This is a genomic window from Embleya sp. NPDC005575 (assembly GCF_040605455.1).
Lineage (GTDB): Bacteria > Actinomycetota > Actinomycetes > Streptomycetales > Streptomycetaceae > Embleya.
In genome coordinates this window covers 1-57671 of the sequence record NZ_JBEXCV010000041.1, presented here as the reverse complement: position 1 = coordinate 57671, position 57671 = coordinate 1, and the positions used below count along the sequence as shown (strand labels likewise).

General features: G+C 71.1%; 51 protein-coding genes and 1 pseudogene (1 of these 52 running past the window's edge). 26 read left to right on the top strand and 26 right to left on the bottom strand.

Annotation, left to right across the window (positions count from 1 at the left end; all coding sequences use genetic code 11):
• Positions 1-685, bottom strand: partial view of a hypothetical protein gene (locus tag ABZS54_RS16590; protein WP_355535551.1) — the 5' portion only. The gene continues 1079 nt to the left of window position 1, outside the view; only the first 685 of its 1764 coding nucleotides appear in the window; the start codon lies at positions 683-685; its stop codon lies beyond the left edge, outside the window.
• Positions 686-803: 118 nt separating this feature from the next.
• Positions 804-1042 (bottom strand): annotated as a pseudogene (locus ABZS54_RS16585) (acetamidase/formamidase family protein); the annotation flags it as partial.
• A 213-nt stretch (positions 1043-1255) separates the two neighbouring features.
• On the opposite strand from ABZS54_RS16585, the gene ABZS54_RS16580 reads away from it, so the two are divergent.
• On the top strand, positions 1256-1990 hold the full coding sequence (locus ABZS54_RS16580; protein WP_355535548.1) for an SDR family oxidoreductase: 735 nt from the start codon (positions 1256-1258) through the stop codon (positions 1988-1990).
• Entirely contained in the window at positions 1987-2742 is a 756-nt protein-coding gene (locus ABZS54_RS16575; protein WP_355535545.1) for an SDR family oxidoreductase, read from the top strand. The genes ABZS54_RS16580 and ABZS54_RS16575 overlap by 4 nt, the downstream gene beginning before the upstream one ends.
• Before the next feature lie 88 nt (positions 2743-2830).
• Here ABZS54_RS16575 and ABZS54_RS16570 read toward each other — a convergent pair whose 3' ends face one another.
• From ABZS54_RS16570 to ABZS54_RS16545, 6 genes are all read right to left on the bottom strand, one after another.
• The gene (locus ABZS54_RS16570) at positions 2831-4093 is read right to left on the bottom strand and encodes an ABC transporter substrate-binding protein (protein ID WP_355535542.1); all 1263 of its coding nucleotides are present in this window, start codon (positions 4091-4093) and stop codon (positions 2831-2833) included.
• Between the two features lie 4 nt (positions 4094-4097).
• Complete coding sequence (locus ABZS54_RS16565; RefSeq protein WP_355535560.1) at positions 4098-5249, bottom strand: branched-chain amino acid ABC transporter permease; 1152 nt, start codon at positions 5247-5249, stop codon at positions 4098-4100.
• Positions 5250-5313: 64 nt separating this feature from the next.
• A complete protein-coding gene (locus ABZS54_RS16560) occupies positions 5314-6204 on the bottom strand; it encodes a branched-chain amino acid ABC transporter permease (protein ID WP_355535539.1) in 891 nt (296 codons plus the stop codon).
• Positions 6201-7136, bottom strand: a complete 936-nt coding sequence (locus ABZS54_RS16555) for an ABC transporter ATP-binding protein (protein ID WP_355535536.1) — start codon at positions 7134-7136, stop codon at positions 6201-6203. The genes ABZS54_RS16560 and ABZS54_RS16555 overlap by 4 nt, the downstream gene beginning before the upstream one ends.
• Positions 7133-7966 carry an ABC transporter ATP-binding protein gene (locus ABZS54_RS16550; protein WP_355535533.1) on the bottom strand — a complete coding sequence of 278 codons (834 nt, stop codon included), beginning with the start codon at positions 7964-7966 and terminating at the stop codon, positions 7133-7135. Before ABZS54_RS16550 ends, ABZS54_RS16555 begins: the two co-directional genes overlap by 4 nt.
• Before the next feature lie 410 nt (positions 7967-8376).
• On the bottom strand, positions 8377-9474 hold the full coding sequence (locus ABZS54_RS16545; protein WP_355535530.1) for a helix-turn-helix domain-containing protein: 1098 nt from the start codon (positions 9472-9474) through the stop codon (positions 8377-8379).
• Between the two features lie 343 nt (positions 9475-9817).
• On the opposite strand from ABZS54_RS16545, the gene ABZS54_RS16540 reads away from it, so the two are divergent.
• From ABZS54_RS16540 to ABZS54_RS16525, 4 genes are all read left to right on the top strand, one after another.
• Positions 9818-10435 carry a hypothetical protein gene (locus tag ABZS54_RS16540; protein ID WP_355535527.1) on the top strand — a complete coding sequence of 206 codons (618 nt, stop codon included), beginning with the start codon at positions 9818-9820 and terminating at the stop codon, positions 10433-10435.
• A 485-nt stretch (positions 10436-10920) separates the two neighbouring features.
• Positions 10921-11379, top strand: a complete 459-nt coding sequence (locus tag ABZS54_RS16535; RefSeq protein WP_355535524.1) for a MarR family transcriptional regulator — start codon at positions 10921-10923, stop codon at positions 11377-11379.
• Between the two features lie 110 nt (positions 11380-11489).
• A complete protein-coding gene (locus ABZS54_RS16530; protein WP_355535521.1) occupies positions 11490-12782 on the top strand; it encodes an acyl-CoA dehydrogenase family protein in 1293 nt (430 codons plus the stop codon).
• Positions 12779-13834, top strand: a complete 1056-nt coding sequence (locus ABZS54_RS16525) for a phosphotransferase family protein (protein WP_355535518.1) — start codon at positions 12779-12781, stop codon at positions 13832-13834. Before ABZS54_RS16530 ends, ABZS54_RS16525 begins: the two co-directional genes overlap by 4 nt.
• Positions 13835-14162: 328 nt before the next feature.
• Here ABZS54_RS16525 and ABZS54_RS16520 read toward each other — a convergent pair whose 3' ends face one another.
• The 5 genes from ABZS54_RS16520 to ABZS54_RS16500 form a co-directional block, all read right to left on the bottom strand.
• A complete protein-coding gene (locus ABZS54_RS16520; RefSeq protein WP_355535515.1) occupies positions 14163-15422 on the bottom strand; it encodes an ABC transporter substrate-binding protein in 1260 nt (419 codons plus the stop codon).
• Positions 15419-16744, bottom strand: coding sequence for a hypothetical protein (locus tag ABZS54_RS16515; protein WP_355535512.1), 1326 nt, complete (start codon positions 16742-16744; stop codon positions 15419-15421). The genes ABZS54_RS16520 and ABZS54_RS16515 overlap by 4 nt, the downstream gene beginning before the upstream one ends.
• 434 nt (positions 16745-17178) lie before the next feature.
• The gene (locus ABZS54_RS16510; protein WP_355535509.1) at positions 17179-17979 is read right to left on the bottom strand and encodes an enoyl-CoA hydratase/isomerase family protein; all 801 of its coding nucleotides are present in this window, start codon (positions 17977-17979) and stop codon (positions 17179-17181) included.
• A gap of 190 nt (positions 17980-18169) precedes the next feature.
• Entirely contained in the window at positions 18170-19678 is a 1509-nt protein-coding gene (locus ABZS54_RS16505) for an MFS transporter (RefSeq protein ID WP_355535506.1), read from the bottom strand.
• A gap of 144 nt (positions 19679-19822) precedes the next feature.
• A complete protein-coding gene (locus tag ABZS54_RS16500) occupies positions 19823-20731 on the bottom strand; it encodes a phosphatase PAP2 family protein (RefSeq protein WP_355535503.1) in 909 nt (302 codons plus the stop codon).
• Between the two features lie 316 nt (positions 20732-21047).
• On the opposite strand from ABZS54_RS16500, the gene ABZS54_RS16495 reads away from it, so the two are divergent.
• The 4 genes from ABZS54_RS16495 (at position 21048) to ABZS54_RS16480 (ending at position 27177) form a co-directional block, all read left to right on the top strand.
• Entirely contained in the window at positions 21048-21758 is a 711-nt protein-coding gene (locus ABZS54_RS16495) for a response regulator transcription factor (protein WP_355535500.1), read from the top strand.
• Positions 21707-22816 (top strand): ATP-binding protein, encoded by a 1110-nt coding sequence (locus ABZS54_RS16490; RefSeq protein WP_355535497.1) that lies wholly within the window; start codon positions 21707-21709, stop codon positions 22814-22816. Before ABZS54_RS16495 ends, ABZS54_RS16490 begins: the two co-directional genes overlap by 52 nt.
• A gap of 239 nt (positions 22817-23055) precedes the next feature.
• Positions 23056-26886 carry a multifunctional oxoglutarate decarboxylase/oxoglutarate dehydrogenase thiamine pyrophosphate-binding subunit/dihydrolipoyllysine-residue succinyltransferase subunit gene (locus ABZS54_RS16485; protein WP_355535494.1) on the top strand — a complete coding sequence of 1277 codons (3831 nt, stop codon included), beginning with the start codon at positions 23056-23058 and terminating at the stop codon, positions 26884-26886.
• Between the two features lie 108 nt (positions 26887-26994).
• Complete coding sequence (locus tag ABZS54_RS16480) at positions 26995-27177, top strand: DUF6104 family protein (protein WP_020557400.1); 183 nt, start codon at positions 26995-26997, stop codon at positions 27175-27177.
• A gap of 73 nt (positions 27178-27250) precedes the next feature.
• Here ABZS54_RS16480 and ABZS54_RS16475 read toward each other — a convergent pair whose 3' ends face one another.
• Positions 27251-28135, bottom strand: a complete 885-nt coding sequence (locus tag ABZS54_RS16475) for a DUF4184 family protein (RefSeq protein WP_355535491.1) — start codon at positions 28133-28135, stop codon at positions 27251-27253.
• A gap of 215 nt (positions 28136-28350) precedes the next feature.
• On the opposite strand from ABZS54_RS16475, the gene ABZS54_RS16470 reads away from it, so the two are divergent.
• Positions 28351-29217 carry a DUF4097 family beta strand repeat-containing protein gene (locus ABZS54_RS16470; protein WP_355535488.1) on the top strand — a complete coding sequence of 289 codons (867 nt, stop codon included), beginning with the start codon at positions 28351-28353 and terminating at the stop codon, positions 29215-29217.
• Positions 29214-30041 (top strand): helix-turn-helix transcriptional regulator, encoded by an 828-nt coding sequence (locus ABZS54_RS16465; RefSeq protein ID WP_355535485.1) that lies wholly within the window; start codon positions 29214-29216, stop codon positions 30039-30041. Before ABZS54_RS16470 ends, ABZS54_RS16465 begins: the two co-directional genes overlap by 4 nt.
• Positions 30042-30313: 272 nt before the next feature.
• Here the strand turns inward: ABZS54_RS16465 and ABZS54_RS16460 are convergent, their stop codons facing one another.
• From ABZS54_RS16460 to ABZS54_RS16450, 3 genes are all read right to left on the bottom strand, one after another.
• Positions 30314-31909: an ABC transporter substrate-binding protein gene (locus ABZS54_RS16460; RefSeq protein ID WP_355535482.1), complete on the bottom strand. Its 1596-nt coding sequence runs from the start codon at positions 31907-31909 to the stop codon at positions 30314-30316.
• Between the two features lie 51 nt (positions 31910-31960).
• Positions 31961-32923 (bottom strand): zinc-binding dehydrogenase, encoded by a 963-nt coding sequence (locus tag ABZS54_RS16455; protein ID WP_355535479.1) that lies wholly within the window; start codon positions 32921-32923, stop codon positions 31961-31963.
• 137 nt (positions 32924-33060) lie between these two features.
• Positions 33061-34254, bottom strand: a complete 1194-nt coding sequence (locus tag ABZS54_RS16450; RefSeq protein ID WP_355535476.1) for an NADP-dependent malic enzyme — start codon at positions 34252-34254, stop codon at positions 33061-33063.
• Between the two features lie 375 nt (positions 34255-34629).
• On the opposite strand from ABZS54_RS16450, the gene ABZS54_RS16445 reads away from it, so the two are divergent.
• The 3 genes from ABZS54_RS16445 to ABZS54_RS16435 all read left to right on the top strand — a co-directional run bounded on the left by ABZS54_RS16445 (position 34630) and on the right by ABZS54_RS16435 (position 36903).
• Positions 34630-35196, top strand: coding sequence for a CGNR zinc finger domain-containing protein (locus ABZS54_RS16445; protein WP_355535473.1), 567 nt, complete (start codon positions 34630-34632; stop codon positions 35194-35196).
• Between the two features lie 289 nt (positions 35197-35485).
• On the top strand, positions 35486-35917 hold the full coding sequence (locus tag ABZS54_RS16440; protein ID WP_020557392.1) for a hypothetical protein: 432 nt from the start codon (positions 35486-35488) through the stop codon (positions 35915-35917).
• 92 nt (positions 35918-36009) lie between these two features.
• Positions 36010-36903: an RNA polymerase sigma factor SigF gene (locus ABZS54_RS16435; protein WP_355535557.1), complete on the top strand. Its 894-nt coding sequence runs from the start codon at positions 36010-36012 to the stop codon at positions 36901-36903.
• 96 nt (positions 36904-36999) lie between these two features.
• Here the strand turns inward: ABZS54_RS16435 and ABZS54_RS16430 are convergent, their stop codons facing one another.
• Complete coding sequence (locus ABZS54_RS16430; protein WP_355535470.1) at positions 37000-37434, bottom strand: hypothetical protein; 435 nt, start codon at positions 37432-37434, stop codon at positions 37000-37002.
• A 74-nt stretch (positions 37435-37508) separates the two neighbouring features.
• On the opposite strand from ABZS54_RS16430, the gene ABZS54_RS16425 reads away from it, so the two are divergent.
• Together ABZS54_RS16425 and ABZS54_RS16420 are read left to right on the top strand one after the other, a co-directional pair.
• Entirely contained in the window at positions 37509-38438 is a 930-nt protein-coding gene (locus tag ABZS54_RS16425) for a diacylglycerol kinase family protein (protein ID WP_355535467.1), read from the top strand.
• Positions 38439-38752: 314 nt separating this feature from the next.
• Positions 38753-39007: a WhiB family transcriptional regulator gene (locus ABZS54_RS16420; RefSeq protein WP_020557388.1), complete on the top strand. Its 255-nt coding sequence runs from the start codon at positions 38753-38755 to the stop codon at positions 39005-39007.
• 185 nt (positions 39008-39192) lie between these two features.
• Here the strand turns inward: ABZS54_RS16420 and ABZS54_RS16415 are convergent, their stop codons facing one another.
• Complete coding sequence (locus ABZS54_RS16415; protein ID WP_355535463.1) at positions 39193-40662, bottom strand: histidine kinase N-terminal domain-containing protein; 1470 nt, start codon at positions 40660-40662, stop codon at positions 39193-39195.
• Between the two features lie 78 nt (positions 40663-40740).
• Between ABZS54_RS16415 and ABZS54_RS16410 the strand changes: the two genes are divergently transcribed.
• The 3 genes from ABZS54_RS16410 to ABZS54_RS16400 all read left to right on the top strand — a co-directional run bounded on the left by ABZS54_RS16410 (position 40741) and on the right by ABZS54_RS16400 (position 43732).
• Positions 40741-41919, top strand: coding sequence for an 8-amino-7-oxononanoate synthase (locus ABZS54_RS16410; RefSeq protein WP_355535460.1), 1179 nt, complete (start codon positions 40741-40743; stop codon positions 41917-41919).
• Positions 41920-42232: 313 nt separating this feature from the next.
• On the top strand, positions 42233-43387 hold the full coding sequence (nagA, locus tag ABZS54_RS16405; protein WP_355535457.1) for an N-acetylglucosamine-6-phosphate deacetylase: 1155 nt from the start codon (positions 42233-42235) through the stop codon (positions 43385-43387).
• A gap of 69 nt (positions 43388-43456) precedes the next feature.
• Entirely contained in the window at positions 43457-43732 is a 276-nt protein-coding gene (locus ABZS54_RS16400; RefSeq protein WP_355535454.1) for a DUF4235 domain-containing protein, read from the top strand.
• A gap of 539 nt (positions 43733-44271) precedes the next feature.
• Here ABZS54_RS16400 and ABZS54_RS16395 read toward each other — a convergent pair.
• The 5 genes from ABZS54_RS16395 to ABZS54_RS16375 all read right to left on the bottom strand — a co-directional run bounded on the left by ABZS54_RS16395 (position 44272) and on the right by ABZS54_RS16375 (position 50431).
• Positions 44272-45345 carry an SIS domain-containing protein gene (locus tag ABZS54_RS16395; protein ID WP_355535451.1) on the bottom strand — a complete coding sequence of 358 codons (1074 nt, stop codon included), beginning with the start codon at positions 45343-45345 and terminating at the stop codon, positions 44272-44274.
• 265 nt (positions 45346-45610) lie between these two features.
• Positions 45611-47077 (bottom strand): glycoside hydrolase family 3 protein, encoded by a 1467-nt coding sequence (locus ABZS54_RS16390; RefSeq protein WP_355535448.1) that lies wholly within the window; start codon positions 47075-47077, stop codon positions 45611-45613.
• Positions 47078-47083: 6 nt separating this feature from the next.
• On the bottom strand, positions 47084-47917 hold the full coding sequence (locus ABZS54_RS16385) for a carbohydrate ABC transporter permease (RefSeq protein WP_355535445.1): 834 nt from the start codon (positions 47915-47917) through the stop codon (positions 47084-47086).
• Entirely contained in the window at positions 47914-48894 is a 981-nt protein-coding gene (locus tag ABZS54_RS16380) for a sugar ABC transporter permease (protein WP_355535442.1), read from the bottom strand. The genes ABZS54_RS16385 and ABZS54_RS16380 overlap by 4 nt, the downstream gene beginning before the upstream one ends.
• A 244-nt stretch (positions 48895-49138) precedes the next feature.
• Positions 49139-50431 carry an extracellular solute-binding protein gene (locus tag ABZS54_RS16375; protein WP_355535439.1) on the bottom strand — a complete coding sequence of 431 codons (1293 nt, stop codon included), beginning with the start codon at positions 50429-50431 and terminating at the stop codon, positions 49139-49141.
• A gap of 341 nt (positions 50432-50772) precedes the next feature.
• Between ABZS54_RS16375 and ABZS54_RS16370 the strand changes: the two genes are divergently transcribed.
• From ABZS54_RS16370 to ABZS54_RS16345, 6 genes are all read left to right on the top strand, one after another.
• Complete coding sequence (locus ABZS54_RS16370; RefSeq protein WP_355535554.1) at positions 50773-51540, top strand: GntR family transcriptional regulator; 768 nt, start codon at positions 50773-50775, stop codon at positions 51538-51540.
• 244 nt (positions 51541-51784) lie between these two features.
• Positions 51785-52510: a dethiobiotin synthase gene (bioD, locus tag ABZS54_RS16365; protein WP_355535436.1), complete on the top strand. Its 726-nt coding sequence runs from the start codon at positions 51785-51787 to the stop codon at positions 52508-52510.
• Between the two features lie 5 nt (positions 52511-52515).
• Positions 52516-53550, top strand: a complete 1035-nt coding sequence (bioB, locus tag ABZS54_RS16360) for a biotin synthase BioB (protein WP_020557287.1) — start codon at positions 52516-52518, stop codon at positions 53548-53550.
• A 132-nt stretch (positions 53551-53682) separates the two neighbouring features.
• A complete protein-coding gene (locus ABZS54_RS16355; protein WP_355535433.1) occupies positions 53683-55374 on the top strand; it encodes an acetolactate synthase in 1692 nt (563 codons plus the stop codon).
• A 23-nt stretch (positions 55375-55397) separates the two neighbouring features.
• The gene (locus ABZS54_RS16350) at positions 55398-55961 is read left to right on the top strand and encodes a GNAT family N-acetyltransferase (protein WP_355535430.1); all 564 of its coding nucleotides are present in this window, start codon (positions 55398-55400) and stop codon (positions 55959-55961) included.
• Between the two features lie 80 nt (positions 55962-56041).
• Positions 56042-56236: a hypothetical protein gene (locus tag ABZS54_RS16345; RefSeq protein ID WP_020557291.1), complete on the top strand. Its 195-nt coding sequence runs from the start codon at positions 56042-56044 to the stop codon at positions 56234-56236.
• A 52-nt stretch (positions 56237-56288) separates the two neighbouring features.
• Here ABZS54_RS16345 and ABZS54_RS16340 read toward each other — a convergent pair whose 3' ends face one another.
• Together ABZS54_RS16340 and ABZS54_RS16335 are read right to left on the bottom strand one after the other, a co-directional pair.
• Positions 56289-56504, bottom strand: a complete 216-nt coding sequence (locus tag ABZS54_RS16340; protein WP_355535427.1) for a biotin/lipoyl-binding carrier protein — start codon at positions 56502-56504, stop codon at positions 56289-56291.
• Between the two features lie 172 nt (positions 56505-56676).
• The coding region (locus tag ABZS54_RS16335) for an HD domain-containing phosphohydrolase (protein ID WP_355535424.1) at positions 56677-57671 on the bottom strand (995 nt) is incomplete at its 5' end.

The following is a 57671-nucleotide window of genomic DNA, read 5'->3' as shown; positions in this document are numbered from 1 at the left end:
CCACCTCGGGCAGTGCCCGCCTGGCCCGGGCCAGCGAGCGGCGCTGCGCGGGGGTCGCCCCGGCGATCATGTCGGCGAGCACGGCGCCCGGCACCTCGGCGCCGAAGCGGACCAGGTCGCGCACGATGTGCGGGCGCAGCGCGGGCCACAACCGCGCCACCGACTCCGGCGGCGCGAGCAGCAACAACTGGCGGAACTCCATCCGCAGTTCGCCGGGCACCGACAGGTTCGAGCCCTCATCGACCGTGCCCGAGTCCTCATCGCCCGTACCCGCGGCCTCGATCGCCGCATGCAGCGAACCTTCGTAGGTCGGCAACAGCGCGAGCAGCCGGCCCCAGGCCGCGGCCGAACCACCGAGGTGACGATCCATCAACTCGCCGATGCCACGTGTTGCTTCGGTATACGCGCGTGGGTTCTTGGGGCCGAGTGCGCGCAGTGCGCGCAATGCCGCGAGTGCGGGGCCGGTGTACAGCTCCGCGATCGCGCCGCGCGGCAGCCTCAGGTTGCCCGCGATCGCGAACAGCGCCTTGGCATCGGCCGAACGCAGCGCGGTGCGCACCACGGCGGGCGGCAGCACCTCGGTGTCGCGAAGTGCCGCCGGCATCTCGTCCCGGATCCGTGCGAAGATCGTTCCGTCGGCATCGTTCATTTCGGCCAGCAGCGCGATGATGGCGGTCTTCGACACTTGTGCACCCTCCGTGGCGTCCTCACCAGGAAGCTACGGGGTCCGGCCGACAACCACTCGGCCGAGGTGCACCCACGCGCCTCGCACGCGGGTACGCCTTTCGACCGACTCGGCCCCTCGTCGTCGCGCACTGCCCGCGATCGGCGAAGGCCGGTCCCGAGGCCGACGGCGGATCTCGAAGCCGAAGATCTTGGTCGGCACGTGCGACGTCGCGCACGCGTTGGGGATGTCCACCCCGCCGGAGAACCGGCCCTCGATCGGCGCCGCCCCCAGGATCTGGTAGGCCTGCTCGGGTGTGTAGCCGAATTTGGTCGGATACGTGATTGCGTTCAGGCACACCCGCCGATAGGCCGGGGTGAGTCCGGGTGGCGCTGTTCGCGCGTGCCGGGGGTCGCCCGACCCGCGACCACCCGGTCGGGACGGCGGCCCGAGGTCACGGCGGCGGCGCCGAGCGCTCCCCGGCCGTGGCCTGCGCATGCCGACGCCGCCACGCGGGTTGTACCTGACGCATGGTCAATTCACGAGCTCCGTGGTTCCATCGCGCTGTCGATCACCACTTTCGGAGGTCTCGTGAGCAAACGTGTCGCCCTCGTCGTGGGTGTCGCCGACCTCGGCGAGGCGGTCGCGCACCGGCTCGTCCGGGACGGTTGCGAGCTGATCCTGTGTGATCCGCAGGACCCCGGTCCGGCCACTGCCCGGATCGCCGAGGCCGGTGCACGTGTGGTGCCCCTGTGTGCTCCACTCGAAGACCCGGACGACTTCCGCACCGCCCTGGGCACGGCGCTGCGCGACGCCGGTCACGACGCGGTGGATGTGCTCGTGTACACCCTGGTGTCCGCCGAGGCCTTCGTGCCGCGCCCGCTGGCCGCGCTGAGCGGATCGGAGTGGCAGCGGCTCACGGAGGACCCGATCCGGCACGGCCTGACGGTGCTTCAGGTCGCCCATGAGGTGCTGGCCCCGCGCCGGGGCCGGTTCGTACTGGTCGTGCCCGCCGTCGCCCTCGAAGGCGCGGCCGAGTTGGTCCCGCTGGCCACCGCCGCCGAGACGCTGCGTGCGCTGGCCAAGTCGGCGGCCCGGCGCTGGGCGGCCGACGGGATCACCGTCAACATCGTCACGCCGGACGTATTCACCTACGGCGCCGAACACCTGCGCGGCACCGACGTGGACCGCGGCGAGGCGGTGCTGCCCGGGGCCGGCACCGTGACGGACGTCGCGGACGCGATATCGCTGCTGCTCGCTCCGGCGGCGGCGCGGCTGACCGGGACCACCCTGATCGTCGACGGAGGAGCGCTGATGACGCCGTGACCGAACACGTGGCGCTGGTGACGGGGGCGGCGGCCGGCCTCGGCAAGGGCATCGCCCTGGCCCTGGCGGCGGCCGGTTCCACCGTCGTGGTGACCGCCCGCCGGCTCGCGGCCGGCGCCGAGGTGGTCGAGGAGATCACCGCGCGCGGCGGTACCGGATGGGCAACCGAGTGCGATGTCACCTCGGCGGAGTCGGTACGCACCGCGATCGAGGCGACCGTGGCCCGGTTCGGCCGGTTGCACGCGGTGGTGCACAACGCGACCTCGCGCCGCTCCAGCGAACCGGTGGACTTCGAGCGGGCCCGCCCACAGCTGTGGCGCGAGCACGCGGACGTCTCGCTCACCGGCTCGTTCACCGTCGCACACGCGGCCTACCCGCACCTGCGCGAGACCCAGGGGGCGTTGCTGCTGCTGACCTCGCCCGCAGGCATGCGCGGCAGCGCCAACCTGTCCTTCTACGCGGGCGTCAAGGGCGCGCAACGCGGCTTCGTCAAAGCACTGGCCCGCGAGTGGGGCCCGAGCGGCGTACGGGTCAACGGACTCGCACCGCTGGCCGTAACCCCCGCACTGGCAGCCGCGTTCGAGGCGGACCCGACCATGGAGTCCCGAATCGCCGACAAGGTGCCGATGCGCCGAGTCGGCGACCCGGAAACCGACATCGGCGCCCCCGCGGTATTCCTGTGCGGCACCGGCTCCCGCTACGTCACCGGCCAAACCCTGATCGTAAACGGCGGCCGCGACACGTTCTTGTAAACCGAACGCCTACACACCCACCCACCCCAACGCCCCCGCCCCACACCCCGACACGTCAACACCCCGACCCGCCCCCACCCCAAAGCAGCTACCCCGCCACAGGCAGCTTGTACTCGTGCACCGTCGGCACCTCGAAGGCATCCTTGGCCACCACCAGGTTGCCCGGCACGGCCTTGCTCGGCTTGAGGATGTACGACTTGTAGGAAGCCGGCTTGGTCGGGTCGGAGAAGTCCTGCGGTGTGCCCAGCCCGGTGTCCATCTGCTTCTGCTTGCGGTGCGCGGCGATGATCCCGGCGTGCGACAGATCCTTGTCGGCGCACGCCGCCTTGAGGTCCTCACCGAAGATCTTCATCGCGTTGTACCCGGAGATCACCCCCTGATCGAGCGTCCCGTCCGGGTACTTGGCCTTGTAGTCCGCGGCCAGCTTCTTCACCGCCGGCATGTCCGCCCCGATCGCGGGCGCCGCGCTGACCACGTAAAGGAGTTGTTCCAGTGCACCCGCCGCGGTGCTGGCCATCACCTGGGGGTGGAAGCCCGGCGCGCTGGTGAGCACCGGCACCCGAAGGCCCGCCACCGCGCCGAAACCGACCAGGGTCGCGGTCTGGGTCGGCCCGGCGCTGATCAGGATCGCCTTGACGCCGGCGCCGCGCATCGCGGCGATCTGTGCGGTCAGGTCGGTGTCGGTCGCCTTGATCTTCTGCTCGACGATCTGCACACCGAGCTTCCCGGCCGCGAACTTCGCGCCCGCCAGGGCGTTCTCGCCGTACTCGCCCTCGAAGTAGACGTGCCCCACCTTGTCCCCGGACTTGAGCTGGGCGGCCTGGCCCAGGAAGTCCATCGCGTTGATCATGTCGATGTCGTACGTGGTCCCGATGATCTGGATCTCGCGCCGATTGAGCAGCGTCGCGGCCCACGCCTGCGGGAAGGTCAGGATCTGATCCTGTTTCAGGCTGTCCTGCAACGCGGTGACCACAGCCGAGCCGATCACCTGTGGGAAGCCCGCGACGCCGCCCTTGATCTCGGTGTAGGCGGCCACCGCCTTCTGTACGTCGTAGCCGTGGTCGCGGACCGTGATGGCGAGCTTGCGCCCGCAGATCCCGCCCTGCGCGTTGATCTCGTCCACGTACAACTGCTGCGCGTTGACGATGCTCTTGCCCAGCGGCGCGTACGGACCCGACAGGTCGGTCAGCGCACCGAGGGTGATGGTGGTGTCGGTGATCCCGGGCCCGGTCTTGACCCCACCGGACTGCTTGTCCTTCTTGTCGTCGTCGCCCTTGGTGCTGCACGCCGTCGCGGCCAGCACGAGCGCCGCGAGCGCCGCCCCCACACGCACGCCATTCCGGAGCCTCACTGTGTTACCCCTTCGAGCCGGTACGGATGGAGCCCTTGGTGGAGCCCTTGGTACGTCCGAGTCGTACGGTGCGGCGGCCGGTGGGACCGCCGCTGGGCCGACCGCGCAGCAGGCCCACCAGCCCACCGGGCGCGAACAGCAGGACGAGCACGATCGCCGCGCCGTACAGGTAGCGCGCGGCCTCGCCGGGTCCCACCCCGGAATCCGGGCTGCCCGGCGCCACCACCAGCGGCAGGCTGTCCGCGTACTTGCTCAACACCTGCGGCAGCATCGTCACGAACACAGCGCCCACCACGGCGCCGGTGACCGAGCCGAGACCGCCGATCACGATCATCGCGAGGTAGTCGATGGACAGCGCGAGCCCGAAGTAGTCCGGCACCACACGGTTGAAGATCATCGCGATCAGCGCACCCGCGAGACCCGCGTACATCGACGACACCACGAACGCCGCCGAGCGGTAGCGGGCCACCGGAACCCCCATGACGGAGGCGGCGATCTCGCTGTCGCGCACCGCGCCGAGCGCCCGGCCGGGTCGTCCGCGCAGCAGGTTGCGCGCGGTCAGCGCGGCGACCAGGACCAGCACCAGGGCGAAGTACCACAGCCGTTCCAGCTGACCGAACGGGATGCCGAGCACTTCGAGGCCGTCCGGGTCGCCGTCGGTGAGCGTGAAGCCGCCGAACTCCATCGGGGTGACCGAGCGTCCGTTGAAGCCGCCGGTCACCGACTTCGCGTTGAGCATGACGTGGTGCCCGATGAACACCAGGGCCAGCGTGGCCACGCCGAGGTACATCCCGCGCAGCCGGCCGGAGATCGGGCTGAACAGACCGCCCACGATGCCGGTCAGCAGCACCGCGAGCACCAGCGCGAGCAGCGGCGGCAGGCCCGGCCCGCTCAGTTGTTGCACGCCGACCCTGCCCGAGTCGCCCGCGAACCACACGTAGCCGTAGGCGCCGCACGCGAGGAAGAACGCGTGTCCGAGCGAGAGTTGGCCGGTGGTGCCGGACAGCAGGTTCAGCCCGATCGCGCCGATCGCGGCGGACATCGCGAACAGGCCGGTCTGCAACCAGAACGCGGTCACGTAGAACGGCAGCACCAGCAGTACCAGCACCACCGCCGTCACCGCGGCGGGCCCGGCCCACCTGCGCAGCCCCGGCAGGGCGGGCGAGGCGTGCCGCGCGGGCAGCGTTTCCGCGGGCCTGGGCACCGTCGAGGACACGCGGTCAGACACGGGCACGCTCCTTCGAGCCGAGCAGGCCGGTCGGCCGCCAGATCAGCACGAGCAACATCACGACGTAGGGGGCGACATCGCCGAGATTGGCGCCGAGCCAGGTCATGTCGCTCTGGTAGCCCGCCATCAGCGCCGCGGTCAGCCCCACCACGAGGCTGCCGACCAGCGCGCCGGCGGCCGAGTCCATCCCGCCCAGGATCGCGGCCGGGAACGCGGCCAGCGCGATCTGGCCGGTGGACCGATCCAGGCCGGCGGACGGGAACGCGGCCAGGAACACCGCAGCGACGGCGGCCAGGGCGCCCGCGACGCACCACGCGGTGAACTGGATCCGGCCCAGCCGGATGCCCATCAGCGCGGCGGCCTCCCGGTCCTCGGCGGCGGCGCGCATCGACAGGCCCCACGCGGTGAAGCGGAACGCCGCGAAGAACGCGCCGATCAGCAACACCGCCACCACGACGCACCCGATCCGCGCGTCGGCGATGTGCACGCCGCCCCAGTCCCGCACGCCGGCCTTCCACGGGTCGCCCAGGCTCAGTACGTCGGAGCCGATCCGGCGGGTGAGTTCGGTGGTGAGCAGGATGTCCACGCCGATGGTGAGGATGGTCAGGGTGTGTACCTCGGTGCGACCCAGGCCGCGGATGAACAGCAGCTCGACCAGGCCCGCCACGGCGGCGGTCACCAGCACCGCGGCCGATAGCGCGAGCGCGAAGCCGAGGTCGTCGTGCAGTTTGGCGACGGTGAACCCGCCGAGCAGCAGCAAGGACGCGTGCGCGAAGTTGATCACCCCGGACGCCTTGAAGATGACCACGAAACCCAGCGCGATCAGGGCGTAGACGGACCCGAGGGCAATGCCGTTGAGAATGATCTCGGCGAGCTTGGTCATGTCGGGACCTCCCGGTCGGTGGCCGCCGGATCGGGGTGGTGGGTGGGGGTGTCGTTGGCAGCCGCCGAGGTCGGGTCGGGCCGGCGGGAGGGGCCGTGCGGGTCCTCGTCGGACCGGTCGTCGGACTCCTCGCCGGTCCCTAGGTAGGCGCGGATCACCGCCGGGTCGCGCTGGATGTCGGCCGGGACGCCGCTTGCGATCCGGCGGCCGAAGTCCAGCACCGTCACCTCGTCCGCGATCCGCATCACCAGGCCCATATCGTGCTCGACCAGCACGATCGAGATGCCCAGCGAATCGCGGATCGAGGCGATCGCATCCGAGGTCTCGGCCCGTTCCTCGGCGTTCATCCCGGCGACCGGTTCGTCCAGGAGCAGCACCTTGGGCTCCATGCACAGCGCGCGGGCCATCTCGACCCGCTTGCGCATGCCGTACGGCAACAGCCCCACAGGAGCGTCGAAGGCATCGCCCAGGCGCATGAACTCGGCGATTTCCCGGGCCCGTTCACGATGTCGCCGCTGCTCGCGGACCACCCGGGGCAGGTGCAGCGCGGTGGCCGCGAACCCGGAGGTGGTCAGCACGTGCCGACCCAGCAGCAGATTGTCCGCGACGGTGCCCCGGGTGAGCACGATGTTCTGGAAGGTACGGGCCAGGCCGAGCGCGGCGATGCGATGCGGTGGCAGCCGGGTCAGTTCGTGGCCGCCCAGGTGTACCGTGCCGCGATCGGCCCGGTACACGCCGGAAAGCACGTTGAAACAGGTCGACTTGCCCGCGCCGTTCGGACCGATCACCGCGTGGATCGAGCCCGGCGCGACGGTGAAGCCGACCGCGTCCAGCGCCACCAGGCCGGCGAAGCGCACGGTGACCGCGCGTACGGTCAGTTCGGGCACGTCGAACTCTCGCGCCTCGGCGGTCCGGGTCGAGCCGACGGTCATTCCACCCACCTCCGGAGCGGCTTGCGCGGGGCGGGCGGGGCCGGCACGGCGGTGGCGTCCGCCCCGGCCGCCTCCTCCTCGCCGAGGTACAACCGGCGCACCTCGTCGGTGCGCGCGAGGTCGGCCGAGGCGCCGGCGAGTCGGACCTCGCCGACGTCGAGCACATAGGCCTTGTCGGCGAGGTCGAGCGCGACCGTCACGTTCTGCTCGACGAGCAGCACCGCCACGCCCTGTGCGGCGATCTCCCGTATCACGCCCGCGATCCGGCCCACCATGATCGGGGCCAGACCCAACGACGGCTCGTCGAGCAGCAACAGGCGTGGTTCGGCCATCAACGCCCGCGCGATCGCCAGCATTTGCTGCTCGCCGCCGGACAACAGGCCGGATCGCTGGGTACGGCGTTCGGCCAATACCGGAAACAGCTCGAAGACCCGGTCGCGGTTGACCCGGGCCTTCGCCGCGGCGCGCTTGCCCTGTCCGAGCCCACGCGTGCCCAGTGCGCCGGCCTGGAGGTTCTCGTCCACCGAGAGATTGGCGAACACCCGCCGGCCCTCCGGCACTTGGACCACGCCGTCCCGGACGATCAGGGCCGGGTCGCGACCCGCCAGTCGTGCGCCGCCGTAGTGGATCGTGCCGGCGGTGACCGCGCCCCGATGCAGGGACAGCGTGCCCGACACGGCCCGAAGCAACGTGCTCTTGCCGGCTCCGTTCGCCCCGAGCACGGCCACCACGCCGTTCGCCGGCACATCGAGCGAAACACCGCGCAGGGCCCGAACCGACCGCCCGTAGACGACCTCCAGCCCCGCTACGAGGAGCGCTCCCGATTCCACCGCACCCCTCCCCGCTGTTGGAGTGACCGCGATCACAACACGGGGTGCGACCGGAGTCCAGATCCCCGGACCACATCGGGGCATCCGACCAACGCGGTGCGGGAGCCCTTGTGCAGCGGCACAGGAGGGGGCGGGGTGAGCCCTTCTGTGGAGCGGCACGGAACGGGTCGGGGTTGGCAGGGGCAAGGCACGGGGGCGGGTCGGGCGGAGGGGTGGGGCCGAGGACCGGGTGGGGGCTGCGTCGGGGTCGGGGAGGTGAGGGTGAGGTCGAGGGCCGGGCGCGATCGAGTCGATGGCGGGCCGACGGTCAGGGGCTGCGGGAGGGCGCGATGGGTCGGTACGGCGTTTCGGTTTTTCCGAGTGCGTGGGCAGCCGCTGCGGAGGCGGGCCTCCGGTGTGTGGGACGAGCGTCAGGTGCGTAGGCGGTGTGCGTCCAGGGCCAGGGCGAGTTCGACGAGGTCGCGGGGGAGGCCGAGTTCGCGGCTGGTCAGCTGTTCCAGTCGGCGCAACCGGTTGAGCACGGTGTTGCGGTGACAGAACAGCCGACGGCCCGCGCGCACCGCCGAGCCGCCGGAGTCGAGCCACGCACCGAGCGTGCCGAGCAGCAGATCGCGGTCCACCGGGTCGAGCGCCAGGATCGGCCCCAGCACGCGCGCCGCGAGATCGTGCGCCAGATCGGGCTGCGAGGCGACCAGCGCGGCGGGCAACCGCTCGTCCAGCCGGGCACATTCACCGTCGGCGGTACATGTACGCAACGCGATCTCGGCAAGCCGCCGAGCCCGGCCGAGCGCGGCGAGCCCATCGACGATCGCACTGATGCCGGCCCGGGACCCGGCCGCCGGGCCGAACGTTTCGGCAACCTCGTCCAACCCGGCCGTACCGAGCAGTACGACCGCGAACTCCCCCTCCATCCGGGCCCGCCACACCACCCGCACGCCGTCCGGCGCGGCCCGCCGAGGCGTGTCGTGCACCCCGATGCCGGGCAGCGGATGGCGCAACGCGACCACGGCGTACCGGCCCCGCTCGGGCAGATCCAGCACGGCGGCCGCGGCGGCGAGGTCGGCCGCCGGAGCCCGGCCGTCCAAAAGCGTGTCCAACAGGGCGTGCACCCGCTCGTCGTGACGATTCGTCAGTTCGGCCTCGACCCGCCGGTACGCATCGGCGATCGCCCCGGCATGCCCGTCGACGAAGTTCCACACGTCCGTGGCCACGTGCACCAACAGCCGTACCTCGTCCGGCTCCTGCTCCGCGGCGACCTCGACCAGGGTCTGCCACAACAACACTCCGCCGAGCCGATAGGCGTGCAACAGCGCCTCCAGCGGCACCCCTTGCTCGGCCCGCCGACGCGCCAGCCGCCCGGAGGCCCACCGACTGCCCTCCAACTCGCGAGGCCACACCGCGAGCGCCCCCACCCCGACCCGCAACGCCTCGTGCGCACTCTGCCAGAGCTCGTCCGGCGGCACCCCGCCGTCCAGATAGGCGGGTTCCAGCGCCTGCAGCTCCGCCACGAGCCGATCCGTCAACTCCGGCAACCGCGCCGGCAACACCCGAGCCGCCCGCCGCAACAACGCGGTATGAGCCGACCCACCGGACAACCCCGCTTCGACCATCGTTCCCCCACCCCCGCAAGGCCAAGGACGCCGTCCGGGGCAACACTGACAGATCCGAACCCCCGGCAAACAGCAGACGACGGAGCCGCGACCTAGATGTGACGTGTTGCTTGTGGGGGGGGTGGGGGTGGAGGTGGGCGGAGTTGCCGGGCCGTGGGCGCTGACGCGCCGGCGACACGTTCCAGCCAATAGGCGCCGTACCCCTGTCCGGGCCGGCCCTTCGTCCCCAACACTGATCTTCGTGCATGCCGAGCTGGTCGTCGTCGACCCACGAAACGATTCCGGTGAGCGCGCGTTCGCGCTCACCACCCCCGAGGCCGCCGTGGTGGTGGCCGCCGCGTCGACCGCGCCGGTGGGCGGGTGTGGGCACGGCATGGACTGGTTCCTGCGCCGGCTGGGCGTGCATCTGCTGGCCCGGCTGACCGACCGCCCGGACCGGGGCATCACCGAGTGCCTGGCCGACACCATCGCCGAGACCGCCGCACTGCACGGCGCTCGCTGCGACCTCGCGCACGACGCCACCCCGGCCGCGTCGGTGGTCGCGTGCCGGGTGCTGATGCACGACCTGCAATACCTGGTGCTGGGCCCGGGCGTGGTGCACCTACACCATGCCGGGGGCCCGACCAGCCGGATGACCGGCCCCGACGGCCCGCCGGCGGCGGCCCGGGCCCGCCCGAGCATCGCCGCATACGCCGGCACCGGCACCGCGCGCCTGCACACCCTCACCGGCGCCTCACTGGCGACCGACGCCACCGCCCGCCCCGGCGCCGGGGTCACCCTGACCTTCCGCCCGGACGCGAGGCCGCCCGGCCCGATCCTCGACCACCGACTCGGCCGCGGCAGCCACGCCACGCCCTGAGTCCCGGCTGCCCCCGGACCCGGGCACCCTGAGTCCCGGCCCACCCCGACTCGCCACTCCCGGGTGCGTCAGCGCCCCCGGGCCAGACGCAGGCCCCGGGTGCGGTTCCCCGCTGCGTTCGGCGCGGAGCTCGGGGCCTCAGGGGCGTCAGGGTGGCCTGCTCCGACCTGCGCCCCCCAGCGCGGCGGCCCGTCAGTGGGTGGATCGGCTGCGATGAGCGACCGGCCTTCCCCTGGATCCCCGAGTTCGCCCACCCCCGGCGCGTCAGCGCCCCCGACCCCGGCCGCCCCAAGTGATCGACGCGCGAAGCGCGGAGAGCGGCGGAGCCGCAATCGTTGACTTCGTGGCCCGGAGCGAAGCGGAGGGACACGAAGTCACGAGCGAGGGGCCGCTTTTTCTTGGAGGAGCGAAGCGGGGGAAAGAAAAAGTGGTGCCTCGCGAGCCGGCGACGAAGTCGCCAAACAGGCAGCCGTACGCTGACGCCCATGACCGACGTGGAGAGCCGACGCAGGATCAACGAGGCGATCAGCTCGATCCGCAGACTGATGAGCAGCCGCCGACTGGACGCCCTGCACATGGAGCGCTCCGGCGTGCCGCTCAGCCTGGTCGCGATCGGCGTGCTGCATCGCATCATCGACTTCGGCCCGATCCGGCCGACCGAGTTGGCCGAGCGCGCCGACATCCAACCGGCCGCGCTGAGTCGACAGATCCGCATCCTGGAGGAGGGCGGCTATACGGTCCGGGTCACCGCTCCCGACGACGGCCGGGTGGCGCTGCTGGAGGCCACCGAGCACGGGCGCGAGGCGTACCGGCTGTTCGTGGCGGCCAACGACGCGATGCTGGCCCGGCAGTTGGCCGGCTGGACGGCCGCCGAACTCACCGACCTGGCCGACCGGATGCAGCGGTTGGTCACGGACCTGCGCGGGCCGCTCGACGCGGAGTGACGCCGGGTCGGCCCCACGAAGCGGCGGCCTCGGTCGGCTCTGCGGGCCACGCGTGGCGTCCGACCGACCATATGATTGACCCTGTTAATTAACCGGGTTAACGTCCGTTCATGGCATGGGACTTCAGCACCGAACCGGACGTCGCGGCCGAACTCGACTGGATCCGCCGGCTCGTGGTGGACGAGATCGAACCGCTCGACCTGGTCCGAACCCGGATGAGCGCGGACAACTGGCGGGCCGTCACCAAACCGCTCAAGCAGGCGGTCAAGGATCGCGGCCTGTGGGCCGCGCACCTGGATCCGGCGCTGGGCGGCGGCGGCTTCGGCCAGGTCCGGCTGGCTCTGATGCACGAGATCCTCGGCCGGAGCCCCTCCGCACCGGCGATCTTCGGCAACCAGGCGCCGGACTCGGGCAACAGCGAACTGCTCGCGGTGGGCGCGACCGACACCCAGAAGGAGCGCTGGTTGTGGCCGCTCCTGGCGGGTCGGCTGACCAGTTCGTTCTCGCTCACCGAGCCGCATACGGCCGGCTCCGACCCGACCGGCATCCGGACCCGGGCGGTGCGGGACGGCGACGAGTGGGTGCTCGACGGGCACAAGTGGTTCGCCTCCAACGCGCGTCGCGCGGACTTCGTACTGGTCTTCGCGGTCACCGATCCCGATGCCGAACCACACCGCCGGGCCTCGATGTTCGTGGTCGAACAGGACACCCCGGGGATGCGGATCGTGCGCGACGTGCACACCATGCACCACCCTTACGACGGTGCCGCGACCGCAAACCTGGGCGGCCACGCGGAGATCCGGTTCGAGGGTTGCCGAGTGCCGCACACGCACCTGATCGGCGCTCCCGGTGATGCGTTCACGCTCGCTCAGAAGCGGCTCAACGGCGGCCGGATCCACCACACGATGCGCTGGATCGGCCAGTGCCGCCGGGCCTTCGACATGCTCTGCGAACGGGCCCTGTCCCGGCGCTCGCACGGCCGGTTGCTGGGCGAGCACCAACTCGTGCAGCAGATGGTGACGAAGTCCACGATCGAGATCGAGGCGCTGCGGCTGATGACCCTCAAGGCCGCGTGGACCTGGGACCACGAGGGCCCGAAGGCGGCCCGGCAGGCGGTCTCCGAGGTCAAGTACTGGGGGGCGCAGGTGCTGCACGACGTGGTGGACCGGGCGATCCAGGTGCACGGTGCGCTGGGCTACTCGACCGATTTGCCGTTGGAGGAGATGTACCGCCTCGCGCGCAACTTCCGGTTGTCCGACGGAGCGGACGAGGTGCACGTCGCGCAGGTCGCCAAGCTCGCGCTGCGCGGCCACAGCGCGGTCGAGGGGTGGCCGAGCGAGCACGTCCCGACCCGGCGCGCGGTCGCCGAGCAGCGCTACGCGACCTGGCTGGACCTGCCGTGACGACAGCGCCGACGGCACTGGGAGCGGCGGAACTGCGCGCGCTCACCGCGTGGTCGGTGGCACGCGGCGTGCTGGCGCCCGGTGTCGAGCCGCGGGTCGAACCGCTGACCGGCGGCTCGTCCAATCCCACGTATCGGGTCCGGGGCGGCGGCGCCGACCTGGTGCTGCGTACGTCACCCGCACGCGGCGCACTGCCCACCGCGCACGACATGGACCGCGAATACCGGTTCCAGGCCGCGTTGGCGGGCAGCACGGTGCCGGTGGCGCCGATGGTCGCGCTGTGTTCGGACCCGGCGGTGATCGGTACGCCGTTCTATCTGATGGAGCGGCTGGACGGGGTCGTGCATGCCCGGGTCGAGGCAGTGCGGGAGTTGCCCGCGCCCACCGCCGCGGCGGCCGGTTGTGCGCTGGCCCGGACCCTGGCCGTGCTGCATGCGGTGGACCCGGTCGCGGTGGGCCTGGCCGGGTACGCACGGCCGGAGCCGTACCCGGTGCGCCAGTTGCGCCGCTGGACGCGGCAATGGGCGGCGTCCGGCGCGGATCCGGTGCCGGCGGTCGACGAGGTGCTGGCCGCGTTGTCCGCCCGGACGCCGGCCGCGAGTCCGGAGCGGATCGTGCACGGCGACTACAACCTGGCGAACGTGATGTACGAACGGGCCCGCCCCGATCGGGTGCTGGCGGTGCTCGACTGGGAGATGGCCACGCTCGGCCCGCCCGAGGCGGACCTGGGCCAGTTGCTCGCGTACTGGGGACCGGCGGGCCGGCTGCTGTTCGCCGAGCGCGGTGGGCATCTGCCGGACGCCAATCCGGGGTTGCCCACCGCACGCGAGCTGGTCGCCGAGTACCGCACCGCGACCGCCGAGCAGACCTCTGCCACCGAGCTGAACATCCGTCATATCCCGTTCTGGGAAGCGTTCGCGGTGATCAAGCTGGCGATCGTCTGCGCGGGTGCGCTGCGTCGCGGGGCGAACGCGTCGGGTGCGCGGCGAACGCGGATCGCGTCCTTGGTAACCGGTTTGGCAGACATTGCCCGGGACACGCTGGAGGAGTGAGGTTCCGCCTGGAACGAACCCCGAATATCGGGGCAAATACCTCGATGGTTGTGCCGAGAAAAGTAAAATTCTCAAGAACTTCACTCCGGATACGCATGAGTAGCCGGTTGAGGGGCCAAGATTGCAGGTGTTCGCCAGGGAGCGTGGCGAACACTTCGAGACGAGGCGGGCCCGGCCGGGGCGGGCCCGCGTCGTCCCTTCCCGGGCCGCCGGGGCGTGTGTCCCCCGCCCTCGGCCGATCGGCCCGACGACACCCGATCACCGCACCTCGACCGCCGGCCGACTCGCGCCGGACGACGGCCGATTCCGCCGGGGAACCCCAATCCCGTCAGTACGCGGTGGCCCGCACCCGATCCAGGTCGTCCAGGATGCGATCCAGGTCTGCGGGAGCGGCCACGTAGGCCGACACCGCCCGTTGGAACGCGCTGCGCATCGCGGTCGGCATCAGGTCGGACGCATCGAAGCGGATTGCGGGCGCGCCCGCCAACGCGGTGCCCAGGGACTCGGTCACCTCGTCCCGGTAGGCGTCCGCCGACACGTTGCGGTCTGGGGACAGTGCGTTGCCCGACCGGACCCAGAGCTTCTGCGCCCGCGTGCCGACGAGGTAGTCGAGGAGTTGCCGGGCGGCGTCGGTCGCGTGGAACATCGCCGCGACGTCGCCCGCCACCTCGCGCGGCGTGGGGGTGCCGAAGCCGGGAAAGGCGAACGCGTCGTAGCCGCGCCGGGCCCCGGGCGGGGTACGGGCCGCGTAGTTGCCGGACACGAACGAGCCCTGGTGGTCGAACACACAACCACCACGCGGGTCCAGCAGCTCGGCCGACTTGTCGAACCCGGTCAGCAGGGTGCCGATCGACCCGCCCGGGACGGTGTCCGGCGTATTCGGCAACTCGCCCCACGCCTGCCACGCGGCCCGGATCTCCGGTGCCCGCCAAGACAGTTGACCACTCGCCCAGGCGTCGTAGATGTCCGGGCCCGAACGGGCCAACACGAGATCCTCGATCCAGTCGGTGCCCGGCCAACCCGACGTGGTGCTGGAGGCCAGCCCCATGCACCACGGGGTGATCCCGGCGGCCCGCAACTTGGCCGTGGTGGCCTGGAGTTGCGCCCACGTGGTCGGCACCGGGTCGCCCACCCGGGCAAGTTTGGCCGGGTTGAACCAGATCGTGCTCTTGAGCGCGGCCTTGAGCACCACCGCCAACTGCCGCCCGTTCACCCGGCCCGGCGCCAACCACTCCGGCGCGTATCCCGGGCGGACCCAGTCCAGCGACGCGAGCTTGTTCGTCTTGGCGTAGTGCAACAGGTCGCCGGGAGAGCTGAGTACCGCGATTTCCGGCGGATCACCCTCCTCCACCCGGCCCGCCAACACCGCCGCGACATCGCGGGTGCCCTCGAAGCGCACTTCGATCCCGGTGTCCTTCTCGAACGGCGCCACCACGGCCTCGAACACGTCTCGTTCGGTGCCCTCCCAGGTGCCCAGTACATGCACCACCCGGGCCGGCTCGCCGGTCGAGCACGCCACCGGGGCACATCCCGCGCCGACCAGGAGCAGGGCGCCGAACGCGGACCTCAACCTGCCGGTTCCGATCACCGGAGCCTCCCGTATTCGAAGCGTCGGATCAGCAGGCCCACGAGGGTCGACACGAGCACGACCATGCACGTCAGCGGGCCGCCGAGGGTGAGCCCCCCGTCGTCGGCGGCCTCCGCCAGCGCCGCGTCGGCCGCCCCGCGGCCCACGATCAGCGCGTCGGTCAACGCCGTCTGTGCGTCGTCGGCCGCGCCGGACATCCGGTCCGGAGCCCGACCGGTCAGCAGCGCGGTCCCCGGGCCGCCGTCCCGGGTGCCCCCCGGCGGCGCCTGGGCCTTGGCCCGCTCCGCAGCGGTGCGCAGCGCGGTCAGCGCGGTCAGCGCCCGAGCACCCGCGTCGCGCAGCGCCTGCGAGCGATCCTCGGCCAGGGCGGTGGCGATCAGGCCGCCGAACCTGGGGTCGGCTCCGGCGCGCACGGCATCGATCTCGGCGGCCGACGGAATCGGATCGACCAGGTCCCGAAGGGTGAGGCCGGCTTTGACATCGGTCGCGCGCGGAACGCCGCCGGAGGCGAGGTCCAAGGCCGCGGTGCCGACCACCTCGTGCACGGCGGTCCGGGCCTGCCACAACGCGGACTGCTCGGCGACCCGCCGCCCGGCGCCCTCGGCGAGCCGGTCGTGCGTACTCTGCGCGTGCAGCACCGTCCAGACGATCAGCGCGGCCAGCGCGGCGGCGCCGAGCAGCAGCAGCGGGCTGGTTCGACGGCGGAAGCGGCGACGCAGGTAGGCGTGCGCGACCAGCACGAGCAGCAGCGCCATGAACGCGGTCACGCCGAACGGGACCGCCACGTACGCGCCCACCCACCACGTCGAGCGGGCCGCGCGGATGTCCGCCAGGTCCGCCCGGCGCTGCTCGTACAGGCTGGTCACTATCGAGCGCCGCAGGTCGGAGGCATAGAAGACGTTGGCCAGGGACAACGGACCGTCGCCGCCGGTCTGAGCCAGACCGACCATGATCGTGTACTCGACCATGAGGGCGTTGACCCCGGTGAGCCGGGCCCGGGCGTTGGGATTGCCCCGGTGCAGGTCGGCGGCCAGGGTGAGGAACTGGTTCGCCCGCTTGACCGCGTCCTGATAGTCCTGCCCCGGCCCGGTCAACGAGAACGCGCCCGACACCAGGCTCGTGGCGGCCGCCCGATCGGCCTCGGTCAGCGCGGCCGCGGCCTGGTCCAGGGCCAGCGCGCCCGGGATCCGTCGGTCCTTCAGCTCGGCCGCGGTCGCCGCGGAGCGGTTGGCGATCAACACCGACAGGGTGAACACCGGGACCAGGGTGAGAGCCACCAGCAGCGCCAGCGCCACCAGCCGACCCGGCGTGGACGAGGGCAACCGCGGCCGGGCCCTCGCGGAAGGACGTGCGATCGCTGTGGCGGCGGAGCCGGCCGACGATGCGATGGTCCCAGCTGATGGTGCTGTGCTTCCGGACGTCGGTGCTGTGGTGCGTGACATGGAACGGGCGCCCCCTCGTTCCGCTCGGCAACCCGGTCAGGCTAGACGCGTGATCGGCCGGTTACCACACGGTGTTCTCCCTTGTGAGAATGGAAGCGGGCATGCTACGTACGGCACGATTCGCCCGAGTCGCGCAGCACGCCGGAGGCCGCAGGGCCGAAGCAGACCCCCTCGACGCCTGTGAAACCCCAACCTCCTGACCAAACTCAACGGATGGAGCGGGTGGGTACACGAACCCGAGCCACGCACCTCGCAACCACGGCTACCGAGCCCAAGTCACCCGCACCCATCAGGGCCGTGTGGCCGAGAGCATCTCAACCGCGCCAGGCGAAGCGGGGGACGCGGCGTTCCGTGAAGGCGGCCAGGCCCTCCCGGACGTCGGCCGAACCGCGGGACTCGGTTTCCCACCGGGCACGCCACGCCGCGAGACGCGCGGGCTCGGAGGCCGCCGAAGTGTCCGCGGCCAGCAGGTCCTTGGCCGCCCGGATCGTCAACTGCGAGCGGGACGCGATCGTGTCGGCGAAGGCGTAGACCCGCTCGTCGGCCTCGGCCGGCTCGAACACGTCGTCCACCAGGCCCACCCGCAACGCATGTGCCGCGTCGATCAGTTCGGCCGAGAACAGCAGATACTTGGCCGTCGACACGCCCACCAGTCGGGCCAGCCGCGCGGTGGATCCCGCGTCGTAGACGATCCCGAGTTTGGCCGGCGTCACCCCGAACCGCGCCGTGGTGTCCGCGAAGCGCAGGTCGCACGCCGCCGCCAACTGACACCCACCGCCCACGCACGGACCCTGCACGTACGCGATCGTCGGCTTGCCGAACGCCGCCAACGCCTGCTCCGCGGCCGAGTTCAGCGCGTGATAGGCATCCGCCGCCTCGGCCGTCGCATAGTGCCCCTGCAACTCGCGGATGTCGGCCCCCGCCGAGAACACCCCACCGCTGCCGGTCAGCACCAACACGCGCACATCGCGAGCGGCCGCCAGCGCCGCCAGAATCCCCGGCAGCGCCCCCCACATCGCGGCGGTCAGCGCCCCACGAGCCCGCGGCCGATCGATGCGCAGCGTCGCGACCCCACCCTCGATCTTCACCACAAGCCCGTCGACCCCGGTATCCATCCCGCCGCCCTCTCCCTCACCGACCCACATCCCGGCCACGCTACGGGTCACCGGCCCCCGACCCGCACCCGCCCGCCCGGCCACCCGAACGAGCCCACCCACCGTCGACGACACACCCCGGCCGCCCACCACCTCACCGCGCCGGCCCCCCACAAGTCGGCCCGCCTCCGCGACGGAAGCCCCGGTGGCCCTACCGCCCCGCCCCCACTTCCTCGTGCCCCGGATCCAGCGGCGGCCCCGCCATGTCGCAGCCGATCCGTACACACGGCTTGGCGCTCTCGATCCCGGTCTCGGTCGGCGCGAGGGCCTTCGCCGAAATGGTGAACCAGGCCACCGCGGAGCCCGCAGCCAGCAGCCCCGCGCAGATCCACAGCGCGCGGTCGAAACCCGTGTCCACCACACCCGGGTCCCGGTATCCGTCGCCCGACAGCCCGACCAGAGCCGGGAGCCCGGCGACGGTGAGCAGGCCCGCCGCCCGCGCCGCCGCGTTGTTGACGCCGCTGGCGATGCCCGCCCGGCTGACGTCCACCGAGGCCAGCACGGTCGCCGTCAGCGGCGCGACCAGGACCGCCAGGCCCAGCCCGAAGATCAGTACGCCGGGCAGCACGTCGGTCGCATAGGGCGCGTCGGAGCCGATCCGCAGCAGCGTCAGGAGCCCGCCGGCGCACACCAGGGGGCCCACGGTCAGTTGCAGGCGCGGGCCGATCCGTCGGGCCAGGTCACCCGATCGGGCCGAAAGCAGCAGCATCACCGCGGTGATCGGGAGCAGCGCCAGCCCGGCCTGTTGCGCCGAGTAGCCCGCCACCGTCTGGAGTTCGAGGACCAGCAGCAGCAAGAACGCGCCCAGCGCGCCGTAGACGAACAGCGTCACGATGTTGACCGAGGTGAACAGCCGGACCTGGAAGATGTCCAGCGGCAACATCGGTTCGCGCGAGCGTTTCTCCACGAATACGAACGCCACCCCCGCCGCCACCCCGGCCGCGCCCACGATCACGGCCGGCACGGGGCTGGTCTGCGCCTCCACCAGGGCCCAGGTCACGCCCGCGAGCGCCAGCGCGGCCAACGCCGCGCCGCTCACGTCGAAGCGGCCCCGGGGCTGCGGGTCGAAGGTCTCCGGAACGGTGCGCAGCGCGACCACGATGGTCACCGCCGCGAGCGGCAGGTTGATCAGGAAGACCCAGCGCCAGCTGACCGCGTCCACGAGCCAGCCGCCCAAAAAGGGGCCGATCGCGCTCGCCACGCCGCCCAGACCGGACCACGTGCCCACCGCGCGAGCGCGATCGTCGGCGTGGAACGTGGCCTGGATGATCGCCAGCGAGCCGGGGGTGAGCAGCGCTCCGCCGATGCCCTGGAGCGCGCGGGCGGCGATCAGCATCTCCACGTTGGGGGCGATCCCGCACAGCAGCGAGGCCACCGCGAACCAGGCCACGCCGATCACGAACACCCGGCGCCGCCCGTAGCGGTCACCGAGCGCGCCACCGAGCAGGATCAGTCCGGCCAGCGTGAGGGTGTACGCGTTGACGGTCCACTGCAGCGCCGCGAGCGAGGCGTCGAAGGAGCGTCCGATGCTGGGCAGCGCGACGTTGACGACGGTCGAGTCGAGCATGGCCATGCCGGAGCCGAGCACGGTGGCCAGCAGCACCCACCGGCCGGCCGGGGTCTTGGCGCGAATGCCCCCGGAGGGGAAAGAGACGGGCATCCGTGCATCATGCCCGGCCCGAGCGCCCTGAATTCGGTTCTGGTCATGTGGACGCACGAAGAGGATCGATCGCCCGCACGAGACGGACCGGCCTCGGCCCGACACCCTCGCGCCGACGACCCCCCGGGCCCGGGACGGCAGGTCCTAGCGAGCTATCCGCGGCGCCGGAATCGGCCGGATCAACCCGCGCTGGAGATCCCGATCGGGGCCGGGCAGCACCGCCAGCGCGAAGATCATCAGCAGCACCGCCACCACGGCGTCCATCCAGTAGTGGTTCGCGGTCACCACGACCACCATCAGGGTGATCACCGGATGCAGCCACATCGCCCAGCTCGCCACCCGCCGGCCGGTGCCGGCCGCGTGCCACACCGAGGCGACCCCGAGCGCGACCACCACCGCCCAGCCCACATGCAACGACGGCATCGCGGCGAACTGGTTCGCGATCTTGGCACCCGCGCCGGAGTACGGCGAGTCGCCCGCGTCCATGCCCGTGTCGGTGAAGCCCGGCATCTTCCGCGGCGGCGCCAGCGGAACCAGGATGTGGATGATCAACGCGGCGCCGGTCATCATCGCCAGGATGTTGCGGACCCACTTGTAGTGCTCGCGGTGGCGGATCCACAACCACAGCAAAAACCCGACGGTGGCCGGGAAATGCACGTAGGCGTAGTACTTGTTGCAGAACGTCACGGCCGCATGCGACTGCATGAACCAGTCCTGGATGGCCGCCTCGTCCGGCAGCCGCAGGTCCTTCTGCATGGTCAGCAGTTGCTTGGCGTTGGAGAACGCGGTGGAGGTCTCGCCCGAGGCCAGACCGCGTCCGAGCTTGTATACCCCGAACAGCAGCGCGACCAGGAACAGCTCGCGTGCCGCCTCCTTGAAGGTGCGCATACGGCGGGCCTTGGCCGCTGCCGCCGCCGCGGCCGGATCCGGCTCGGCGACCGGCCGCCCGGTCGACGTGCCGGCCTCCGTCACCGAAGCCGCCTGCGTGGTGGGCAACGCCTGCTCGCGCCGATCGAGCTCGTGGGAGGGATCCTCCGTGACGTTGCGCCGCACCGCGCCCCCATGCTGTCGGTTGTATCGGTCGTGCCGTCGGTCGGCCGATCGCGATCGGATCGGTCGCCACCCGGGTCATGGACCACTCCCCGATCGCGCTCCCCGGGTCAGGGGTGCGGTGGACGGCGGCAACGCTTCGGCCAGGGTAGACGGATCAGGTTAAACCGATCCTCCCCCTGAAGTACCATTCGGGGCCGGCTCGCACGGGGTACCGAAGTCCCATGTCTCCCCTACGGACGTCGTACGCGCCTCCCCGGTTCGGGGGAGCCTCACCAAGTCGCGCACACGGCCCGCCGACGATACGTAGGCTGCGGGTATGACCGACCCGACGGGGGAAAAGCGGCTCGTACTCGTGGTCGAGGACGAGCCCATGATCGCCGACGCGGTGGCCGTCCGGCTGCGGGCGGAGGGCTTCGGCGCGATCATCGCGCCCGACGGTCCGGCGGCACTGACCACGGCCGCGACCACCCGACCCGACCTGGTCGTGCTCGACGTGATGCTGCCCGGCCTGGACGGCCTGGAGGTGTGCCGGCGGCTCCAGGCACTGCACCCGGGCCTGCCGGTGATCATGCTGACCGCGCGCGACGACGAGACCGATCTGCTGGTCGGCTTGGCCGTGGGCGCCGACGACTACATGACCAAGCCGTTCTCGATGCGCGAGTTGGTCGCCCGCGTGCACGTGCTGCTGCGCCGGATGGAGCGCGCCGAGGCGTCCGCCCGCGCCGTCTCCCCCGAAGCCGCGCTGCACCTGGGCCGGTTGCGGATCGACCGCAGCCAGCGCCGGGTCCGGCTCGGTGTGGACGAGGTGCACCTGACCCCGACCGAGTTCGACCTGCTGGTGTGCCTCGCGTCGCGCCCGCGCGCCGTACTCTCGCGCGAGCAGTTGCTCGCCGAGGTGTGGGACTGGGTCGACGCCTCCGGCACCCGCACCGTGGACAGCCACGTCAAGGCGCTGCGGCGCAAGCTCGGCGCCGAGTGGATCCGGACCGTGCACGGCGTGGGCTACGCGTTGGAGGCACCGTCCTGAACCTCGCCGACCCCCGCCCCGCGCGGCTGCGGCGCCTGCGGCTGCGCCGCGGCAACCTGCGGCCGCTCGATCGGCTGCGCTCGATCAAGGCCAAGCTCGGCGTGCTCGTGATCGCGTCCGTGTTCGTCTCGACGCTGTTGATCATCCTGGGGCTGCGGGCCGAGGTCCGGTTCCGGTACATGCTCGTGTTCAGCTCGCTGGCGTGCCTGGCGGTCACCCTGGTGCTCGCGCACGGGATGACCTCGCCGCTGCGCGAGATGACCGCCGCCGCGCAGGCGATGGCCCGCGGCGACTACTCGCGCCGGGTGCGCGCCACCTCGCGCGACGAAGTGGGTCGCCTCGCCGGCGCGTTCAACCACATGGCCGCCGACCTGGAGGCGGTGGACCGCCATCGCCGCGAACTGGTCGCCAACGTCTCGCACGAACTGCGCACACCCATCTCCGCACTGCATGCGGTGCTGGAGAATCTCGTCGACGGCGTACAAAAACCCGACCCCGTCACGCTGGGGCTGGCGCTCAATCAGACCGCGCGACTGGGTCGACTCGTGTCACAACTTCTCGACCTTTCCCGGTTGGATTCGGGGGCCGTACCGCTCCAGGCACGCGAGTTCGCGGTACGCCCGTTCCTGACCGCGCTCACCGCCGAGACCGGGGCCCTGAGCAGCGATGTCAGGTTCCGGGTGGACGTGCAGCCGGCCGATCTCACCGCGCTGGCCGATCCCGAGCGGCTGCATCAGGTTGTTACCAATTTGGTGGCGAATGCCTGCCGGCACAGCCCCTTCGGTGGCACCGTGAGTCTGCACGCACGACGCGACGAGGCCCCGGGCAGTCTGCGCCTGGAAGTCCAGGACGAGGGGCTCGGCATCCCGTACGGCGAGCGCGGCCGGGTCTTCGAGCGATTCACCCGCGGCGGCGGGAGTTCGTCCACCGACGGGGGGACCGGACTGGGCCTCGCGATCGCCCGCTGGGCCGTGGATCTGCATGGGGGTGATATTTCCGTAGCCGAATCGAGCCATGGGTGCCGTATCCGAGTACTCCTGCCCGGTGACCCGGCGTAATCGGGTGATCGGTCACTTACTGCACGGGACGATCCCGACATGACGTTCCGTGACCACCAATACGGCGGGAAGCAACAAACGCGACTAAACGGTCAACCGTTTGTGATCTACGCGACGCGGAGGCCGAGGGGCCTGCGCGACACTGGTCAAAGGGCGTAGCCTTGTTTCCCGCTGTCCACCACCCCAGGAAGCGGAAGAGGGCGGTTGCCGCCGTGTCGTCACAGTCCCCTAGCAACCCGATGGCCAGCTTCGGCCCCAACGAGTGGCTCGTCGACGAGATTTACCAGCAATATTTGCAAGATCCCAACTCGGTGGATCGTGCTTGGTGGGACTTCTTCGCCGATTACAAGCCCAGCGAGGCGTCGACTCCGTCGACGTCCGCCGGTCAAGCCACCGTGGCAAGCCCGAGCGGCCCCACACCAGTGAGCAGTACCACGAACAACTCTGGAAGCATCCCCGCGCCGATCCCGACGCAACCCCCCGTGACGGCGGCAGTGTCGTCGACCGCGACGGGGACGACGACTCCGGCCCCGGCTCCGAGCCACCCGATAATGACGACCGGTGTACAGGACGCGGCGCCTTCGCCCACTCCGGTCCCGGCCGGCACTCCGGCTCCGGCCCAGGCCGCGCCCGCCAAGGTCGCCGCACCTACGCCCGCGCAGGCACCCGCCCCCAAGGCGGCCTCCGCGCCCGCGAAGAAGCAGCCCGCCGCATCCCCCGAGGCCGTCCAGCTCAAGGGCCCGGCGGCACGTGTCGCGATCAACATGGACTCGTCGCTCACCATCCCCACCGCGACCAGCGTGCGGGCCGTGCCGGCCAAGCTGCTGATCGACAACCGGATCGTGATCAACAACCACCTCAAGCGCGCTCGCGGTGGCAAGGTCTCGTTCACCCACCTCATCGGCTACGCGCTCGTCCAGGCGGCCAAGTCGATGCCGTCGATGAACCACGCCTACGAGGAGCGCGAGGGCAAGCCGTTCCTGGTCAAGCCGGCGAACGTGAACCTCGGCCTGGCGATCGACCTGACGAAGGCCAACGGTGATCGCCAGCTCGTGGTGGCGGCCATCAAGAAGGCCGACGAGATGGACTTCTTCGCCTTCTGGCAGGCCTACGAGGACATCGTCCGACGAGCCCGCTCGAACAAGCTCACGGTGGACGACTTCGCCGGAGTGACGATCTCGCTGACCAACCCGGGCGGCATCGGCACCGTGCACTCGGTGCCGCGTCTGATGCCCGGTCAGGGCACGATCGTCGGCGTGGGCGCGATGGAATACCCGGCGGAGTTCGCGGGGGCGTCCGCGGACACCCTGTCCCGCCTCGCGGTCAGCAAGACACTCACGCTGACCAGCACGTATGACCACCGCATCATCCAAGGCGCCCAGTCGGGCGAGTTCCTGCGCCGGATGAACCAGCTGCTGCTCGGCGAAGACTGCTTCTTCGAGGAGATCTTCCGTTCGCTGCGCATCCCGTACGAGCCCGTGCGCTGGGTGCAGGACATCTCCGCGACACACGAGGACGACGTCAACAAGACGGCACGTGTGCAGGAGCTCATCCACTCCTACCGGGTCCGCGGTCACCTGATGGCCGACACCGACCCGCTGGAGTACAAGCAGCGCCGGCACCCGGACCTCGACGTGGTCGAGCACGGGCTGACGCTGTGGGACCTCGAGCGCGAGTTCGCCGTCGGCGGCTTCGCCGGCCAGGCGCTGATGACCCTGCGCGACGTGCTCGGCGTGCTGCGGGACACCTACTGCCGCACCGTCGGCATCGAGTACATGCACATCCAGGACCCGGACCAGCGCCGCTGGATCCAGGAGCGGGTGGAGGTGCCGCACGCCAAGCCGGACCGCGAGGACCAGCTGCGCATCCTGCGCCGGCTGAACGCGGCCGAGGCGTTCGAGACCTTCCTGGCCACCAAGTACGTCGGCCAGAAGCGCTTCTCGCTGGAAGGCGGCGAGACCACCATCCCGCTGCTCGACGCGATCATCTCGGCCGCCGCCGAGGACGGTCTCGACGAGGTCGCGATCGGCATGGCGCACCGCGGCCGGCTGAACGTGCTGACCAATATCGTCGGCAAGTCCTACGCGCAGGTCTTCCGCGAGTTCGAGGGCAACATCGACCCCAAGTCGATGCACGGCTCGGGCGACGTGAAGTACCACCTCGGCGCCGAGGGCACGTTCTCCTCCGAGGACGGCGCGCAGGTCAAGGTCTCCCTGGTGGCGAACCCCTCGCACCTGGAGGCGGTCGACCCGGTCCTGGAAGGCGTCGTGCGCGCCAAGCAGGACATCATCGACATGGAGGGCGCCGACTTCCCGGTGCTGCCTCTCCTGCTGCACGGTGACGCCGCGTTCGCGGGCCAGGGCGTGGTCGCCGAGACGCTCAACATGTCGCAGCTGCGCGGCTACCGCACCGGCGGCACGATCCATGTGGTGATCAACAACCAGGTGGGCTTCACCGCCTCCCCGGCCGCGTCCCGCTCGTCCATCTACGCGACCGACGTCGCGCGGATGATCGAGGCGCCGATCTTCCACGTCAACGGCGACGACCCCGAGCAGTGCGTGCGCATCGCGCAGCTCGCGTTCGAATACCGGCAGACGTTCCACAAGGACGTGGTGATCGACCTCATCTGCTACCGGCGCCGGGGTCACAACGAGGCCGACAACCCGTCCTTCACGCAGCCGCTGATGTACGACCTGATCGACAAGAAGCGCTCGGTGCGCAAGCTCTACACCGAGGCCCTGATCGGTCGTGGCGACATCACCGTCGAAGAGGCCGAGCAGGCGCTCAAGGACTACCAGGACCAGTTGGAGAAGGTCTTCTCCGAGGTCCGGCAGGCCACCGCCCCGCAGGCTCCGCAGGCGGCCCCGGCCGCACCCGCGGCGGACGTCGCGTTCCCGCGGATCGACCCGACCGGCATCGCGCACGAGACGGTGAAGCGGATCGTCGAGTCGCAGGTCTCGCTGCCCGAGGACTTCGCCGTGCACCCGCGCCTGCAGCCGCAGTTGCAGCGCCGTGCGGCGATGGTCGAGGACGGCACGATCGACTGGGCGATGGGCGAGACGCTCGCGTTCGGTTCGCTCCTGATGGAGGGCCGCCCGGTGCGGCTCGCCGGTCAGGACAGCCGGCGTGGCACCTTCGGCCAGCGGCACTCGGTCCTGGTGGACCGCAACTCCGGCGCCGAGTACACCCCGCTCGCGAACCTGTCCGACGACCAGGCCAAGTTCACCGTGTACGACTCGCTGCTCAGCGAGTTCGCCGCGATGGGCTTCGAGTACGGCTACTCGCTGGCCCGGCCGCAGTCGTTGGTTTTGTGGGAGGCGCAGTTCGGCGACTTCGCCAACGGCGCGCAGTCGATCATGGACGAGTTCATCTCCTCCGCCGAGCAGAAGTGGCACCAGCACTCCGGTGTGGTGCTGCTGCTTCCGCACGGCTACGAGGGCCAGGGCCCGGACCACTCGTCCGCACGCATCGAGCGCTACCTGCAGATGTGCGCGCAGAACAACATGACGGTGGCCGCGCCGACCCTGCCGAGCAACTACTTCCACCTGTTGCGCTGGCAGGCGCTGAACCCGCACCACAAGCCGCTGGTGGTGTTCACCCCGAAGTCGATGCTGCGTCTGAAGGCCGCCGCGTCGAAGATCGAGGAGTTCACCAGCGGGCAGTTCCGGCCGGTGATCGGGGACACCACGGTGGACCCGAGCAAGGTCAAGCGGGTGGTCATGTCCTCCGGCAAGTTCCACTACGACCTGGCCGCCGGACGGGCCAAGTCGGGCCGCGACGACGTCGCCCTGGTGCGCGTGGAGCGGCTCTACCCGCTGCCCGTGGCCGAGCTCAAGGCCGAGCTGGAGCGGTACGGTCTGGACCGCTACGGCAAGGACCTGGAGCTGGTCTGGGCCCAGGAGGAGCCGACCAACCAGGGTGCGTGGCCGTTCATCGCGCTCAACCTGGTCGAGTACGGCCTGCCCGCGCCGCGCCGGATCGCGCGTCCGTCGTCCTCGTCGCCCGCGGTCGGTTCGGCCAAGCGGCACGAGGCCGAGCAGCAGGGCCTGGTCGAGGAAGCGATGAGCTGATCCGCTTTCGCTGATGCACCGACTCCGCCCCGGCCCGCGTACGATGCGCGCCGGGGCGGAGTCGCGTGTCCAGGTGCCGCGCACCCCACACAGACCGGAGTCGAGAGCATGTATTTCACGGACCGTGGCATCGAGGAGCTGGAGAAGCGACGCGGCGAGGAGGAGGTGTCCCTGGCCTGGCTCGCCGAGCAGCTGCGCACGTTCGTGGACCTGAACCCCGAGTTCGAGACCCCCGTCGAACGACTCGCGACCTGGCTCGCGCGACTGGACGACGACGAGGACGACGAGTAGCCGACGCCGAGTGCGGGCCGGCTCCCGGCCCGCGCGACCCGTCCGGGGCCCGTCCGGCGGATCCCGGCGGGGTTCAGGCGTCGGTGGTGCGTCGAAGCGTGCGGGTGTGCCACAGGGCCCAGCAGACGCCGTACAGCACCAGCCCGACCGCCAGGCCGCGGCCGAATCCGGTCGCCGCGTCGAAGCCGAGCACCTCGAAGGCCGGCACCCGCCCGTCCGGGAACGGCAACAGCGCCCGGGCCGCGCCGAGCACACCGACCAGCACCAACGCGCCCAGCACCGCCCAGCGCCCCGCTACGGGCATCCGCAGGCCGGTGATCGGCCGCACCGGCAGCCGGCCGATCCAGCGCCACGTCCACACCACGCCCACGGTCAGCCCGACCACCGTGCTGATGTGCTGGAGCAATACGTAGCCGGGCCGCAGGCCGAAGAACTCCCGGCGCAGCTCGGGCAGTACGTGCGCGACCCCCGGGTCGTCGTGGTGCGTCCAGGCGTCCCAGCCGATGTGCGTGAGGCCGCCCAGGATCGCCGAGACCACGAACCACACGCAGACCGCGACGCTCTCCCGCAGGAACGGCCGGCGGGCCCGCGCGGCGGCGTACAGCCGGCCCGGCAGGCGTGGTCGCAACGGCTCCTCCAGCGCGCCGCGGATCCGGTCCGGGAGCAGCACGAGCAGCGGTCTCGCGAGCAGGTGGAAGGCGAGCACGAGCAGCACGGTGAGCGCGATGTTCAGGCCCAGGACGCCCGGCCAGAGCTCGTGAGTGGCCTGCCGGTCGGCGCGCATCGGCAGGAAGTCCAGGTGCACGAACAGGATCACGTCCGGTGCCATCGAGCCGAAGGCCAGCGCGGACGCGATCAACGGGCCGTGCCGGCCCGCCCCGTCCCCGGCCGTGGTCCCGGTGCGGGTGGCGCCCTGCAGCGGCAGCACCGCCGCGATGTGGCTGAGCGTGAATGGCATGCGTGGTGCCCCCGGTGATGGTGCCGTCGGCGCGCGCCCGCTCGCGCGCACGCGCGTCACGGGCACGACGCGCGAATGAGCGAAGTCCCTCGGCTTCGAGAAACGCCGAAACCCGACCCGATGGTTCCCTTGACGTTCGGCAGACGCGATATATCGTGAATGACAGAGCTTCGCGATATATCGCGTTCGACACTCCGACCCGAAGGGGAGGGTCCATGTCCCAATGGATGATCGACGCACCACGAGACCTCACGTTCGACTCCGTGCGCGTGCTCCGCGTGCGCACGATCGGCGGACTGGTCGACGTGGTGGGCACCGACGGACCGCCGCGCCTGGAGGTACACGCCGTCGAGGGGCCGCCGCTCCAGGTGACCCACGACGAGGTGAGCGGCGAACTGGTCGTCTCCTACCCGGATTTGACCGGGAAGCATTTGAAGGCCTGGTTCCAGAACGCCCGACGGCGGGCCGACTTCAAGGCGTTCGTGGCGGACGGGCGGGCACTCGGCCGACGGCATGCCGAGGTCTCGCTGGCCGTGCCGTGGGACTGCACCGTGGAGATCGGCGCGGTGTCCGCGCACGCGACCGTCTCCGGCATGCACGGCGACACCACCGTGCGCAGCATCGGCGGCGACGTGACCCTGGTCGGCCTGACCGGCACGGTCGACGCGAACACCGTCTCCGGCTCGGTGGACGCCGAGTCGATGGCCGGCGACCTCGGTGTGGCCACCGTGGCCGGTTCGCTCACGGTGATCGAGGGCACCGGCGGTCGGGTCCGGGCCAACTCGGTGTCCGGCTCGATGACCCTGGACCTGGACGCGGTCGGCCGCAGCCACGTGCAACTGAGCACCGTCTCCGGCGAACTGACGGTACGGCTGCCGCACCAGGGCGACATGCACGTGGACGTGCGCAGCGCGGCCGGCTCCGTGGACTCGGTGTTCGACGAGCTGACCACGAGCGCCAAGTTCGGCGCCAGCCACGTGAGCGGCAAGCTCGGCGAGGGCTCGGGACGGCTCCGGATCAATTCGGTATCGGGCGATGTGACGCTGCTGCGTCGCGCCCCGGAGGGAAAGGTGATCGCATGACCCCGGTCTTCGGTCACGGCCGCCTGCGGCTGTACCTGCTCAAGCTGCTCGACGAGAGCCCCCGGCACGGCTACGAGGTCATCCGACTGCTCCAGGACCGCTTCCTGGGCCTGTACGCCCCCTCGGCGGGGACGGTCTACCCGCGCCTGGCCAAGCTGGAGCAGGAGGGCCTGGTCGAGCACGACGTCGAGGGCGGCCGGAAGGTCTACCGGATCACCGCCGCCGGGCAGGCCGAACTGGCCGCGCGTCAGGAGGAGTTGGCTCAGCTGGAGGCGCAGATCCGGGAATCGGTCTACGAGCGGGCCCGGGAGATCCGGGACGAGGTGCGCAGCTCGGCGCAGAACCTGCGGGAGGAATTGGGCCGCGCCGCCCGCGAGGTGCGCAAGGCGCCCCGCGCCTCGACCGGCGAACGTCCCGAGCCCGAGGGCAAGCGGCGCCCCGCGCCCGACGGTTGGGAGCCGATCTTCTCGCAGAAGATGGCCGACCTCGCCGAGGGCCTGGCGCACAACCTGGTCGACCTGGCCGGCAAGCCCGGCCTGCATGACCTGGAGCGCGAACTACGACGCCGGTTCGGCGGCGCCAACCCCGAACCCCCCACGGCCCGCGCCCGTGCAACCGACGCCTGGGCCAAGGAAACCGACCCCCCCGGCCGCCCCACCGACTCCTTCGACCTCGACACCATCCTCGACACGATCCGCACCGAGGTAGCCCCCCTGGCCCACCGAGCCGGCATCACCCCCGCCCAATTCGACCGAGCCCGCCACATCGTGACCACCGCGATAAACGACCTCCGAGAGGTCTTCACCGAAAAGCCCCCATCCTGACCCAACCCCCGCCCTCCCAACAGCCGCCACCCAGCCCGGCCGGCGCTTGAGGCCAATCAGCCTGCCCGGCGCTTGAGGGCAAACCAGCCCGGCCGGCGCTTGAGGCCAATCAGCCCGGCCGGCGCTTGAGGCCAATCAGCCCGGCCGGCGCTTGAGGCCAATCAGCCCGGCCGGCGCTTGAGGCCAATCAGCCTGCCCGGCGCTTGAGGGCAAACCAGCCCGGCCGGCGCATGAGGCCACCCAGCCCGGCCGGCGCTTGAGGCCAAAACCCCCTAACCCCGAAGGTGTAGCCCCGCCAACGCCACGCGTCCATGCGCCAGCTGCCGCGTAGACACCGCTTCGACCCGCCCACTCCGCCCCACCACGCCCCTCGGATACACCGGCGGCAACACCACCGCATCGCGAGCAACGATCTCCCCCGCCACGCGCGTGAGCGTCGCCCGCCGAGCGGTGTCCGCCGTCCCCCACGCCTGCTCGACCAGCCGATCCAACTCCGGGTTCGCATACCCCGTGTTGTCCACGCTCGTCGACACCGCCGGAGACAGCACCGCGAACCCCGTCCGCCCGACCGCGTACCCCGACCCGCGCAGATCGACGAGCGCCACGTCGAAGTCCCCGGTCCGCCGCCGCGCCGCCCACGTCGCAGGGTCCACGTTCTCGACCGTGACGGTGAACCCGACCCGGTTCCACCCTTCGGCCAACACCCGTGCCACGTCCGGCACTTCCGCAGCATCCCCGACCACCGCAAGCAGCGTGAACCGCACGCCCGGCGGCAACGGCACCAGCGCCTCGCCGAGCATCGCGGTAACCCGCTCCGGCTCCACCGTCGGCCCCGCGGTCGCACTCGGACTCGGCTTGGGGGACGTGGTCGGCGAAACCCCCCGGCCGTACGGGGTGTACTCCGGGTCCCACCCCTCGTTGCCCGGCCCCAGCGGCCCCTGCCCGATCACCGCGTCGCCCCGGTACACGTCCTGCGACACCCGGGTCCGGTCCATCCCGTACGCCAGCGCCCGCCGCACCGCGACGTCGTCGAACGGCGGCCGGCGCAGATTCGGCAGCACCACCAGGTCCGCCGGCCCGCTCGCGGTCTGCACGTACGTGTCGTCGCCCTTGCGCAACCGGCGCACCTGATCGGGCGTAGGCCTCGGATACACCGCCACCCGGTGCGCCTTCAGCTCGGCCACACCGTCGGCGACGGCACTGAACTCGATGCCCTCCAGCGGCGCGGCCTTGCCCCGATGGTCCGGATCGCGCCGCAGTACGACCACTCCCGCGGCCGTACTCGCGAGCCGGAACGGCCCGGTGCCGACCAGGGCCCGAGGATCACCCAGCGTCGCCCGATGCGGGATCGGCAGGCAGGCCAGGAAGGCCCGCAACGCACCGAACGGCCGGGGCAGCTCGATCCGGACCGTCTGCGCGTCCGACGCCTCGATCGTGCCGAACCGACCCGCCAGCCACGGCGCCCAGTCCCCGGCCGTCGCCGGATCGTTGACCCGGCGCAGGCAGTCGACCACGTGCTCCGCGGTGAACGCATCCCCGCCGTGGAAGCGCACTCCCGCGCGCAGCCGGATGGTCCAGCTCAGCCCGTCCGGCGCGATCAGCGGATCGGCCCCGGCCAGCACCGGCCCGATCGTGGTGTCGTCCCGATAGGTGTACAGCGCCTCGACCACGGGATCCGCGATCCACCGCACCGGCTCGGCCGTGGAGTGCACGGGGTTGAGTACGTCCGGCAACCGCGGCAGGCCCACGCCGAGCGTGCCGCCCGTGCGCAGTTCGTTGCCGGAGCACGCGGCGAGCAGGCCGCCGAAGGCCGCGACACCTCCCGTACCGGCCCCGAGGGCGAGTACACGGCGACGGGACAACGGCATCCGGCGGTCCTTCCGAGACGATCCGGGCAAGTCCGGACCGGCGTGTGTCGATCAGGCGGTGAGGACGATCTTGCCGAACAGATCGCCCTCGACCAACCGACGGAAGCCCTCGCGCGCCTCGGTCAGCGGCAGCACGGTGTCGATCACCGGCCGCACCCCACTGTGCGCGCACAACCGCAGCAGACCCGCGAGCTCGTCCTTGTCGCCCATCGTGGAGCCGACCACGCGCAATTCGTGGAAGAAGATCCGGGTGAGTTCGGCGGCCTGCGGCCGGTCGCCCGAGGTGGCGCCGGAGATCACGACGGTGCCACCGGGTCGCAGGCTCTTGACCGAGTGCGACCACGTGGCCGCGCCCACCGTCTCCATCACCGCGTCGACTCGCTCCGGCAGCCGGGCCCCGGACGCGAAGGCCGCGTCGGCACCGAGATCGATCGCGCGGGCGCGCTTGGCCTCGTCCCGGCTCGTCACCCAGATCCGGTAGCCGGCCGCCTTGCCGAGCACCACCAGCGCGGTGGACACCCCGCCCCCGGCACCCTGCACGAGCACCGTGCCCCCCGGACGCACACCCGAGTTGGTGAACAACATCCGGTACGCGGTCAGCCAGGCGGTGGGTAGGCAGCATGCCTGCTCGAAGGACAACTCGGCGGGCTTGGGCAACAGGTTCCACCGCGGTACGGCGACCTTCTCGGCGAAGGTGCCGTCGTAGCGTTCGGTCAGGATCGATCGGGGCTCGTCGGTACCGAGGCCGCCGATCACCGAGTGCACGACGACCTCGTTGCCATCCTCGTCGATCCCGGCCGCATCGCAGCCCAGGATCATCGGCAGCCGCTCCTGGGTGATGCCCACGCCCTTGAGGGTCCACAGGTCGTGGTGGTTGAGCGACGCGGCCTTGACGGTCACGGTCGTCCACCCCGGCGGCAGGCCGCCGTCGTGCCCCGGCTCGGGGCGTTCCCCGAGGCGGAGGCCGGTCAGCGGGTCCTGGGCATCGATGCTCACGGCGGTCACGGCAAACATGGGAGGCACCCTACTGACGACGTGTGCGGCCCGCCCGGTCGGGCGGGCCGCACACGTCCACGGGTCGCCGTGGATACGCACCGATCGCGACGGTCGGCGAGGAGCCGTCGGACGATCACCGATCCACGATCCGCGGCTCAGATGCGTGCGACGCCGTCCCGGCGCGCGGCCTCGGCCACGGCCCTGGTCACCGCCGGCGCCACTCGCTCGTCGAACGGCGAGGGGATCACCTTGTCCGGCGCGAGCTCGTCCGCGACGACCGCGGCCAGCGCCTCGGCGGCGGCCACCTTCATCCCCTCGGTGATCCGCTTGGCGCGCACCGACAGGGCACCGGCGAACACACCCGGGAAGGCGAGCACGTTGTTGATCTGGTTCGGATAGTCGCTGCGCCCGGTGGCCACCACGGCCGCGTACTTGTGCGCGAGATCCGGGTCGATCTCCGGGTTCGGGTTGGCCATCGCGAAGATGATCGCCTCGGGCGCCATGGTCGCCACGACCTCCTCGGGCACCTTGCCCGCGGACACCCCGAGGAAGACGTCGGCGCCGTTCATGGCCTGCTCGATGCCGCCCTTGAGCTTGGCCTTGTTGGTCAGCTCGGCGATCATCCGCTTGATCGGCGTGAGGTCGTCCCGGCCCTCGTGCACGATGCCGCGGCTGTCCACCACGCACAGGTCGCCGATGCCCGCCTCGATCAGGATCTTGGCGATCGCGATGCCGGCCGCGCCCGCACCGGAGATGACCGCGCGCAGGTCGGCGAGCCGACGCCCGGTCACCGTCGCCGCGTTGCGCAGCGCGGCCAGCGCGACGATCGCGGTGCCGTGCTGGTCGTCGTGGAAGACCGGGATGCTCAGCCGCTCCTGGAGCCGACGCTCCACCTCGAAGCAGCGCGGGGCACTGATGTCCTCCAGGTTGATGCCGCCGAACGAGGGCGCGAGCCGGGCGATGGTGTCCACCAGCTCGTCCACGTCGGTGCAGGTGAGCGCGAGCGGCACGGCGTCGATGCCGGCGAACTCCTTGAACAGGATCGCCTTGCCCTCCATCACCGGCAGGGACGCGGCGGGCCCGATGTCGCCCAGGCCGAGCACGGCGGTGCCGTCGGTGATCACCGCGACCGTGTTGGCCACCCACGTGTAGTCGTGGACGAGTTCCGGGTTCTCCGCGATGGCCGTGCACACACGTGCCACGCCGGGCGTGTACGCGAGGGACAGGTCGTCCCGGTTGCGCACCGGCACGGTCGAGCGAACTTCCATTTTCCCGCCCCGGTGCAGGGCGAAGACCGGATCGAGTTCGTCCGTCGCCGTGCTGTCCGTCGGGATGATCTCCGCTGCCACAGTGACCCCTTTGTCGACATTGTCAGTAGAAGTGCAGCTCTCGAAGCGCGATCGCAGGCTGCATGCCTCAGCGACATCGGCGCTTCGTGCAGCGCACATGATCCGGCTGAGGTTACGGGGGTCACCCGTGACGCCGATTTTGGCACACCCCCGAATGGGGGTACGTCGGGGCGATGAACCGATTACCACCTTTTTGTGATGGCGCGTCAGACCCCTTCTCGCAACTGGCCAAGACGGTAGCGCCACGGGCAGTAGGCTGACAGTAACCGCCGCCACATCCGGCCCCGCCGACCCGTGCGGAACGCGGGCGCGACGGCACCGGGAGAGCGTTCGCCCGAGGTCGGGCCGGCGGCCGCGACCGAAGGGCGGCAGCCGTTGGATCTCTCCTCCTACGCCGAGCACGCGGTCCGCCTGATCAACACCGAGCAGCCGGCGCGCGGCGAGGATCTGTTGCGCTCGCCCGAGGACGTGCTCGCGCTGATCGCACCCGTTCGGCGCATCCCGCCCCGGGTGACGGACGCCGACGTGACCCGGCTGCGCTCGGTGCGCACCCGCCTGCGGGCGGTCTTCACGGACGCCGCGGCGGGCCGCGAGGCGGACGCCGTCGCCACTCTCAACGGCCTGCTCGCCGAATTTCCCGTGCACCCGCGGCTGACCGGCCACGACGCGAGCCCGTGGCATCTACACCTGGCAGGCGACGCGGTGGGCGCGGCCGAGGGCTTCGCCGCGATAGCCGGCATGGGCCTGGCGGTCCGGTTGACCGCACACGGCATCGACCGGCTGGGCGTGTGCCAGGCGTCGCCGTGCCGGAACGTCTTCCTGGACGTGTCCACAAATCGCTCCCGCCGGCACTGCTCGGATCGTTGCACCTCGCGCACCAACGTGGCGCTGTACCGGGCCAGACGCCGGGCCCGTGACCCGCAAGCCGAGCGACATACCTGACATTTACGGGTTGGCGGGCGGCGGACTGTGGCACATGTACATGGACAGCGCGATCTCGCGGTGCGAAATTACCAGAGTCAGGTACACTACGTACTCGTCAAATCACATATCGTGACGTTACCGTTCAGGTAGACAGCCGCCTCGTTTGTTCCCGCACCCCGTTCCCGCACCCGTTCCCGCATCGGTGACGACAGTTGTCGGCCGGCGCGGTAGCGTCGCTGGCGTTCCCCCCGACATCGGTGGTGACCGCCCGGCGGCGGCCACCCACAGCAGCACCTTGGAGGTGAGGGTGTCCCAGCGATCCGCACACACGGCGGACGAAGCCGGCACCGGACAGCGTGACTTCGTCGAGGTCCGACTGCCTGCCGAAGGTGCCTATCTCTCCGTCCTGCGCACCGCGACGGCGGGCCTCGCGGCCCGGCTCGACTTCACCCTGGACGAGATCGAAGACCTGCGCATCGCGGTCGACGAGGCGTGCGCGATGCTGCTCGACCAGGCGGTGGCCGGCGGAGTCCTCTCCTGCGTGTTCAACCTGGTGGGCGACGCGTTGCACGTCACCGTGTCCGCGCCGACCACGGACGGCCGAACACCCGCGCGCGACACGTTCGCCTGGACCGTCCTGTCGGCACTTGCCGGCGAGGTGGACGCGACGGTGAACGAGGACAAGGTGGTCAGCATCAGCCTGCACAAGAAGCGCGGTGGCGGGCCGGAGCAGACGTGAGCAGTGGTGTTGAAGGCGCGGCCAACGAACCGCAGCCGAGCGCGGCCTCACCCGACGAGGCCGCCGGGCGCGGCCGAGGGGAGGGTGAGGGCATGGTGAGCAACGCGAGCATGACGATGGACGGTGGCGTCGAGGCGACCGGGCCGGACGGACCGGCAAAACCTGCCGGATCCGCCGGGCACACGGGACCGGCGGTGCCGAACCGGCGACGTGCCGGTTCCGAACGCCACGCCCACGACCGGGAGGTCGCGCGCGGCCTGTTCGCGCAGCTCGCGCTGCTCGAATCGGACCCGCCCGCGCGGGCCGCAGTGCGCGATCGGCTGGTGGAGATGCATCTGCCGCTGGTCGAGCACCTCGCCCGCCGGTTCCGCAATCGCGGCGAGCCGTTGGACGACCTGATCCAGGTGGCCACCATCGGCCTGATCAAGTCGGTGGACCGGTTCGACTCGGATCGCGGGGTCGAGTTCTCGACCTACGCGACGCCGACCATCGTCGGCGAGATCAAGCGGCACTTCCGGGACAAGGGCTGGGCGGTGCGGGTGCCGCGCCGACTCCAGGAACTGCGCCTCGCGCTGACCTCGGCCACCGCCGAGCTCTCCCAGCGCAACGGCCGCTCCCCCACCGTCGCCGAGCTCGCCGTGCAACTCGGGATCTCCGAAGAGGAGGTGCTCGAAGGGCTCGAATCGGCCAACGCCTACAGCACGCTCTCGCTGGACGTACCGGACACCGACGACGACTCCCCGGCCGTCGCCGACACCCTGGGCGCCGAGGACGACGCGCTCGAAGGCGTCGAATATCGCGAATCGCTCAAGCCGCTCCTGGAGCAGCTGCCGCCGCGCGAGAAGAAGATCCTGCTGCTGCGCTTCTTCGGCAACATGACGCAGTCCCAGATCGCGCAGGAGGTCGGCATCTCGCAGATGCACGTCTCGCGACTGCTCGCGCGCACCCTCGCGCAGCTGCGCGAGCGGCTGCTCGTCGAGGAGTAGCCCCCGGCCACGACGACGGCCCGGATCGAAGTCGGTCCGGGGCCGCCGTCGTTTCGTGCCTTTCGGACGCCGCCGGGTGTGCGGGCGGCGGCCGGCTCAGGCCCGGCGGGCCTGGTGGCGGGCTTCGAGGGCGTTGTACATGCCGGGTGTCGCGAGGGCTCCGATGGTGACCGCGCCCACGATCATGGTCAGGATGCCGATCACCGGCTGATCGGCCTTGATCAGGTACCACCCCATGCCGACCACGATCAGGTTGGCGGTGATCGCCGGCGATCGGCTCCAGCGCCGGCCGCGCAGCATGCCCACGAACGCGGCAACTATCCCGGCGGCCAGGATCAGCAGGTAGACGCCGATCGCGACGCCCTCCGACGCGTTGGTCGGATGGCCGAACTCGCTGCGGAAGGTCAGATAGAGGGAGTATCCGAGGAGTGCGAACGCCTCGACACCGACCACCGCGGTGCAGATGCGCCAGGTGAGGGGGAGGGTCCCGGCGGGGCCCGACTGGTCCTGGGCGGAAGGGCTCTCGGTCACCCCACGACTGTAACCGGGGCTCGGGCCCCGACGACCCACGGGAGGCTTACCCGTCGGTAGATACGCTGGTGTACATGCGCGCCCTCCTCGTCGTGAACCCCAAGGCCACGACCACCAGCGAGCGAACCAGGGACGTCCTGGCGCACGCGCTCGCCAGCGACCTCAAGCTCGACGTGGTCGGCACCGAGCACCGGGGCCACGCCGCCGAGCTGGCCCGACAGGCCGCGGACGACGGCCTCGACCTGGTGATCGCGCTGGGCGGCGACGGCACGGTCAACGAGGTGGCCAACGGCCTGCTCGCGTCCGGCCCGGCACCGTCGCTGCCCGCGTTGGCCGTGGTCCCGGGCGGCAGCACCAACGTGTTCGCGCGTTCGCTGGGTATGCCCAACGATCCGGTCGAGGCGACCGGCTTCCTGTTGGAGGCGCTGCGCGCGGGTCGCAGTCGGGAGATCGGCCTGGGCCTGGCCGACGAGCGCTGGTTCCTGTTTTGCGCCGGCATCGGCTTCGACGCGGAGGTGGTCGGTCGGGTGGAGGAGCACCGGGCCGGCGGCCGGCGCGCGACGCCCGGGCTGTACGTACGGTCCGCGATGCGCCGGTTCTACGGCGGGCGGGACACCCGCAGGCACGGTCCGCTGACGCTGGAGGTGCCCGGCGCGGAGCCGATCGAGGGAATCTGTCTGGGGATAGTGCAGAACACGGTGCCTTGGACTTTTTTGCGCAACCGGCCGGTGAATCCGTGCCCACAAGCGTCATATGACACCGGATTGGACCTCTTCGCGCTCACCCGGATGTCAACACTGCCCACATTGCGCCATCTGGCCCGGATGCTGGGCTCCACGGGTAATGCTCCACATGGGCGTCACGTCGTGTCCCTGCACGACTGCGATGCGTTCACTCTTCGGGCTGAAGAACCTGTTTCCCTTCAGGTCGATGGGGACCATCTGGGAGAACATCGGAGTGTGACCTTCCGGGGGGTTCCCCGTGCACTGCGTGTGATTGTGTGAGTGGAAGGGCCCTTTGGCCTTTCACTCGAACGCAAATATCGGTTCACCCCTTCGATGTAGTGGTGTGACCTAGTCGACACCGATGATTTAAAAAATCCTGGCCCAAGGGGGTTGTATCGGCGGCCGAGGTTTGTAAGGCTCTACGAGGCGGCAGGGACGTGGCCGAAAGGTCATCTTCACCGCCCGAATCCACTGCCAAACCTGGGGACCGACTTCGTCGGCCCCTTGCTTGTCGGGGGGTTCGTGAAAGCGTTCACATTCACAAGCCACAGCGGGGCCGGAAGCCCCCGCTGACCCACGAGGAGTTGGACCGCATGGACTGGCGCCACGTTGCTGCCTGCCGTGACGAAGACCCGGAGCTGTTCTTCCCGATCGGCAACACCGGTCCCGCTCTGCTTCAGATCGAGGAGGCGAAGGCGGTCTGCCGCCGTTGCCCCGTGATGGAGCAGTGCCTGGGCTGGGCTCTCGAGTCCGGTCAGGACGCGGGTGTGTGGGGCGGTCTGAGCGAGGACGAGCGTCGCGCTCTCAAGCGCCGCGCCGCCCGCAACCGCGCACGCGCCTCCGCCTGATCCGTACGACAGGCTGAACACTCCGGGGACTTGATCACCGGAAACACCAAAGCATTGCCAGCAGTTGCCCCGCCAGGGTCCGGTCGGACCAGGGCGGGGCAACTGCTTTTCGACGTACGGACGTTTCCCGGCACCGGGAATGCGGGTGACGGCCGAATGCGCGCGGCGGCCACATGCGGCTGTGCTCAGCGGCGCTGACGGATTTGCAGGTCCAGCGTGACGATCGTGCCGCCGGCCGGATTGGGCACCATGTCGAAACGGCCCGCGAGTTCGCTGCCGACCAGGGTGCGCACGATCTGCAGACCGAGGTTGCCGGAGACCTGCGGATCGAAATCGGCCGGCAACCCGATCCCGTCGTCGGTGACGGTGATCAGCAGGCGCTCCGCGCGACGTTCCGCGTGCACCTCCAAAGTGCCGGACCGGTCGGTGTAGCCGGGGTCCTCGAAGGCGTGCTCCAGGGCGTTCTGCAACAGCTCGGTCAGCACCATCGCCAGCGGCGTCGCGGTCTCCGCGATCAGTTCGCCGAAGTTCCCGTGCCGGGCGGTGCGCACCCGCACCGAGGACGCGGCGACCTCGGTGACCATGGACAGCACCCGATCGGCGATCTCGTCGAAGTCCACCCGCTCGTCCAGCGTCTGGGACAACGTCTCGTGCACGATCGCGATCGAGCCGACCCGGCGGACCGCCTCCTCCAGCGCGGCCCGGGCCTGCGGCGCGTCCATCCGCCTGGCCTGTAGGCGCAGCAGCGCGGCCACCGTCTGCAGGTTGTTCTTCACCCGGTGGTGAATCTCCCGGATGGTGGCGTCCTTGGTGATCAGCTCGCGCTCACGCCGGCGCAGCTCGGTCACATCGCGCAGGAGCATGATCGCGCCGACCCGCTGCCCGCGCGGCTTGAGCGGGATCGCGCGCAGTTGCACCACCGCCGCGGGCGTCTCCACCTCGGTCTCGCGCGGGGCCCAGCCGCTGGCGACCGCGGAGATGGCCTCGTCCACCGGCCCCTCGTGCGGGGCGAGTTCGGCGGTGATCCGGCCGAGGTGGCAGCCGACCAGGTCGGTGGTCAGGCCGAGCCGGTGGTAGGCGGAGAGCGCGTTGGGGCTGGCGTACTGCACGATGCCGTCCGCGTCGAGGCGGATCAGGCCGTCGCCCACGCGTGGCGACGCGTCCATGTCGAGCAGTTCGCCGGCGTGCGGAAACGTCCCTGCGGCGATCATCTGCGCGAGGTCCGCGGCGCTCTGGAGGTAGGTCAATTCCAGCCGGCTCGGCGTGCGCGCGGTGAGCAGGTTGGTGTTGCGCGCGATCACGCCGATCACCCGGCCCTCTCGGGAGACCGGGATCGCCTCGACCCGCACCGGCACGTCGTCGCGCCACTCCGGGTCGCCTTCGCGCACGATCCGGCCCTCGTCCAGCGCCGCGTCCAGCATCGGCCGCCGCCCGCGCGGGACGAAGTCGCCCACCAAGTCGTCCTGATGCGAGGTGGCGCCGGTGTTCGGCCGCATCTGCGCGACCGCGACGTACTGCCCGTCGCCGGTGGGCACCCACAGCACCAGGTCGGCGAAGGACAGGTCCGCGAGCAGTTGCCACTCGGACACCAGCAGGTGCAGCCACTCCAGGTCGGCGGTGGGCAGCGCACCGTGGCGGCGGACGAGATCGTTCATGGAGGGCACACGCGCAGCGTACTTTCCGTCGGGCCTGCGATCCTGGCCGCCCCACTTCGCCGCACCTGTGAGGTATCGATGTCCACCGAATCGCCCACACCACGGCAGCCGCTCGGCGGCGGCGGTCACCCGCTCGACTGGCTGGACATCCGCGCGAAGCAGCGGGTCGAGGCGGGTCTGCGCCGCCGGCTGCGTCCGCGCGAGGCGACGGCGAGCGGTTTGGATCTGGCCGGAAACGACTACCTGGGGCTGTCCCGCGACGAACGGGTGGTCGAGGCGACGGTGCGCGCGGTGCGCACGTGGGGCGGCGGGTCGACCGGGTCGCGGCTGGTGACCGGGTCCACCGCGCTGCACGCCGAGTTGGAGGCCGAGCTCGCCGACCACATGGGCGCAGAGGCGGCGCTGGTGTTCTCCTCCGGATACCTGGCCAACCTCGGGGTGATCGCGGGGTTGGTGGGCAAGGGCGGCCTGGTCGTCTCGGACGCGATCAACCACGCGTCGATCGTGGACGCGTGCCGGCTCTCCCGGGCCCGGGTGGCGATCACCGGGCACCGGGACGTGGCGGCGGTGGCCCGGGCGCTCGCGGAACGGGCCGAGGAACGCGCCCTGGTGGTCGTGGACGCGGTTTTCTCGGTGGATGGGGACATCGCCCCACTCGCCGAGCTTGCGGCCGTCACACGGCGATATGGCGCCGTTCTGCTCGTGGACGAGGCGCACGGGCTCGGCGTGGTGGGTTCGGGTGGCCGGGGCGCGGTACACGCGGCCGGGCTCGCGGGGGCCGACGACGTGGTGGCGACCGCGACGCTGTCCAAGGCGCTGGGCTCGCAGGGCGGCGCGGTGCTGGGGCCCGGCCGGGTGATCGAGCATCTGGTGGACGCGGCACGGCCGTTCATCTTCGACACGGGGTTGGCGCCGGCGTGTGTGGCGGCGGCGCTGGAGGCGTTGCGGATCCTGCGCGCGGAGCCGCGGTTGGCCGACGCGGTACGGGCAAACGCACGCGCGCTGTCGACGGGCGCCCGGGAGGCGGGTCTGCGGGTGACCGAACCCGAGGGCGCGGTGGCGTCGGTGCTCATCGGCGAGGCGCAACTCGCCTTCGACACCGCGGCGCGTTGCGCCGAGGCCGGGGTCCTGGTCGGCTGCTTCCGACCGCCGTCGGTGCCGGACGGCATCTCCCGGCTGCGGCTGGCGGCGCGTGCGGACCTGACGGCGGCGGATGTATCGCGGGCACTGTCGGCGCTGCGGTTCGCCACTTCCTGAGCGTGCGGCGCCCGCCTTCTCGGGCGCGGCTCGCCGCCGGCTGAGGGTGGGCGCCGACTTCTCGGCTGCGGGGTGCCGTCTCCCGAGGGGTGGGGCGCCGCCTTGTCCGCAGTTTGTCCCGAGCGCCACCTCTGCGAGCCGCGGTTCGCCACTCCTGACCCGATAACCGCCTGTATACGTGGCATGTCCCTCGATATTGGTCTAGACAACTAGGATTGGTCTGAACCAAAATGGGCGGCGGCCTCCCGGCCCGCACCGGGAGGCCGCCGAACGTTCGGCCGCGTAGCGGTCCCGCAGGGAAGGAAGGGCACGCGTGGCCGGCATTGGGGCACCTCGCGTGCTTGTGGACGGGACGCTCGCCGGCCCGGCCGAGGTGAGTGTGGAGCAGGGCCGGATCACCGGTGTGACCGTGGGCCCCGGCGGGCCCGACGGCATCCGACTGCCGCACGGCGTGCTCACCCCGGGACTGATCGACATCCAGCTCAACGGCGCGTTCGGACACGACTTCGTGGCGGCCGACGCGACCGCGTGGCGCGAGGTCGCCGCGAAGCTCCCGGCGACCGGGGTCACCGCGTTCTGCCCGACCTTCATCACCGGCGACCTGGACACGCTCACCGCGGCCCTCGTGCGGGCCGCGGAACTGCGCGCCAAGTTCGCCCCGGAGCCCATCGCACGCGACCTGGGCGTGCACCTGGAGGGACCGTTCCTGTCCCCGGCCCGGGTCGGCACCCACCCGCCGCAGTACCTGCGCGAGCCCACCCGTGAACTGGTCGATCGCCTGCTCCTGGACGACCCGGTCCGCGAAGCGCTGACCCTGATCACCCTGGCGCCGGAACTTCCCGGTGCGCTCGAGGCCATTCGGCGCATCGTCGCCACGGGGATCCGAGTCTCGGCCGGACACACGGACGCGACCGCCGCCGAGATGTCCGCCGCCGCGGACGCGGGCGCGACCATGGTCACCCACCTGTTCAACGCGCAACGCGGCCTGGGCCACCGCGAACCGGGCGTGGTGGGCGCGGCGCTGAGCGACCCGCGGCTGACCCCCGGCCTGATCGCGGACCTGCACCACGTGGTGGGCCCGGTCTGCTCGCTGGTCCTGCGTGTCGCCGGCGAGCGAACCGCACTGGTCACCGACGCGATGGCCGCCGCGGGCATGCCCCCTGGCCGCTACCGGCTCGGCGACGTCGACGTGACCCTGGTCGAGGGTGACGTCCCGCGCAACCCCGACGGCACGATCGCCGGCTCCGCGCTGACCCTGGACCTCGCCGTCCGCAACCTGATCGGCCTGGGCAACCCCCCGGCCCGCGTCCTCACCAGCGCCACCCGAGTCCCCGCCGATGCCCTCGGCCGCACCGACCTGGGCCGCCTCACCCCGGGCGCCGCCGCCGACCTGGTGTGGTGGAGCGACGATTGGACGGTACTCAAGACATGGGTCGGCGGCGTGGTGGCGTACGAAGCGGACATCTGACCGCTACCGCCACCCCCTGGTCGGACAAGCCGCCCGCGTGGACACGCCCTCCCGGGGCAGCCGCAGGACATGAACACGACTGCCAAGGCACTGCCCTATCGCCCGATCGGCCTACTCGCAGGCATCGGCGCGGGCCTGCTCGCCGGAAAGCTCGTCGACCGGGCCTGGACGACGCTCACCGGCCGGGACGACGCACCCGACGCCTGGGAACGCGACCGGGGTTGGACCGAAATCCTCCTCGCCGCCGCGATCGAGGGCGCAATCTTCGCCGTCACCCGCACAGCAGTCGAGCGAGCAAGCGCCGTCGGAGTCGAGCGGGCAACGGGGACTTGGCCGGGGGCGTGACGGGGCGGGGGCGGGGCTCGCAGGGCACGGGCTCTTGGGCCGGGGCGTGACGGGCGGGGCGTAACGGGCGCGGCGGTGACGGGCGCGGCGGTGACGGGGGCGCGAAGCACGGCTCTTGGGCCGGGCCGGGTCGTGACCGGGGTCGCGGAGCACGGCGGAACGCGGTGACGCGGGTCGGCGGGCAGCGCGTTGGCCGACTGGATCGTGAACACAACGAGCCGGATCGCCGGAGGTACAGGTGCGGCGAGAGGAGCCCACCCGAGTGGGGCAAGCCGACTCGGGTCCCGAGCGCACGGCAGAGGCCACCCCAAGCAGCGAGCGGAGCGGGACGAACCAACCCGCGTCGCGGGAATCCACCCGGCCGCCCCGGCCGGGCGCCACGGGGCCGGGGCAGGCCCCCTCGACGTCCCTGAAACCCCAACCTCCGCGCCGAACGCAACGGGAGGAGCGGGTGGGTGCACCTCCCGAGCCACGTACATCGCGGCCGCAGCCCGGAGGCCCGAGCCACCCGGACCGATCAGGGCCATGCGGCCACGAGTTCAGTGCGTCTTGGTCACCTTCGCGAGCGCGCGGGGAGCGTCCGGGTCGAGGCCCCGCGCCATGGTGACCTCGTAGGCGAGGAGTTGCAGCGGGATGATCTCCAGGATCGGCTGGACCTCCTCGGCCACGCCTTCGGGGAGGACGAACCCGGCCGAGGCCCGACCGACCTGGTCGGCCGTACCGATCACCATCAGGTCCGCGCCCCGGCCGCGCAGCCGCTCCAGGACGGGCTGGAGCGCGTCGCCGCCCTTGCCGTCGGGGACCACCGCGATCACCGGGCTGACGTTGTCGACCATGGCCAGGGGACCGTGCAGCAGGTCCGCGCCGGAGAACGGCTGGGCCGGGATGTAGCTGGTCTCCATGATCTTGAGCGCGGCCTCGCGCGCCGTCGGGTAGCCGTAGCCGCGCGAGGTGATCACCAGGCGCTGCGCGAAGCGGTACCGCTGGGCCAACTCGGCGACCTCGTGCCGGCGGTCCAGGATGTCCCGGGCCAGGGTGGGCAGCAGGTCGGCCGGCGACGTGTCGCCGCCGCGCAGGCCCTCGACGAACAGGTAGAGCGCGAGCAGTTCCGCGGTGTACGTCTTCGTCGCCGGCAGCGCCTTCTCCGGGCCGGCGAGCACGTCGATGTGGAACTCGGAGACGGCGGCCAGGGCCGAGTCCGGGTTGTTGGTCACCGCGAGGGTGATCGCGCCGGCCTTGCGGGCCGCCTCGGTCGAGGCCACCAGGTCGGGTGAGCCGCCCGACTGGGAGACCGTGACGACCAGGCAGTCGGTCAGGTCCGGCTCCGCGCCGTAGGCGGTGGTCGTGGACATCGAGGTGAGCCCGGCCGGCTTGCCGAGCAGCACCTCGATCAGGTACTTCGCGTACAGCGCGGCGTTGTCGCTGGTGCCGCGCGCCGTCAGCAGCACGAAGCGCGGGTTGCGCGCGGCGATCTCGGCCGCGATGGCCCGGATCGCCGGAGCGCCCTCGGCCAGGATCCGGCGCAGGACGGCAGGCTGCTCCGCCATCTCGGCGGACATGATGGTGCCCCGGTCGGGCCCCAGGGCGTCACGGTCGTCGGTGGTGGCGGACATGGTGCGGCCTTCCGTTGATTCCACTTGTCTGATTGCCGACTGCTGACTGCGGTATTTCGAGATGCCGCGTGGATTTGTTTCGAGGTGTCGCGTGGATCCTCGGTGACGGGGCGTGGTGCCCGGCTTTCGTCTGCCCGGCTACCGGTTCCCAGTGTCCGGTGGCCCGGTGTCGAACCGGTTCACGGCGTCCGGACGCACCGTGTCGAACGGGTTCACAGCGTCCGGACGCATCGTGTCCTACCGACACGCCGGGTCGATCCGGCCGTCAGCCCAGCCGGCGGCCGGTCAGGATCTCGGCCGCGGCGATGCCGCAGACCGTGGCGGCGCCGTGCGTGGCGAGGTGGGCGGCGCCCGGAGTGGCAGCTCCGGGGATGCCCATCTCGACCACGACGGCGTCCGGTCGCGCGGCGAGCAGGCTCCCCGCGATGTCGCCGGCCCACCCGTGGTGATCCAGGTTGCGGACCACCAGGACCAGGGGGCGGTCGGTCGCCGCGCGCAGCACGTGGTCGATCAGCTGCGGCTCCGCGGTCCGGGCCCGGGTGAAGGTGGTGCCGGGCAGGGCCTCGGTCAGGACCGGGGCGATGCCCCACGGGGTCTGCTCGCCGACCGCGATGTTGGCGGTGGGCGACAGCTCGACCACGTGTGCGGGAGTGGTGATCGGTACCACCGTGCCGGTCACCCGGACCGCGCGGCGGGCCGCGTCCAGGCCGAGTGCGTAGTCGACCGGTTCGGCCGCGCCGACCTTGGCCCAGCCGGCCAGCTCGTGCACCCGGGCTGCGGCGTCGAACAGCCGCTCCTCGGCGAGGCGGCCCTCGCGGACCGCGCTCACCAGCGCGTCGCGCAGATGCAGCACGGTCTCCTCGTCGCACAACCCACCGCCCACGCACACCGCGTCGACGCCGGCCGCGATCGCGCGCACGGTGCCCTCGGCGATGCCGTAGGTGTCGGCTATCGCGCCCATCTCGATCGCGTCGGTGACGATCAGGCCGGTGTAGCCCAGTTCCTGGCGCAGCAACCCGGTCATGATCGTCTTGGACAGCGTCGCGGGGAGCTCGGTGTCGTAGGCCGGCAGCACGATGTGCGCGCTCATGATCGCCTTGCTGCCCGCCGCGATGCTCGCGTGGAACGGGACCAGCTCGCGCGCGGCCAGCGTCTCGCGCGAGGCGTCCACGCGCGGCAGCCCGTGGTGCGAGTCCATCGCGGTGTCGCCGTGGCCGGGGAAGTGCTTGACGCACGCGGCCACGCCGGCCGCCTGCAGGCCGGTCACGTACGCGGCGGTGTGCCGGGCGACCAGCTCGGGGTCGGACCCGAAGGACCGCACGCCGATGATCGGGTTGTCCGGGTTGGAGTTCACGTCGGCCGACGGCGCCCAGTTGAGGTTGACGCCGTACGCGGCCAGCTCACGGCCGAGCCCGCGGGCGACCGCCTCGGTGGTCGCGGCGTCGTCCACGACGCCGAGTGCCAGGTTGCCCGGCCAACGGCTGCCCGTGTTCACGTGGATGCGGGTGACGTCACCACCCTCCTCGTCGATCGCGACGACGAGGTCGGGGTTTTCCCGGCGCAGTTCCTCGGTCAGTGCGGTGACCTGCTCGGGGGTCGCGATGTTGCGACCGAACAGACCCACCGAGCCCAGTCCCCCGGCGATGTGGTGCCGCAGCCACCCGGGCGCGGTCAGGCCGTCGAAGCCGGGCTGTAGGACGGCGAGCGCGAGGCGCTCGAGACGTTCGGACATGGTCGATCAGCCCTTTACCGCGCCGGAGGTGAGACCGCCGGTGACCTTGCCCTGCAACACCAGGAAAATCGCAAGAACCGGAAGCATGAACAGGGTCGAGGCGGCCATGATGGCGCCCCAGTCGATGGTGATTCCGTTGCTGAACGAGTTGAGCCAGGTCGGCAGGGTCCGCTGCTCCGGCTTGTTCAGCAGGAGCGCGTTGGCGAACGCGAACTCGTTCCACGCGGTGATGAAGCCGAACAGCGACGTGGACAGCAGGCCCGGGGCCAGCAGCGGGAAGACGATCTTGCGGAACGCGGTGAACCGCGAACAGCCGTCCACCCGCGCGGCCTCCTCCAACTCGACCGGAATGCCGCCGAGGAAGCCGCGCAGCGTCACGATCGAGAACGGCAGCGTCATCACGAAATAGATCGCGGTGAGCATCGGCAGCGAGTCGAGCAGGTCGTTGTCGCGCGCGATCAGGTACATCGGGATCATCAGCGCTTCCCACGGCGCCATCTGTGCGATGAACACCATCAGGATGAAGGGCGCCCGGCCCTTCCACTGCATCCGGGCCACCGCGAACGCGGCGAAGCACGCGACGACCAGCGCCAGGAGCACGCCCACACCCGCGACAATCAGGCTGTTGCGCCAGTAGTCCCAGAAATGCGGCTCACTGGTCGCGGTGTCGAAATTGTGGAACGAGATCGAACTCGGCCAGAACTTCGGCGTCGCCGATTGGATGTCCTTGGCCGGCTTGAACGCGGTGAGGACCATCCAGTAGACCGGGAAGATCGAAACGGCGAAGACCAGCAGTGCCGCGATGTTGAGTGGAATCCGCTTCAGGGTGCGCGCCTTCACTTGTCGGCCTCCCGTTCCTGCTTGAACATCTGACGGAAGTAGAAGACGAGCATTACGGCGAGGATCACCACGGTGATCGTGGAAATCGCCCCGGCCATGTCGAACAATTTGGCCGACATGCCTTGTTGGTAGGCGTACACGGGCAGCGTGCGCACCTCGTTGATCGGGCCGTTCTCACCCGCGATCGCCCAGATCTGGGCGAAGGACTTGAAGATCCAGATCACTTCGAGCGAGGCCACCAGCGCGAAGATCGGGCGCAGGATCGGGAAGGTGATCGAGCGGAAGATCCGCACCGGGCCCGCGCCGTCCAGGCGGGCCGACTCGTAGATGTCGGTGGAGACCGTGGTCAGACCGGCATACAGGGTCAGCGTCGCGAAGGGGATCGACTGCCACACGATGAGCAGGGTGACCACCGTCAGGGTGGAGCCCGCGTGCCCGAACCAGGTGTAGCCCTCGTAGTCGAAGCCGAGCTTGACCAGCGCCCAGTTGACCACGCCGTTGTCCGAGCGGAAAAGCCACTTGAAGATCGTGGTGGCCGCGATGACCGGGGTCGCCCAGGCGGCGACCAGCCCGATGAGCACCATGATGCGCATGGTCTTGCCGAGCTTCATCAGCATCAGCGCGCACACCGTGGAGATCAGCATGACCGCCACGACGTTGACCGCGGTGAAGTAGAACGTGCGGCGGGTGACTTCCCAGAATTCGCTGTCCTTGAGGATCTCCTGGTAGTTCTCCCAGCCGACGTAGTCGGCCGACCGTGAGATCAGCTGCTTGAAGCGGTAATGCTGGAACGACAACATGACGTTCCGGACCACCGGATAGAACAGCAGGAAGACGATCCCGAGGATCGCGGGCGCGACAAGAAGGTACGGGGTAACCGACTTGACGATCCCCGACGGCTTGCGTGGGGGCTTCGTTGCGCGTCTGACGCCGGAGGGCGCCTGGTTGCGCGGGGGCTGCGTAGGAGTCGCGACCACCGCATCTGCCTTGGAGGCTGACACAGCTGCCTTCCCGTTGTTCGGTGTCGGGGGTCTGCGGCCCGTCCGGCCCGGTGGCGGGACGTGGCGAGAGCGCGGAGCCGGCGACGGGGGTCCGCCGGCGGGCCGCGCCGGGTGGGCCGGGCCGGTCCCGCCGCGAAGGAGTACCCCGCGGCGGGAACCGACCGTTCGGCCCGAGTGCGCTTCATCCGATCCGCTCTGCGGTTCGGGTACGCGCATCGCGTCAGTTCTTGGTGTTCAGCGTCTTCTCGATCGACGCGTTGGCTTCCTTGCCGGCCGCGGCCGCGTCGTTGCCGGTCATCACCTTGGTGAGGTAGGCCTTGATCGGGTTGTTGTCCTCGACCGAAGCCCAGTTCGGCGAGTTCGGGGTGGCGAAACCGTTCTTCGCGCCCTCCATCATCGCCGCGCCGCCCGGGTCGGCCGTGACGGCGCCGCTGAGGGTGCTCTTGTTCGGGAGCTGCTTGGTCGCCTGCGCGAGCTTGGCCTGCCACTCGTCGCTGTTGATCAGCTTGATGACGTCGTAGGCCAGGTCCTGGTTCTTCGACGCCTCGGGGACCATCAGGTCGGAACCGCCGGTCAGCGCGGCACCGGCCTTGCCCGCGTCCTTGCCCGGGATCGGGAAGAAGCCGAACTTGTCCTTCAGGGCCGGGTTCGACTTGATGATCGTCTCGGCCTCGCCGGGAACGGCGATGAACTGGGCGATCTTGCCGCCGTCGGCCGCGACGACCTCGGGCTGGGTCTTCTCGTCGCCGTCCTTGGCTGCCTTGCCGAGCGCCTGGAGCTCCTTGTAGAAGGCGGACGCTGCGGCGGCCGGCGCGCCGTCCAGGTTGGCCTTCCACGCGCTGCCGGATTTGGTCGCGATGTCCGCGCCCTCGTCCTTGAGCAGGCCCGCGTAGAAGTACCAGTTCTGGCCCGGCAGGTAGATGCCCTGCTGGTCGCCGGCGTTGAGCCGCTTGGTGATGTCGAGCCACTCGGCGCGGGTCTTCGGCGGCTGGACGTTCGCCTTGGCGAACAGGTCCTTGTTGTAGATCACGACGCGGTTGGCCGCGTAGAACGGGATGCCGTAGGTCTTGCCGTCCACCTTGCCGGGGTCGGACAGACCGGTCAGCCAGTCCTTGCCGCCGAGCTCGGTGACCTTGGAGCTGAGGTCCTTGAGACCGCCCGAGGCGCCGTACTGGGCGATCTGGGTGTTGCCGGCCTCGACCACATCGGGAGCGTCGTTGCTGGCGAGCGCACCGGTGATCTTCTGGCCGATGCCGTTCCACTGCTGGATCTGCACGTCCAGCTTGGCGCCCGGGTGGTCCGTCTCGAACTTCGCCTTGAGCGCGGCGATGTAGTCGTCGGGCGCGGAGCCCTTCATCAGCCAGACCCGAACCGTCTTTCCGTTGGCCGCGACCGGCGCGTTGGACGCTGCCGGCTTGTTGTCCTTTTTGTCATCGCTGCTGTCGGATCCACAGGCGGCAACACCGGTCAGCGCCGCCGCGACACCGGCCGCGACGAGAAGACGACGCTTCACTACATCCTCCTCAGGATGTCGGGCACCGCAGTTCGGTATGGAGTTGCCGATGTTCCCCGTCGGATCCGTGAGGTGCGCGGACCGACCGAGTCCCCCACTGGGGAGGGGACTCGAATGGGAAAACACTGACGCACCAGGGACGAGGGTTACGCGGTGACCATCAATGGTTTAGACCATTTCGGAGGTTGGCATAGACCAATTGGGGTGTCAAGGTTCCGTAGACGGCGAAGTCACGCCGTTATCGGACCGACATCCGCACTCCAGGTCCTGGGGGGATCGGTGGTCGTGCCACGATGGGGACCGAACGTGTCAGGAGGGCACCGGTGACGGCGGAACACGCGATCACAACCGCGGCGGAAAGTGCGACGGCAGGAGGCGACCCCGGCCTCGAGCCGAGCGCGCGCGTGCCCAAGTACTACCGCCTCAAGCGCCATCTTCAGGAGCTGACGAACACCCAGCCACCGGGCACGCCCGTGCCACCGGAACGCACCCTCGCGGCGCAGTTCGACATCTCCCGCACCACGGTGCGGCAGGCCCTCCAGGAGCTGGTCATCGAGGGCCGACTCGAGCGCGCCCAGGGCCGGGGCACCTTCGTGGCCAAGCCCAAGGTGGCGCAGAGCCTCCAGCTGACCTCCTATACCGAGGACATGCAGGCCCAGGGGCTGGAGCCGACCTCTCGATTGATCGAGATCGGCTACATCACGTGCGATGACCACCTCGCGGAGCGGCTCGCGATCCGGCCCGGCAGCCGGGTGCTGCGGATAGAGCGCCTGCGGCTGGCCAACTCCGAGCCGATGGCGATCGAGACCACGCACCTGTCCACCAGACGTTTCCCGGGCCTGCGCAAGCACCTGGCCAAGCACAACTCGCTGTACCGGGCCCTGTCGGCCGGCTTCGACGTGCACCTGGCCGAGGCCGAGGAAACGATCGAGACCGCGATGGCCACCCCGCGCGAGGCGGGACTGCTGGGCACCGACGTGGGTCTACCGCTGTTGCTGCTGTCCCGACACAGCTTCGACACCGACGGCGAGCCGGTCGAGTGGGTCCGATCCGTGTACCGGGGGGATCGGTACAAGTTCGTCGCCCGGCTGCGCCGCCCGCAGGAGTGAGGCCGGGCGCTTCGCCGATAGGTATGCCATCGGCCGGACGATCCGAGTCCACCCGGGCCGTCCGGCCGATCGCCGGAGGAATGCCGTTCACTCCCACAGCCCTGTGCAGAGGGCCGCTCGTGGCGAGTCACGCTGCTCCGCCGAGCTGCATGCCCACCACTTCCATGGTGCCTCACCGGCAGGCCGCTCCCCCTGGGCCACAGGTCCACGAACGACGGGGCCAAGGTCCCCTTAGGCTCACGCCATGAGCGTTCTCGTGGTGACAGGTACCGACACCGGGGTGGGCAAGACGATCGTCACGGCGGCCGTCGCCGCGATCGCGGCCGTGCGCGGTGGCACGGTGGCCGTGGTCAAGGCATCGCAGACCGGTGTGGGGCCGAACGAGGCGGGCGACCTCGCCGACGTTCGGCGCCTGGCCGGGGTGAGCGACCTGCACGAGTACTCGCGCTATCCCGATCCGCTCTCCCCCGCCGCCGCCTCCCGGGTCTCCGGCCTGCCACCGGTGGATCTGTACGGCGTCGCCGACCGGGTTCGCGCGCTCGCCAAGGAGACCGACCTGGTCGTCGTCGAGGGCGCGGGCGGCCTGCTCGTGCGCTTCGACGACGAGGGCACCACGATCGCCGACCTGGCCCACGAGCTGAAGGCCGGCGCGCTCGTGGTGGCCCGGCCCGACCTGGGCACGCTCAACCACACCGCGCTCACCCTGGAGTCGATGGCCCACCGGGGCGTGGACCTGGTCGGCGTGGTGATCGGCTCCTGGCCCGCCGAGGCCGACCTGGCGATGCGTTGCAACGTCCGGGATCTGGAGACCCTGGCCGCCCGACCGCTGGCCGGTGTACTGCCCGCCGGCGCGGGTTCGCTGCATCCCGCCGACTTCCTGCTCACCGCCCGCGCGAGTTTGTCCCCGGCCCTGGGCGGTACCTTCGACGCGGCCGCGTTCCGCGCCATACAGGATCCGACCGCGAGGTGAGCGACATGACGGAAACCCTCGACAGTGACCGTACGCAGACCGTGAACGACGACATCCTGGCCGTGGCCCGGCGCCAAGTCCTCGACGAGGGGCAGGGCCTGAGCGCCGATCAGGTGCTGGCCGTGCTCGAACTGGCGGACGACCGCCTGGAAGAGCTGCTCCAGCTCGCGCACGAGGTCCGGGTCCGGCACTGCGGACCCGAGGTCGAGGTCGAGGGCATCGTGTCGGTCAAGACCGGCGGCTGCCCCGAGGACTGCCACTTCTGCTCCCAGTCGGGCCTGTTCCCCTCCCCCGTGCGCGCCGCGTGGCTGGACATCCCCTCGCTGGTGGAGGCCGCCAAGGAGACCGCCGCGACCGGCGCCACAGAGTTCTGCATCGTGGCCGCCGTGCGCGGCCCGGACGAGCGCCTGATGAAGCAGATGCGCGAGGGCGTCGCGGCGATCCGCGAGGTCGTCGACATCAACATCGCCGCGTCGCTGGGCATGCTCACCCAGGAGCAGGTCGACGAACTCGCCGACATGGGCATCCACCGCTACAACCACAACCTGGAGACGGCCAAGTCGTACTTCACCAACGTGGTCACCACGCACACGTGGGAGGAGCGTTGGGACACCCTGCGGATGGTGCGCGCGGCGGGCATGGAGGTGTGCTGCGGCGGCATCGTCGGCATGGGCGAGTCCGCCGAGCAGCGCGCCGAGTTCGCCGGTCAGCTGGCCGAGCTGGAGCCGGACGAGGTCCCGCTGAACTTCCTCAACCCGCGCCCGGGCACCCCGTTCGCCGACCAGGAGGTGCTGGAGCCGCGCGAGGCGCTCAAGATCATCGGCGCCTTCCGACTCGCCCTCCCCCGAACCATCCTGCGCTACGCGGGCGGCCGGGAGATCGCGCTCGGCGACCTCGGCACACGCGAGGGCCTGCTCGGCGGGATCAACGCGGTGATCGTCGGCAACTACCTCACCACCCTGGGCCGCGCCGCGGACGCCGACCTGGAGCTGCTCAAGGAACTGAGCATGCCGGTCAAGGCGCTCAACCAGACGTTGTAGCCGCACCCGACCCGCCGACGGCCCCACCGGATCCGGGGCCGTCGGCGGTCGCCTCTTACTGCCCGGTAGCACGCGCGGATAGGTTTCCCTCCGGCACGGGGTCGGCCGTGTCCACGGCGACGGAGGTCGGTCATGCGCGCACGGCGAGAGGCCGAGGAACGAGACCACGCCGACCGGACGGTGGAGGGGCACGGCGGCACGCTGGCCGTCGCCGCCGCCCGGGCGCACGGGATCGACACGATGTTCACGCTGTCGGGAGGCCACGTCTTCCCGCTCTACGACGCCGCGGTCGGCGCCGCGCCACCTCTGCGGGTGGTGGACGTACGGCACGAGCAGACCGCCGTGTTCGCCGCCGAGGCGACCGCCAAACTCACCCGCCGGCCGGGCCTGGCCGTGCTGACCGCGGGCCCCGGCATCACCAACGGGGTCAGCGCGGTGGCCACCGCCTGGTTCAACGGCTCGCCGATGCTGGTCCTGGGCGGACGCGCACCCGCGTTCCGCTGGGGCTCGGGGGCGCTCCAGGAGCTCGACCATCCGCCGCTGCTGGCGCCGATCACCAAACGCGCGGCGACCGTGCACGACACCGACCAAATCGCCGCCGAGGTGGACGCCGCGCTGACCCTGGCGAACAGCCCGCACCGGGGTCCGGTCTTCCTGGACGTGCCGATGGACGTGCTCTACGACCGCGCGGAGGTGCCGCTGCCGCACCCGGCACCGCCCGTACCGGTGCTGCCGGACCCGGATCCGGTCGCCGAGATCGCCGACCTGCTCGCCCGCGCCGCACGACCGGTGCTGGTGCTCGGCCAGGACGTGTGGATCGGCGGCGCGGAGCAGGCCGCGCGCCGGGCCGCGGAGACCATGGGGATACCGGTGGTGGCCAACGGGATGGGCCGGGGCGTACTGCCCGCCGGCCACCCGCTGCTCGCCGGCCGGGCCCGGGTGACCGCCCTCCGCGGCGCCGACCTGGTGCTGGTGGCGGGCGCGCCGCTGGACTTCCGGCTGGGCTACGGCAGCTTCGGCGGCCAGGGCGGCGGGCCCGCCGCCCGCGTGGTGCACCTGACCGACGCGCCCGCGGGACCGGCTCCGCACGCGCACTGCGCGATGACGCTCTCCGCGGACCTGACCGCACTGTTCGACGCGCTCACCACCGCGTGGGAGCGGGTCGGCCGGGTGGGCATGTACCGGCTCTGGGCCGCGCACGTGCGCGACGCGGCGCGCACCGCCGCGCAGTCCGACGCACCGCTCCTGGGCAGCGCCGGCCGGCCGATCCATCCGGCGCGCGTGCACGGCGAGTTGCTGCGCCGGCTCGACGAGGACGCCGTGGTGATCGGCGACGGCGGCGACTTCGTGTCCTTCGCGGGCAAGTACATCGAACCCGCCCGCCCCGGCGGTTGGCTGGACGCGGGCCCGTTCGGCTGCCTGGGCACCGGCCTGGGCTACGCGCTGGGCGCGCGGCTGGCCCGCCCCTCGGCGCAGATCGTGCTGCTGCTGGGGGACGGTGCGGCGGGCTTCTCGCTGATGGACGTGGACACCCTGGTCCGGCACCGCCTGCCGGTGGTGCTGATCGTCGGCAACAACGGCTGCTGGGCCATGGAGAAGCACCCGATGCGCATGTCGTACGGGCACGACGTGGCCGCCGACCTGACCCCGGGCACCCGCTACGACGACGTGGTGCGCGCCTTGGGCGGCGCGGGCGAGACGATCACCCGCCCCGAGCGGATCGGGCCCGCGCTGCGGCGCGCGTTCGACTCCGGCGTGCCGTACCTGCTGAACGTGCTCACCGACCCGGAGGCGGTTTACCCGCGCACGACCATGGGCGTGTGATCCGCAGCGTAAGCTGGACGGCTATGAATCCTCCTGCCTCCGCCGCCGCGGCCCGACCGCACGATCACCACCCCGCGCCCGCCGGCGCTCGCATTCGCCAGGCGCGTGCGCAGGAGTACGAAGCGGTGGGGGACGTGACCGTCGCGGGGTACGCGGGCCTCATCGCCGCCGACCAGGACTACGTCAACGAACTGCGCAATGCCGCGCACCGCGCGGAGAACTCCGAGCTGCTCGTGGCCGTGGACGAGAGCAGCGGCGAGATCCTGGGCACCGTGGCCTTCGTGCTGCCCGGCAGCGCGTACGCGGAGGTCGCCCGGGAGGACGAGGGCGAGTTCCGAATGCTCGCCGTCAGTCCGGCCGCCCGCGGTCGCGGCATCGGCGAGGCGCTCGTGGAGGCATGCCTGGAGCGGGCCCGCAAGCACCACTTCACCGCCGTCGCGATCTCGACCGTGTGGGACATGCGCGCCGCACACCGGCTCTACGCGCGGATGGGCTTTCACCGCGCGCCCGAGCGCGACTGGTGGCCGGTGCCCGAGGTGGAACTGATCTGCTACCTCAAGGACCTGCGCGAGGCCCCGCAAGCCTGATCGGTGTGCGTGCCGTTCGTCGGGGCCGCACCCGGACGGGGCCGGTCGAGCCGCCGGGGCGCAGGCCGTAATCTACGGCCGTGACCACCGATGCAGCCTTCTGCGACCACTGCGGCGAACAGCTTGCCGGCGCCGCACACGACGACTGTGTGCGGCGCCGCGAACTCGAACCACCGCGCTACTGCGGTCGGTGCCGGCGGCGGATGACCGTACAGGTGACCCCGCGCGGTTGGACCGCCAAATGCGTCGAGCACGGGGTGCTCACGTCGATCTGACCCCCGCGGTCGGGCCGACGCGAATGCCCCGACAAGGCGCTTCGCCGGGGTGCTACTCGATCACCGCGATCGGGTCGCCCTCCTGGATCACATCGCCCTCGGCGACGGTGATGCGTGCGATGGTGCCCGGAAACTCGTTGAGCACCGGGATCTCCATCTTCATCGACTCCAGGATGACCAGCGTGCTGCCGGCCTCGACCGTGTCCCCCTCGTGGGCGACGACCTTGGCCACGTTGGCCACCATCTCCGCCAGGACCTGCTCGGCCATCGTCGTTCCTCCTTCGGGCCCGGGTCGGGCCGTGCTGAAGCGCGTATCGGAGGCGCGATGACGCCCCGCCCGAAATCCAATCACGGGAAGCCGTCCCCGGCGGGTGTCCTGCCCGACAAGGCCCTCCCGCCATCTTTGTCCGGGCCCGGCGCGCCGAACCGGTCCGGGCGACTCAGCCGGACCGTTCCAGCACCTGCGCCAGCGCCTCGACCACTCGCGGGTCGTATGCCCCGGTCGCGTCCGCGCGCAGTCGGGCGAACACCTCGCGTCGCGCACGCGGGTCCTCGGTCAGCGTGATCAGGTCGTCGTAGGCGTTGACCACCTTGATGATCCGGCCGGCCAGCGGTGGCGGCGGCCCGCCCTGCGCGTCCCGGTAGGGGTCGGCCTGCGCGGCCACGATGGTGGCGACCCGATCGAGTACGCCGCTCTCCCGGATCACCTCCGCGCCGAGCCGGGCGATCCGGCGCTGCTCGGCCTCGGGCAGCTCCAGCGTGGTGCCGCCGGGCACCGGTTCCGCCAGCGCGAGTTGCCCGATGTCGTGCATCTTCGCCGCGTACTGCAACTCGCGCAGTTCCACCTCGCCCAGGCCGAGGTCCACCCCGACCGCGTGCGCGAGATCGCCCACCCGGGCGGCATGCCCCGGCGACCCGCACCCGGCCGCCTCCGGCAACCGGGACAGCGCGTCGAGGGTCTGCCGATGCACCAGCCGGGTCGCGGCGTAGCGCCGAAAGGACAGCAGCACCAGCAGCGACGGCAGGCAGAACACCGGCACCGCCCACAACCCGAGGGCGCCGGCGGACAGTGCCACCAGCATGCCGGTCGCGCCCACCGCGGTGCCGATCCCGGTCATCCCGCAGGCCCGCCCGGTGCCCTCGCCGTCCGGCCCGCATCGTCGGGTGGGGCTCAACCCCGTGCACAGCGCCCGCAGTTCGACCAACAGTGCGGGACGAAACGGGCGATCCACCCGAGCCATGGCGGCCACCACCGCGTCGCACAACGACGTCAACAGCACCACCAGGACCAGGAACGTGCCGTAGGCCCACCCGCGCGTCATCACCGCGTCGAGCCGGCCACTGGCGTACAGCGGCCGGAACAGCGTCGCCGCGAAGCCCGCTGCGAGCAGCCGGCGTGCGACGTAGGCGGGCGCCGGCGCCCGGCCGCGCGCGA

Excerpts from the sequence above, each read along its gene's own strand:
- ABZS54_RS16560 (WP_355535539.1), bottom strand. The coding sequence starts at position 6,204 with ATGACCAAGCTCGCCGAGATCATTCTCAACGGCATTGCCCTCGGGTCC.
- ABZS54_RS16555 (WP_355535536.1), bottom strand. The coding sequence starts at position 7,136 with ATGACCGTCGGCTCGACCCGGACCGCCGAGGCGCGAGAGTTCGACGTG.
- ABZS54_RS16535 (WP_355535524.1), top strand. The coding sequence starts at position 10,921 with ATGACCGACGTGGAGAGCCGACGCAGGATCAACGAGGCGATCAGCTCG.
- ABZS54_RS16530 (WP_355535521.1), top strand. The coding sequence starts at position 11,490 with ATGGCATGGGACTTCAGCACCGAACCGGACGTCGCGGCCGAACTCGAC.
- ABZS54_RS16510 (WP_355535509.1), bottom strand. The coding sequence starts at position 17,979 with ATGGATACCGGGGTCGACGGGCTTGTGGTGAAGATCGAGGGTGGGGTC.
- ABZS54_RS16505 (WP_355535506.1), bottom strand. The coding sequence starts at position 19,678 with ATGCCCGTCTCTTTCCCCTCCGGGGGCATTCGCGCCAAGACCCCGGCC.
- ABZS54_RS16495 (WP_355535500.1), top strand. The coding sequence starts at position 21,048 with ATGACCGACCCGACGGGGGAAAAGCGGCTCGTACTCGTGGTCGAGGAC.
- ABZS54_RS16485 (WP_355535494.1), top strand. The coding sequence starts at position 23,056 with ATGGCCAGCTTCGGCCCCAACGAGTGGCTCGTCGACGAGATTTACCAG.
- ABZS54_RS16480 (WP_020557400.1), top strand. The coding sequence starts at position 26,995 with ATGTATTTCACGGACCGTGGCATCGAGGAGCTGGAGAAGCGACGCGGC.
- ABZS54_RS16475 (WP_355535491.1), bottom strand. The coding sequence starts at position 28,135 with ATGCCATTCACGCTCAGCCACATCGCGGCGGTGCTGCCGCTGCAGGGC.
- ABZS54_RS16470 (WP_355535488.1), top strand. The coding sequence starts at position 28,351 with ATGTCCCAATGGATGATCGACGCACCACGAGACCTCACGTTCGACTCC.
- ABZS54_RS16465 (WP_355535485.1), top strand. The coding sequence starts at position 29,214 with ATGACCCCGGTCTTCGGTCACGGCCGCCTGCGGCTGTACCTGCTCAAG.
- ABZS54_RS16460 (WP_355535482.1), bottom strand. The coding sequence starts at position 31,909 with ATGCCGTTGTCCCGTCGCCGTGTACTCGCCCTCGGGGCCGGTACGGGA.
- ABZS54_RS16455 (WP_355535479.1), bottom strand. The coding sequence starts at position 32,923 with ATGTTTGCCGTGACCGCCGTGAGCATCGATGCCCAGGACCCGCTGACC.
- ABZS54_RS16435 (WP_355535557.1), top strand. The coding sequence starts at position 36,010 with ATGGTGAGCAACGCGAGCATGACGATGGACGGTGGCGTCGAGGCGACC.
- ABZS54_RS16425 (WP_355535467.1), top strand. The coding sequence starts at position 37,509 with ATGCGCGCCCTCCTCGTCGTGAACCCCAAGGCCACGACCACCAGCGAG.
- ABZS54_RS16420 (WP_020557388.1), top strand. The coding sequence starts at position 38,753 with ATGGACTGGCGCCACGTTGCTGCCTGCCGTGACGAAGACCCGGAGCTG.
- ABZS54_RS16415 (WP_355535463.1), bottom strand. The coding sequence starts at position 40,662 with ATGAACGATCTCGTCCGCCGCCACGGTGCGCTGCCCACCGCCGACCTG.
- ABZS54_RS16410 (WP_355535460.1), top strand. The coding sequence starts at position 40,741 with ATGTCCACCGAATCGCCCACACCACGGCAGCCGCTCGGCGGCGGCGGT.
- ABZS54_RS16400 (WP_355535454.1), top strand. The coding sequence starts at position 43,457 with ATGAACACGACTGCCAAGGCACTGCCCTATCGCCCGATCGGCCTACTC.
- ABZS54_RS16395 (WP_355535451.1), bottom strand. The coding sequence starts at position 45,345 with ATGTCCGCCACCACCGACGACCGTGACGCCCTGGGGCCCGACCGGGGC.
- ABZS54_RS16390 (WP_355535448.1), bottom strand. The coding sequence starts at position 47,077 with ATGTCCGAACGTCTCGAGCGCCTCGCGCTCGCCGTCCTACAGCCCGGC.
- bioD (WP_355535436.1), top strand. The coding sequence starts at position 51,785 with ATGAGCGTTCTCGTGGTGACAGGTACCGACACCGGGGTGGGCAAGACG.
- bioB (WP_020557287.1), top strand. The coding sequence starts at position 52,516 with ATGACGGAAACCCTCGACAGTGACCGTACGCAGACCGTGAACGACGAC.
- ABZS54_RS16355 (WP_355535433.1), top strand. The coding sequence starts at position 53,683 with ATGCGCGCACGGCGAGAGGCCGAGGAACGAGACCACGCCGACCGGACG.
- ABZS54_RS16350 (WP_355535430.1), top strand. The coding sequence starts at position 55,398 with ATGAATCCTCCTGCCTCCGCCGCCGCGGCCCGACCGCACGATCACCAC.
- ABZS54_RS16340 (WP_355535427.1), bottom strand. The coding sequence starts at position 56,504 with ATGGCCGAGCAGGTCCTGGCGGAGATGGTGGCCAACGTGGCCAAGGTC.